This is a genomic window from Acrocarpospora sp. B8E8 (assembly GCF_039871605.1).
Lineage (GTDB): Bacteria > Actinomycetota > Actinomycetes > Streptosporangiales > Streptosporangiaceae > Acrocarpospora > Acrocarpospora macrocephala.
Genome location: NZ_JBDPLV010000062.1, coordinates 1 through 56,612 on the forward strand (window position 1 = coordinate 1; position 56,612 = coordinate 56,612).

The following is a 56,612-nucleotide window of genomic DNA, read 5'->3' on the forward strand; positions in this document are numbered from 1 at the left end:
TCATCAAGCACCACCTCAAGCGGCTGCAATACCGACCCGGCCTGCTCGACGCCATCATCGCCCAGACCGAACTGATCCTCGAACCCGAACCACCGTAACCCGAGAAGCCAGCCTTTCAACCTCTGTAACTTAAGGATATTGATATGGTCAAGCTCCCAAAATCTCTGATTTTGACGCTCATGGCAGTCGGAACTGTACTTATCTTAATCTCCGTCTGTCTTGAATTGGGCTATCTTGACCTTCTGCAGAGTCATCCTATTCTTGTGAATCTACTTTCAGGAGCTATCGGCTTCTGTTGGGTATCGGTATTTGTGGCGACGGCGATAAATTGGTACGCGTCCCGCCATCGGCGTGAAGATATAGCAAGAGGCCTTAAGGAGATTAGACTTATTTTTTTTGAAGCCGAAATGGATCTAACGAGACGTGCTGAGGCGGCTTGGTCAATGTCTCGTAGCGCCGGAGAGGATCTTGGCTTCGATACGCCGGGGTCGATGTCGCCCGAAAATGAATACTATGTCATCACCGCAATTAAAGAAGCAATTCCCGATCTCCTGCGGCGAAGTGGACTGCAATCGGATGTTTTAGTTACGGAGAGATATGGCAGGATCCTGGATAAGCTGGATACCGCATTTCCGGCACCCGCGTCTGAGATACAACCCACATATAGAGAGTTAAATAACTTTTTCACAGAATTAAGAAATCTTCTTCGTGAAATTGAGCGCTCTCCAGGCTGAAGAATCGCCCCCTTGGTGGCTTCGCCAGCCATCCGACAAAGCCACCAAGGGGGGATACGGGGGCGCTCTGGGTGGCATCAGAAATGGCGATCCGCCCGCAGGCGGCATGCTGCCATCTGAGACCACTCTGATGCGAACATACGGCGTCGCCCGCCAACAGTGCCCCCTTGTTGTTCCAGCTGCTGAAACAACTCGGAAGGTCAAGCCGTGGAGCGTTGCGGAAGCGCGGCAGTTCCTGGAGAACGCGCGAAATGACGGGGACCCGCTTTACGCGGCATACGTGCTCATCCTGGTTCTCGGTCTCCGAAAGGGTGAAGTGCTCGGGTTGGCGTGGGACCTCGTCGATATGGACGCTGGCGAGCTTTTCGTCAGTGAACAGCTTCAAAGAGTCAGTGGACGGCTACTTCGCCGTACGGTCAAAACCGAGGCTTCAGAGGCGGGGCTCCCGCTTCCAGAGATCTGCCTGGCTGCGCTCAAACTCCGCAAATCCGAGCAAGACGACGAACGCGACAAGCCTGGTACGAAGTGGGAAGAGACCGGGTTGGTCTTCACGACCCGTAACGGCAGACCGGTAGAGCCTCGCAATTTCAACCGATCATTTGACGGCCGGATCGGGCGCGCGGACGTACGGCGGATCACCGTGCATGGAACACGGGGAACCTGCGCGACGCTGCTGGCGGCTCTCGATGTCCACCCCCGGGTGGCCATGCGGATTCTCCGGCATAGCCGCATAGCTGTGACCATGGAGGTCTACACCGACGCGACGGACGAGGCGACAGCCGAGGCGCTACGTCGGCTCGGGAGCACGCTGGCAGTCTGAGCCTTCAGACCACGACCGGCGGACCCTACTGCTGTACTTCTCGGCTGTACGGGACGCAAATAGCCCCCCTGTAACGATCACAGGGGGGCTTTGACCTGGGTGGAGCTATGGGGATTTGAACCCCAGACCCCTTCGATGCGAACGAAGTGCGCTACCGGACTGCGCTATAGCCCCTGGAACTCGTTTAGATTAGCAAACTTCCTGGGGTGTTCGCGCCATCTGGGTCAGTCGCCGACCGCGCGGCGGTGGTCGGCGTACTGATCGAAGACCTGGACTCGGCGGCGGGCCTCGATCTCGATGATCTCGGCTTCGCGGGCGGCTTCCTCCAGGCGGCGGCGGAGTTCGCGGGCGTGGCGGGCGCGGGCGGCCTGGGCTCTGGCGGCCAGTTCGCGCTGCTCCGCGTCGATGCGTACGGCGACTCGAAGCACGGCGAGGTAGCCGATCAGGACCGCGGCGGAGGGAGCGACGCCCCACCAGGGGACGATCTGCACCGCCGCTGTCACCACGGACGCCAGGAACAGCAGGACGCTCCAGAGCAGACGCCGGCGGCGGCGCGCGGTGATGCGGGCACGGCGCCGCCACTCGGCACGGCGGCCGTCAGCGGGCGCGACCGGCTCGTTCCCGGGGCCCGAAGCCGTAACCGAGGTGCCGGAACCAGCCTGACCCGGCGAACCGGGCAGGCCCGCGGAGCCTGCGCGACTCCTCGACCCGGACAGACCCGAGGAACCTTCGGCCGAGTCACTCGGCTCCATCGCGAGCGATGACTCCGAAACGGATGGCTCGTTCGGCGCGTCAGAGTTCTGTGGCTCGTGTGACGTCGGGAGCGGCTCGGTGAGGGTGTCGCCTTCGACCGTGAACTTCTCGTCGTCCACGTACACGTAACGGTCGCGGCGGAGCCACATGGGGACGAGGACGCCCAGCCACATCGCCACGATTGCAAGGTAAAGGAGGACGCTGCTCATGCGATCCTCCTTCTCTGGGCTGCCTGGAGACATCTGGGGACTGGTCGCCGCGCAGATGTGCTCACGTCACGCACCGTAAGACGGCGTGTCACTGATTGACGAGCATTCGGTGCGGTGTGTCGCGAGATCGTCAAAGCTGTTCATGTAAATCGGCGCAACAAGCGGTAGCTAGGACGCGTTCACTGGGCTTCGGTCCGGCGCGTGGCCGAGGCGTCCCGGGTGCGGCGCCACTGCACGAGCAGGCCGCGGGGAGCGTCCTCCACCGTCAAGGCGTAACAGATATGGTCACGCCAGGCGCCGTCGATATGGAGCTGGCGGCGGCGGATGCCTTCCTCGCGGAAGCCGAGCTTTTCGACCACTCGGCGGCTGGCGTGGTTCTCGGGGCGGATGTTCGCCTCCAGGCGGTGCAGGCCGGTGGTGAAGAAGCAGTGGTCGACGGCCAGGGCGAGCGCGGTGGGAATGATGCCGCGGCCCGCGACGGCCCCGTCGACCCAGTACCCGACCTGCGCGGAGCGAGCAGACCCCCAGACGATCGCGCCGACCGTCAGCTGCCCGACGAACGCACCGTTGTACGTAACCACCCAGGGCAGCGCGAGCCCCTGGCGCGCTTCGCGCTTGAGGGTTCCGACCATCGAGACGTACGGCCCGAGACCGGTGCGGAACAGCGGCGTTTCCGGGTTGCTCGGTTCCCATGGACGCAGCCAGTCGGCGTTACGCAGCCGCGTATCCCGCCACGCGCGCACGTCGCGCAGCCGGAGCGGACGGAGCCCCACGGGCCCCTCCGCCAGGGTCGCGGGCCAGCCGCGCAATCGATCCACGAGTCAATCATCCCCGGAAGAGGGCGTGTCCGCCACGACGGGTGTGCGGAAGAGCACACGGTCAGCAGGTGTGCATGGCGGGAGGGCGTTGGATTTGGCCGCTGTCATCGCTTGTGCCCGGTCAGATCAGCCACGGTGATCACCGCCGCGGATCTGGTCGACGGCGTGGGCGAGGATGGGGGCGAGCACGGCCATACCGTCACGCACCCCTCCGGTCGAGCCGGGCAGATTGACGACGAGCGTGGTGCCCGCCTGCCCGGCAAGCCCCCGCGACAGGATCGACGTGGGGACTTTTTCCCGATTTATCTGGCGTACGGCTTCCGCGATGCCGGGGATCTCCCGATCGATGACGCGGCGGGTCATCTCGGGGGTGAGGTCGGTGGGGGTGAGACCGGTGCCGCCGGTGGTCACGATGACGTCGAAGCCGTCGGCGAGGCCCGCGCGCAACGCGACCTCGACGGGCTCACCGTCGGGGACCACGCGGGGGCCGTCGACCTCGCATCCGGCCGATGTGAGCAATTCGGCCAGGAGCACACCGGATTTATCCGGGTAAATCCCCGCAGCCGCGCGGTTGGAGGCTGTGATCACCAGGGCGCGTACCGGGCTCATGGCCGGGTCCAGACGCCGGTCTTGCCGCCGGTCTTCTCCTCAACGCGTACGTCGGTGATGACGGCGGCCGGATCCACGGCCTTGATCATGTCGATGAGACCGAGGGCGGCCACGGACACCGCCGTCAAAGCCTCCATTTCAACACCCGTCTTGTCCACCGTCTTCACCCGTGCGGTGATCTCGACCCCACTGTCGACGATCGTGAGCTCCACCTTCACTCCGTGCAGCGCGATGGGATGGCAGAGCGGCACCAGATCAGGAGTCCGCTTCGCGCCCATGATCCCGGCGATTCGCGCCACGCCGAGCGCGTCCCCTTTGGGCACATCGCCGGATCGCAGTACGGCTACCGCCTCCGCGGAAAGCAGGACACGCCCGGACGCGGTAGCCGTACGGGCGGAAACCGGCTTTTCCGACACATCGACCATACGGGCCGCGCCGGATTCGTCGAGATGGCTGAGGTTCACAGGGGGATCACTTCCACGGTGGCGCCCTCGGCGAGAACGGTCACGTCCTCGGGCACGATCACGAGCGCGTTCGCCGACGCCAGGGCGGCGAGTTGATGGGAACCCTGGCCGTGCACCGGAGCCACGGTGCCACCGGTCAGGATCGCGCGCAGGAATGACCGCCGCCCGGGCGGCGAATGCAACGGCGCCGTGGTCGTCGCCCTCACTGTCTCGGGCAATGTCGCGGGCAGACCCTGCATTTGCCGCAATGCCGGCCGGACGAACAGGACAAACGACACGAACGCTGAGACCGGGTTGCCGGGCAGGGTGAAGATCGGCACGTTGTCGTCGCCGACCAGGCCGAATCCCTGCGGCATCCCGGGCTGCATGGCGACCTTCTCGAACACGACCCGGCCCAGCGGGGCGAGCGCCTCCTTGACCGGTTCGTATGCCCCCATCGAGACCCCGCCGCTCGTGATCACGGCATCCGCGCGCAGGAGCTGCGCGTCAAGGATGTCGAGGAACCTGTTGGGATCATCGGTGACGGCTCCGGCCCGGAAGCCCTCGGCGCCCGCTTCGCGGACCGCGGCGGCCAGCATGAAACTGTTGGACTCCCAGATCTGGCCAGGGCCGAGCGGCGTGCCCGGTTCGGCCAGTTCCGCGCCGGTGGAGAGCACGACCACGCGCGGCTGCGGCCGGACCCGGACGCGGCGGCGGCCCACCCCGGCCAGGATGCCCAGCTGAGCGGCGCCGATCCGGGTGCCCTCGCGCAGCACCACGTCTCCGGCCCGGACATCCTCCCCGATCAAGCGGATGGCGTTGCCGGGCTGAACCTGCTTGTGGATGGTGACCTGGGTGCGACCGGCGTCGGTCCACTCGACGGGAACGACGGCGTCCGCCCCCGCCGGCACCGGCGCCCCCGTCATGATCCGCGCGACCATTCCGGACCCGATCGCCCGGAGCGCGCCGTCTCCGGCCGCCACATCTTCGGTCACCGACAGACTGACAGGGACATTTACGACATCCCCGGCACGCACCGCATAGCCATCCATGGCCGAGTTGTCGAACGGCGGCAGCGATACCGGAGCCGTCACATCCTCGGCCAGAACGGTGCCCAGCGCCCGCTCAAGATCGACCTCAAGCGGGGCCAGGGGGCGCACCGTACCCAGGATGTCGGCGAGATGCCGCTCGACCGGCTTCATGTCGCTAGGACTGGACCTCATCTAGGAATTGTCGCAGCCACGGCAGGAACTCGGGCGCGAGATCCTCACGGTGAGCAGCGAATTGAACGACAGTCTGGAGGTATTCGAGCTTGTTGCCCGTGTCGTACCGCCGGCCGCGGAAGAGCACGCCGTGGACGGGGCCGCCTTCGTGGGTGCCGCGTTCGGCGAGCGTGCGCAACGCGTCGGTGAGCTGGATCTCGCCGCCACGCCCCGGCGGGGTCTTCTCCAGCACCTCGAAAACCGCTGGGTCGATCACATAACGCCCGACGATGGCCCAGTTGGACGGCGCCTCCGCAGGGGCGGGCTTCTCGACCAGATCCGTGACGCGGACGACGTCGTCCTCATCCGTCTCGACGATCGCCGCGCAGCCGTACATCGAGACCTGCTCGTGCGGAACCTCCATCAGCCCGATCACGCTTCCGCCATACGTCTGGCGGACCTCGATCATGCGACGGAGCAGCGGATCGGCCGGGTCGATCAGGTCGTCGCCGAGCAGGCAGGCGAACGGTTCGTCGCCGACATGCTGCTTGGCGCACAGAACGGCGTGGCCGAGGCCCTTAGGCTGGCCTTGACGCATGTAGTGCATAGTGGCGAGATCGACCGGCTCCTGAATCTGGGACAGGCGTGCCTCGTCGCCCTTGGCCCGGAGCGCGCCCTCCAGCTCGTAGGCCACATCGAAATGGTCCTCGATCGACCGTTTGTTGCGCGCGGTGATCATCAGCACGTCGAGCAGTCCGGCGGAGACCGCCTCCTCAACGACATACTGAATGGCCGGCTTGTCGACGATCGGCAGCATCTCCTTCGGTGTCGCCTTGGTGGCGGGGAGGAACCGCGTGCCAAGACCGGCGACGGGGATCACGGCTTTCGTCACGGAATCGAAGTCAGCACCCATGATTGGAACCCTAGTGGAGGCGTCTTTGGACAAGCTGAAGCTCCGGCGTGAAATTCTGCGTGAACGTTCTCGCATTGACGAGAATTCGCGCCGTGATCGCGCACGGGCCATCAGGGAGACTCTGCTCGACCAGCCGTGGGTGCAGATGGCCGGACTGGTCGCCGCATACTGGTCGATCGGTGCCGAGCCCTCGACGCATGGCCTCATCTTCGCCCTGTGGAAGCATGGGACGACCGTCATCCTGCCTGTTCTGCGCCCCGACGGCGATTTGGACTGGGCGGTGTACGACGGGCCTGATTCACTCGCTCCGGGCCCGTTCGGAATCATGGAGCCGGTGGACACCCGGCGTGGAGTGGACACGATCCGCACCGCGGCGCTGGTGATCGTTCCGGCGCTGGCCGTCGACCGGTCGACGGGCACCCGGCTGGGCCGGGGCGGCGGATCGTACGACCGGGCGCTGGCGCGGGTGGGCCCGAACGTGCCGACGGTGGCGCTGCTGCACGAGGGAGAACTGATCGACGGCGTTCCGGCTGAACCGCACGATCGCCCCGTTCGGTACGCGGCACTACCATCGGGACTCTTTGTGACAGGTGTGACAGAATTGTCATAAAACGAGGAAGGGGACCGGGTGCGGCTGGAGCTTGACGGCTGGCTTCTCGTGTCCGCGGTGATCGTGATAGCGGCAATCGCATCCGTCCGCATCGCCCATCGCACCGGGCTGCCCTCACTGCTCATATATCTCGGTCTGGGCCTGCTGCTCGGCGAATCCGGGCTCGGTGAGATCCACTTCGAGGACGCCATCCTCGCCAAGCAGCTGGGGTTGATCGCGCTGGCGGTCATCCTGGCCGAAGGTGGCCTGACGACGAACTGGGAACATGTTCGCAAGGCCGTGCCGCCCGCGTTGGTGCTCGCCACGGTCGGGGTGGGGATCAGCATCGTGGTGCTGGCCGCCGCCGTGCACGGGCTCCTCGACATGGACTGGCGTTCCGCGCTGCTTCTCGGCGCGATCCTGGCATCGACCGACGCGGCGGCGGTCTTCTCGGTCCTGCGCAGGCTGCCGCTGCCACCCCGGCTCGCGGGCATCCTGGAAGCGGAATCGGGTTTCAACGACGCCCCAACCGTGATCATCGTGATCCTGCTGAGCCAGGTCAATGTCCCGGATCCATCCGTGTGGAACGTTCTCGTCACGTCGGTCGTCGAACTCGCCATCGGCGCCGCGGTCGGCCTGGCCGTCGGTCCCGCCGCGGCATACCTGCTGCGCCGCGTCGCCCTGCCGGCGTCCGGCCTGTATCCCATCGCGGTGATGGCGATCGCGTTCCTCGCATACAGCGGGGCCGCGGTCGCGCACGGCAGCGGCTTCCTCGCCGTATACGTCGCCACGCTGATCATCGGCAACAGCCGCCTCCCCCACCGCTCGGCCACCCGCGGCTTCGCCGAAGGCGCCGCCTGGCTCGCCCAGATCGGCCTCTTCGTCATGCTCGGCATGCTCGCCAGCCCCTCCGAACTTCCCTCTGCCGTGATTCCCGGCCTGGTGGCCGGCCTTGCTCTGGTCCTGCTCGCCCGCCCGCTCTCGGTGATCGGCTCCACCGCCCTGGTACGGCTTGGGCGGATCGGCCGGGTGACCTGGCGGGAGCAGATCTTCCTGTCCTGGGCGGGGTTGCGCGGCGCGGTCCCGATCGTGCTCGCAACCATCCCCTGGGCGGCCAGCGGCCACGCGGGCATGTTCAACGTGGTCTTCGTCATCGTGATCATCTTCACGCTGGTGCAAGGCCCGACCCTTCCCTTCCTGGCCCGCCTGCTCGGCCTGTCAGCCGAGGGCGAGGCTCGCGACCTGGACGTCGAGTCGGCCCCCCTGGAGGAACTCAACGCCGACCTCCTGCAGGTCAGGATCCCGCCCGGCTCGAAAATGCATGGCGTCGAAATCTTCGAGCTCCGCCTGCCGTCAGACACCGCGGTGACCATGATCGTCCGCGACGGCCGCTCCTTCGTCCCCGCCGAGACCACCCGCCTGCGCTCGGAGGACCAGCTCCTGGTCGTGACCACCGCGGCCCAGCGCGACCTCGTCGAAAGGCGCCTGCGCGCGGTCAGCCGAAGAGGCAAACTCGCAGGCTGGTACGGCGAAAGCGGGGACTAAACACCCGTCAAGTTCTGTTTCAACGTCTCAGTGGCTATCATTTAGCAGTCGCACCGGTCGAGTGCCAATTCACGAGGAGGAGCGCGGTGCCCACCTACCAGTACGCCTGCACCAGTTGTGGTGAGCAGCTCGAGGTCGTCCAGAAGTTCACGGACGACGCCCTCACCGAATGCCCGGCGTGCCAGGGCTCGCTCCGCAAGGTCTTCAACGCTGTGGGGATCGTCTTCAAGGGATCGGGCTTCTACCGCACAGACAACCGGTCTTCGAGCTCCTCCGCCGCTACATCGGCACCAGCCAAGAGCGACTCTACCCCGGCCAAGACGGAGACCAAACCAGCCTCCAGCACGTCGTCCACGACCACCACCACTTCCTCCTCAACGTCGGCCGCCTGAGCCCTTGTCCACAGGGTGGCGGTTATCCACAGGACGAAGCTTGGCCTGGGACGAGGACGGCTGGATTCGCTAGGGTCGGCGACATGGTCAATCGCGTGGACATCGGGGTCATTGGCGGTTCGGGGTTCTACTCCCTTCTCGACGATGCCGAGGAGGTTGACGTCTCGACGCCCTACGGGCCGCCCAGTGACAAGGTGACGCTGGGGAAGATCGGGGGTCGCGGGGTCGCGTTCGTTCCTCGACATGGGCGTGACCATGCGTATCCGCCGCACCGGATTCCCTATCGGGCGAACCTGTGGGCCTTACGGTCACTCGGGGTCCGGCAGGTGATCGCTCCCAGCGCCGTCGGGTCGTTGAAGGCCGAACTCGGGCCGGGCACGTTGGTGGTTCCCGACCAGCTGGTTGATCGCACGACGGGGCGGGTGCAGACCTTTTACGACGCCGGTGGCGCTTTGCATGTGTCCTTCGCCGATCCGTACTGTCCTGATGGGCGGACGGCAGCGGTGGAGACGGCGCGCTCCGCCGGTTGGGAAACGGTGGACGGCGGCACGCTGGTGGTGATCGAGGGGCCTCGGTTCTCTACGCGGGCCGAGTCCCGATGGTTCTCCAGTGCGGGGTGGTCGATCATCGGAATGACCGGGCATCCGGAGGCCGTTCTCGCTCGGGAACTGGCTCTCTGCTACACAACCATGGCATTGGTGACTGATCACGACGCCGGGGTTGAGGCGGGCGAAGGCGTCACCCATGACGAGGTGCTCGCGTTCTTCGCTTCCAATATTGAGCGAATGCGGTCGCTGGTCGCGGACGTGGTGCAGGCCTTGCCAGAAGAACGCGAATGCACCTGCGGCAACGCCCTAGACGGCATCAAGCTACCTTTCGAACTCCCGTAACCGCTTCAGCCTTCCTGTAGCTCGTCCTTCTGAGCCATTCGTCGTTTGACGGGTTCCGCGCTGCCTCCTGTCAGGGTCGTGCCATGCCTTTGAAATGAGGCCTGGTGGCGCTGCTCTGGGCAGGTTGCGACGTTCGCGTTCAGCGTGGGCTCGATTCGTGTTCCAGCGGAAACGGCGCTGGCGGGGGCGGGCGGAGCCCGAGGTGAAACAAAGGGTTGAGTGGGTGGGATCCCTCCCGTTACAAACACCGTCGGCGCCCGTTCGGGGCCATCCATCTGGCTCCTCCGTCTGGGTCTATCCATCGGAGCTCACACCCTCGTGCCGAGGCCGCCCGCGTTGGTGGCTCATTTCCCAAACTCGGAGTTCAACCATGCGTGCTGTGACCAGGTTTTTGGGACGGCGGCGCCGTCTGCTGGCCGCGATTCTCGCCGGGTGTTCGGTCGCGTGTGCCCTCCTGGCTGTGGGCGGGTCGAAGGGAGTCGATGTCCTTGTCGCCGCGCGAGACTTGCCCGGCGGTCGGCTCTCCCCAGCCGATATCGCCGTGATGCGGTTCCCTTCCTCAATGCTCCCGGATGGGGTGCTGCGGCCTGGTGCCTCATTCGCTGGGCGGGTTCTCACCGGACCGATACGCCGGGGAGAGCCGCTGACCGACGTGCGGTTACTGGGACGGGGCCTTCTGGCCGGCCAAAGTGATGGACTGGTGGCGACGCCCGTCCGGATCGCTGACGCCGACGCCGCACAACTGGTGTCCCCGGGTGACGTCATCGACGTCCTGGCGGCTTCCGCCGGACCTTTATTCCCATCACCTGGGGGCACCGAAGCCGAGGAGGCAATCCCCGACGGCATGGTGAGCGACAACGGTGAGATCGAGACCAGCGGGGATGGGCAGTCAAGTGGCGAAAATGGCGAGGTCGACAGTGCGGCGGTTGAGAATACGGTGCTCGCAGCCGAGGTTGACCGCGGGAGACCCGCAGGCCTGAAGGTCGTCACCACTGGAACCGGAAATGGCGTGATTGAAGGAGGCGGCCCAGTGGTCAGCCGGGTCACCGTCCTGGCCGGGACCGCTGCCAGTGATCGATCCGAAGGCGCGCTCCTGGTTCTAGCGACGACTTCCTGGCAGGCCGCCCTGCTGGCTTACGCGCAATCTCATGGTCAGCTCTCCATAGCCATCCACCCTCGATAACCTGTGGGGCGTCAACACGGACTCGAGAGGCGATCATGAGTGGGTTCAAAAAGTTCCTCCTGCGCGGCAACGTCATCGAGCTGGCTGTCGCGGTGGTCATCGGTGCCGCGTTCACGTCCATCGTCAACTCGTTCGTGAAGGACCTCCTGACGCCAGCCATCTCCGCCATAGCCGGGAAACCCGATTTCGGAAGTCTTACGCTGCAGATCGGGAACACCACGATCAGCTACGGGAACTTCCTCAACGCCCTGGTGTCGTTCCTCATCGTGGCCACAGTCGTCTACTTCTTCCTCGTCAAGCCGTACGAGCTACTTATGGCACGGTTCGGACCAACCGGCAAGGAGACCCGAGACTGCCCAGAATGCCTGACCGAGGTTCCGAAGGCGGCCAGCCGTTGCAGCGCCTGCACAGCCCAGCTCACACCCGTGTCGTAGCACGCGATGCAGCCAAATCCTGGGCGGAACGCAGGGCGATAGCCATACAGACCTGTTGTTGAAATCCCGTGGCCGATCCCCGACCCTCTGGTCGGGGCGTCGGTGGGCGTGGCACGGGCGGCAGACCAAGAACGTCTCAGTGATCGAAGCCTGTTAGAGGAGAGAGCCGACCTTCGGGTCGTACTCCCAGTGCCAGGGTTCGAAGGGGCTGACGTAAGCCCAATCCGGATGGATCCACCCGAAGCGCTTGCCGTTCTGCTCCAGCCAGACGAACTCGGTGGACTTGTACACCCGGATCGGACCACAGAAGTCGACAGCGAGCCCCAGCCCGTGGTTGCTCCGCCCCGGGATGGCGGCCAGCCCAGGCCGCTGGTAGTAGACGATCTGCTGATCGCGCAGGCTCCGATAGCTGTCAACCACGCAGAGCGGCTGGCCGAAGCGCTTCTTGTACGCGATATTCAAATCAGCGAAGGCGATCGCCGCATCAGCCCGCAGCTCCTCACCTTTGAACGGCAACGGACAGAGCATGTTCCTCGGCAGCAGCCCATTGGCATACTGATCAGCCTGAACCACCCGAGTAGGGTCACACGCTCCCCCACCCCGCTTCACGCCCAGCTTCGCCAACGCCGTCGTCAGCGACTTCACCGTCTGCTGTGACTGCTTCCGCAACGTGTCGATCTCGAAGCCGAGCTGCGCCTCCTGAAGCAGCTTGGTGGCTCGTAATTCCTGCGACTCCGCCGCAAGCCGCTCCCGCTCCTCGAACAACTTGCCCGCGTCGTCCACCACCTGGTTCCGACCCGTGGCGAGCTGGTTGAAGTCACTCATCGTCCGCAACGCGTTCTGCCCATTGGTACTCACGAGCAGCGGGCCCATCCCCCCAGAAGACGGATCCTGGTAGATGTACTCGACCAGATCAGAGAGCGGACGCCGGATCAGCGCGAGCTCCGCGTCAGCGGTTCGCAACTGCGTCAGCTTGCCTTCCAGCTGACGCACCGAGGTGTCGAACTCCTTCTGGCGTGCGACCAGAGCCTTGGTCGCCTGCTCGATCCCCTTGGTCGCCTTCTCCGCCTCACGCCGCAGTTCGGTCAGCGTGGCAGGATCCGCCGCTACGGTCTCCACACTCGACGACATGACCAAGCTTGCGATCGGCACCTTCGGAGGCTCAGCACGAGCCTCGGCCGCCACAAGCGAAGTCAGCACCATGACGACCACGATCAGACCCGCTGATCGAGGAGCTGGCACGATCGACTCCTCCATTTGCGAACTCGTGACCCCGGTCAGGCACGCACGTTACTACAGCCCGGTGAGTGTTCGGGCCCGAGTCTCCAGAGCCGTTACATACCAATCTCTGCTCTTTTTCCCGATATCCCCTAGGCGGGCCGCTGAGCAGCTTCCAGACAAAGCTCCCACAACCACGTGTCCGACCACTCCGCCGGACACGTCGGGGCCGCCTCCGGCGAAGCCGTACGAGCAGGCCTGGCCTCTCTCCGCTGCATCGGCGCGGCCTGCAACGGCATCGGCCGCGCCTCCGCGGTCGCCCCCCGCGGCCCAGGCACCTCCCCCTCATAAACCCGCTCCGGCCGCGCCGGCGCCGGCACCCTGACCGGCCCCATCACCTGAGGCTCGTCCACCCGCTCCACCGACACCGAGAATGCCCCGTGACCCGCCTTAACCCCATAGTCCGTGAGCTCAGCCACCAACAACCCCACAGCCAACACCGCAGGCGCCAACACCGCCACCACCAGCGCAGCAGGCCGCAACCGACCGCGCCCACCCACCCGCATCCCCCGCCGTCCAGTCACGAACAGCGACCGTAACCACCACACCCATCCCCCAGCCGCCCCCTTGCCAGCCCTTTACCGCAGGTCAGAGCACTGATGACCCACACTCCCAGCCGACGCGCATATCGTGGCGCACACCACCCCGCACTTTCGCTAGGCTTACCCTGCAGATCCCGCTCCCGTAGCTCAGGGGATAGAGCACAGGTTTCCTAAACCTGGTGTCGTAGGTTCGATTCCTACCGGGGGCACCACACAGATGGGCAACTCCCCAGTGGTCCCCAGTCCAGGTTCATCTCGCCGGTTCCTGATCGTTTCTTGAGCGGCTTGCTGAACTTCCGGCAGCGATTCACCGGCGATGGTGATCAGACAGGTGGCCGTGCCCGTGTCCTTGTCATAAACGACCCGCAGCCGGAACGCCTCAAACAAACGTCGCAGGATCGGCTCGGGGAGCTCGGTCAGGTCGGGCGTCCCGATCGGGAGCAACTCCAGCAGTTCCGGGCTTTGACGCACCGGCTCGGCCAGGTGCAGTCTGCGCAACTCCGCATTCTTCTCCTCCAACTGCGCAGCCAGCTGGCCCGCACGCACCTGAATGTCGCGCACCAGTTCGCTGGTGGGATCGTCGGTCAGTTCCAGACTGCGCACCAGCCGGGTGCGGCGGATCTGGATGTCCTGGATGCCGCCGGTCAAGGCGGCCAGCCGCGCCTGGCGGTCGGTTTCGTCTTGAAGCTGCACCGTGTCCAGCGCGGTGCTCAGATAGCCGACGCGGGAGGGGTGGAAGATATTGCGCGTGAAGAAGCCATTGATCCCCGCCAGCAGGTGGTCCTCGCGTACGTAGACGGTGGGCGGGTGTCCCTCGGGGCGGTACCCGCGTCCGGGGATGCAGGCGTAGTAGGCGTGGCCTTTGCGGGTCTTGCCGAACATCCGCCGCTGGCATCGCGCGCAGAAGATATAGGAGCGCAACGGGTAGGAGCGGCCGGGTCTCGGGCCCGCGCTGCCAGCTGCGGTGCCGGCGCGTGAGCGTTCTCGCTCGGCCGCCACCTTCTGGGCGGCCAGGAAGGTGTCTTTGCCGATCAGGGGTTCGTGGCTGGGGCGGCTGGACCAGACCCATTCGGCGGGCGGGTTGTGCCTGCCCGAGCCGGTCTTGCTGGCCCGCCGGTTCCACACCATGTAGCCGGTGTACTTGGGGTTGATCAGGATCTCCCGCACCGCGCTGACCGACCAGCGGCCCAGCGCGCGGGCCGGGTCGACGGGTTGAGGCGGCGGATACCGATCCAGATCGGCATTGAGCCGGTCGGCGATCTGGACATAGGCCAGCCGTTCCCCGGCACGCCAGTAGAAGATCTGGGTGACCACCGGAGCGCGTACCGGGTCGGGGGCCAGGCGGTGTTTGGTGGCTCCCTCGGCGCGTCTGGCCGGGACCGGATGGGGGATCTTGTCGGGCTGGTAGCCGTAGGGCGGCTTGCCGACGTTGAAGCCCTGCTCGGTGTGGGTCTCGAACCCGGCCCAGGATTTCTCCAGCAGCTCCAGCACGTACCATTCGGCCACGCCCTGCTTGACCCGGCGGGTCAGGATCTGGGTGGAGTGCTTGCCGCCGGGCAGGATCGGCTCGTCGGCGGCGAACAGCACGACGCCGAGTTGTTCCAGCTGGTTTTCGATCTGGGTGCCGACGTAGGTGCGGCGGGCGACCCGGTCGATGGACTCGCAGATCACCGCGTCGAAGCGGCGGTCGGGGCGGGCGGCCTCGGCGATGAGGTCGGCGATGCCGCCGTCGCGCGGGATCGGGATGGCGAAGCGTTCGTGGCCGCGGCCCCGCCCGCGGGCGGCGAGGTTCTTGCGGCCGCTTTCGACGTCGTAGAAATGCGCGACGATGATCGCCTGCGGCGGGAGCGCGGCGCGGCTGTTGGCCAGCTGGCGGGGCAGCGACAGGGTGGGGTCCTGCAGGTCTTCGGTGGAGGTGCGTCCCAGGAAGGCGCACAGCAGCGGGCCCGACAGCGGGGAGGCGCTGCCCGGCCTGCGGATGGTCAGGCGGGCGGCGGACAGTCCCCGGGTTCCGGTGGTGATGTCATCCAGCGGGAAGGGGGGTGGGCTTGCCACCATGCCAGCACCTCCGTGATCGCGTGCGCCTGCTGGCGGTCGATCCGCCCGGCCAGCTCACCCCGCGCCACGACCAGCTGGATGATCACCCGGAGTGCGGCACCGGTCGAACCGTCCCGTGCCGGGCGGCCGGCCGGGCCGGCCGCCGGGGAAGCGGCGGCGGGTCCCGGGCCGCCGTCAGGGCCGTCACCGGTACGCGGCGCAGGATCCGCCCGGTGCGTTTTCCGGTCGGCGGCCCGGGACGCCTCCGATGGACGCTCTACTCGGGGCCCGTCGTCAAGTCGCATCCTGCGCACTCCGCCTCTCTCGGCGTCGCCTTGCTGCCTGCCGGTCATGGTGAGCGGTGGCGCTCTGACTGGTCGAAGATCGCCGGTGTGAGCGCGGCGAGCTGGTGGAGGGCGGCCACCGCCTGCTGGGGAACCACGCCGTTGCCCAGGGCGCGCATGTGAGCGGTGCGGGGCAGGTCGATGCCGGTGACCCAGCCGCCGGGCAATCCCATCATCCATTCGACGAACACGGCGCTCAGCCGGGGCTGGCGCCGGGTTCCCCGCTCGATGGGCGGTGGCGCCGGCCGTCCGAGCACGTCCTCCCACCGGCGGACGGCGTGTTCGTAGACTCCCCAATCCGTGTCACGATTCCTGGCAGGGTCGGGTGGCCCTTGGAGTCGGTGTGCCGGGCCGATCCCTTGGTCCCATCCGACGCCTTCGGCGTGGGCAACAGCATCGCCGACAACGGGGGACTGAATCCCTGCCCCGCTCGTCGGCCGACCGTGCCTGTGTCGCTCGCCCGGGGGGTGGGCAACAGCTTGATCGCGACAGCCAGCGGCATCGCCCGTCTCGGGTACTGCCGCCGCCGGCGATTCAGCCACGACTGCGGTGACTCCCCGTCGCTGGGATTGCGCGCCGCCGGGGTCGGGAGCAGGTCCGCACCGATCGGACCGCCTCCAACCCTCGGAGCGGTGGGCAAGGATGAAGATCCGCTCCCTGCGGTGCGGGGCTCCGACGTCGGATGCGCGTAGGCATGTCCACCCCGCGTCGTACCCGAGCGCGGCCAGGTCGCCGAGTACGAGGCCGAGTCCCCGGCTGCGCAGGGCGGGAACGTTTCTCCAGCACGACAAGTCTGGGTCGTAGCAGGCGAACGGCGTCGGCGACGGCGAACCACACTCCACTACGCGTCTCCTTGCTGATCCCGGCTCCTCGGCCGGCGTAGCTGATGTCCTGGCAGGGAAACCCGGCGGTGATCACATCCACCGCCGGCACGCTCTCCCACTCGGCAGTGGTGATGTCGCCGGGGTTGGGCACGCCCGCCAGGCGGGCGTCGAGAATCCGGGCCACGTGGCGGTCGTTGTCGGCGCACCAGAGCGTGCGGCCGCCCAGCACGGCCGCGACCGCCAAGTCCAGGCCGCCGTAACCGGTGCACAAGGATCCGATCCGCAGCTCGGTGTCGGGCGTCGTCACGGCCGGTCGGCCAGTCGGCTCGGTCACGGTCCAGCCCGCGCGACCGGAGTGGGAATCTTCGTGGGGCCCGCCGCACGCCTGGGCCGTGCCGCGGCCGGCCGCAGCGTTCATGAGACTTCCTTGTGTGAGAGCGGGCATCGGAAAACCAGGAGATCCTCGTGGGCCAGGAGGTGGAGCGGAGTCCCGGCCGTGCGTGCCTTACGAACCTCGACCATCTGGAAAAAGGAAGCGCGCGCGATCAGGCGGCTGTCACGGATCCCGCACAGCAGCGCGACCAGCCGCTGCACCGGCTCCAGACCAGCCTCCTGAGCGGCGGCCCAGATCTGCTGCGGGAAATCGACCAGACGGCCGCGGCGGCGGAAGGAGCGAGTGGTGATCGCGACGATCCCGCCCGGGCGCAGCAGCGGACGGCAGCCCTGCAGAATCTGGGTGAAACCCTCGACGAGCTCGTCCAGGTCGCGATGGGCCAGGTTGGCCCGGTCGTGGCTGTAGCGGTTGTCCCACTTGGCTACACCCGGCTGTCCGGAGTCGCGGGTCGGACGGACCTGCCCGTGCAGCGACGCGCCGTACGGGGGCGAGGTGAGCAGCAGCGCCACCCGGCCGAGCAGACCCTCATCTCCCGCCACGGCGGGCAGGTCACGGGAGTCGCCGCAGATCACCCGGCCGGTGCCGGTGGCGCCGTGTCCGGCGGCGTGGGCGAGATTGGCGCGGGCCAGGTCCGCCCAGCGCGGCTCGTATTCCACCCCCACCGCGTTCCGTCCGGAGTACACGGCCTCCATCAAGGTGGTGCCGATCCCGCACATCGGGTCCAGCACCAGGTCGCCGGGCTGGGTGAAGGTGGTGATCGCGCGGGCGGCGATCGCGGGCAGCATCTTGGCCGGATGCGCCACCGACTCGGCCAGGTATCGGCCCTGTCGCTGGAGCTGGGCGGGCTGCTGGGCGCAGTCCCACACCGACAGCGGCAGTCCCTCCTCACGCATCGGCGACCTCCGGCATGGCGAAGACCCAGACCTGGGCGTGGCCGACCAACGCGCCGTCGACGGGATCGCTGTGCACCGTGAGGCGAGCGCCGACCTGGCGCAGCCGCAGGATCCGAGCGACCGGCGCCACGATCTCGCCGCTCACCCTCGACGGGACCGAGGTGGCCTGGCACGGCGTGATGATCGCCACTCGTCCTCCGCCGCACAGTGCCGTGCGCAGGAAGCCGAGGACTATCGCCAGGTCCGGCCGCCGGCCGCCGGGTGGCACGTCCGCGAGGGTGAGGACCGCGAGTGCGGGTGCCGCCTGCCCGGACAACGCCAGGTGACCATCGGCTGCCGCCATCGCGACGCCGATCTCCACCGGCCAGCGCGGGGTGCGCCGCGAAACGGTCGCCGCGTAGGCCGTGAGTCCCTCCAGGTGACACCCATCGGGGATGAACCCGATCGCGCGCCGCCCGGCAGCGGCGGCCTCGCCTAGGGCGTCGATGCCGTCGCAGACCGCGCCTCCGATCCCCGCGGGCAGGAGCATCACGACGCTCTCGCCATCGCCGGTGCAGGTCTCCACCAGCGTGCGCATCAGCGTCAGGGTGATCGACCGGCCGGGGGCCGGGCAGCCGAAGCGCGCCCGGTGCGTCCAGGCGCGCCTGACGCCACACGGCCACACCGCCAACCCAGCGGCGGGCGGGATCCCGGCGGTTCCCGGACCCGGTTCCGCGTATTCTCCGCGCGTATTCGAGTGATCCATGGGCGCTGGGCTCCGCGCCGCCGTACACCACTGACACCAACAAAAACCGATTCACGGCGCCAACGGGGACAAGGACCTGCTTGTAGTCTCACGGTTCTGTTCTTGCGATATCGCAGGCATCATCGCAGCAGCTCGCAGTACTCCTCGCAAGATCGAATGCGCATGCGCGAATACACGACTGCGAGGATCGCAATTCCCCTGCCCCTGCGGAGTCCGGCTCGCATTCAGTTCGCAGTAAATGCGCACTCTTTTGTGCGCGGAAAATGCGAGACCGGCTTGAGTGAATGAGTCTCCCATCTGCGGCGAATTCAACGGGAGCCTCACATGACTACCGCACACCCGGCCCGCGGCATCCGGTCGGCCTCGGCGCTGGATCACCTCCAAACCGCCTTCACCCTGCTGGTCACCGGACCTCGCCCACTCGCGGTCGACACCCGCCCGCTGGAGGGCTTGCCCAACCGCCGGGTCCCCCTGGACGAGCTCGGCGTGATCCTGCTCGCCCGGACCACGCCCCTGCAGACGCGTGATCGGATCTGGCGCCACCTGCTGGCCCGGGTCCGGACCGGCCGACCGGAGTGGGTGGTCGGCGCCGCCGGCCTGGCCTTGCCCGGACTGCGCGCCATCGCCGGGCGAGTCGCCCTCGACTTCCGCGGCGATACCGCCGACCTGGACAGTGAGATCCTCACCGGGTTCCTCCACGCGCTGCGCGCCGCAGACCCCGACCGGCCGGCCCTGGCCCAGCGGCTGCTGTGGTCGGCCTACCGCGCGGGGATCAAAGCCCGCCACAGCGCCGAAGGGCTGCTGCCCTGCCCGCCGCCGCCCGGCTCTCAAGCTCCGCCCCGCCCGTGGGGCCACCCCGATCTCGTCCTCACCGACGCCGTCGCCCGCGGCGTGCTGACGTTGCTGGAGGCGCGGATCATCGGCTGCACGCGCCTGGAGAACACGTCGCTGGCCGAGGCCGCCGAGGGGTTGAACATGAGCTATGAGGGGGTCCGCAAGGTCCGCCAGCGCGCCGAGCCTCGTCTGGTCCGAGCCATTCTTCGCGGCGACTTCAGCGACACGGCAGGATCTCCCCAGGCCACGGGAGCATGACCCGGGGCGGTGGCCCGAATCGCCGAGAACGAGGCAATTCCTGATCGCCGCCGTGTCAGTTGGCCATCGAAGCGCCTGGCGCTACAGGCTCACCGTCACTCCGACGCTCGGCCTGACGGACTCGGCGCGCCGGTCATCTGCCGGGGGTGTGGGAGAAGTCGAGATGCCGCCCGCACGGCGGGCGGCATCTCGTTGGCATGGTCCCTGGGCGATCGGCCAGCAGAGGGGACGCGGCGGGCCGGACGGTTTTACCCGTGTAGGGATGAAGGATCACCGGCGTCATAGGCTCGGAGCAGTTCCGCGGCGATGCGTCCCCGTTCCCTGACAGGCAGGCCATGCTTCCTGGCCCAGGCGCGGATCTCGGCTGCCCGGGCTTGACTGCCCATGGCACGCGAGCCCCGATCTGTCCTACCTTTGACCGAGGCAGGAAGCTTGATCCTTCGGCCGACCATCAGGTACGGCTGCAGCGCTTGGCGTAACTTGCTGGCGTTGCTCTCGCAGAGATCAATTTCGTAGCTCACTCCGTCGAGCGCGAATCTGATCGTCTCGTCTGCGAGCCGACCGTCGAGGTCGTCGGTGCGTGTGGTCACGATCTTCTCCACTGCGGGCTCCCTTCTTGTTCTCTTACGCGGCGAAACCCGATAAATCGATCTCTGCCTCACAGGGGATCCATGTCCGGATTCGCGAGGAAGGCTTCCCGGGTCACGTCCTGAGGCTCGGCCAGGGACAGCGAGCTGCCGCGCGACATTGCCGTGGATGTGAGACGACCAGGCCCGTACCTAACGGGAGGTCTGCCGAAGCAGGCGCTTCACGAACGTTTGCAGCTCATCGATGATCGGATCCATTCGCCTGGCAGCGTCCCGCAACTCCTGTTGGTCCTCTGCGTTTATCGCCCGGGGGATCTGCCGCTGCAGATCCTCCAGACGTTGCACCAGATCCCTTTGAAGATCTTCCATTCTCGTTCCTCCCGAATCCAAGAACCGTGCGTACCTCGTTGTGGACACGCACTCGAACCTTGCGCTGGAGGCCATTGCATGAGGTGTGACAGCTGTCGCTGGAATTCGGGTCTGCTCGGACGGAAGAGGCACACGACTCGACACCCGAGCCTGGGCTGCGCCCGGGTGGGTTGCCTGGGAATCGATTTCTCATCTCAGAATCCAGGCTGGTCAGAGGGCATGTCACATCAGATGCAATGGGCCCCCGCCATGAAGGGAGACGTTAAAAGCGCATCGAAATCGCGATCAAGCCCCGAGATCACTTCGATTCGAGCCGGATCCACGAGGCGAAAAGATCTAGGTCGTGTTTCGCAACAGGCGAGACAGGCGGAGATGCGTCATGATAGGCCGATGACTATGAGTCAGAAGAGATGGTCAATACTCCTTTGGAGTCACTGGTAACGGAAGTCGACAATGACCCCATGCAAACTGCTATTTGCGACCTCGACAGCCCTGGTCGTCTTGGCCACCATGGGCTGTTCCTCCAGCGATCACGTGGCCCTGCCCGCCCGGCAGCCATCCGCCGAGCTTCCCCCTTCGGCAGTTCCGTCCCCTCCACCGTCGACCGCTGGCAGCGTACGAACTGCGATCGCGGAGGTGTACGCGAGTTATTGGCCCGCGAGCGCCATGGCGGCGACGTCCACTCCGGCCAAGGCCCGAGAGATACTGGCCCCCTTCGTCAGTGGCCGGTTTCTCGATGTTCAGGTGCAACGAATCGGCGAGTACCAAGCCAGGAACCAGGAGCCGTGGGGTCAGCCGGTTGTCCATGTCACCGACGTGACGCTGGGGCCGGGGTTCACCGCATCCCTGCATGACTGCATGGATGCATCTCGGGCCGGTCTAGCAGATGACGGCACACATCAGCTGATTCCGGAGACCCTCGGAAGCAGCGACACCCATATGGCCGCCGATCTGAAGCGCGGCCGTGATGGGCGCTGGCGAATCACCTCGATCGTACAACTGGATGCCCCATGCAATCCCGACTCCTTTTCCTCATGACTCCCGGGATTGTAGGCACGCTGGTTGTCCTGCCGGGACCAGGTGTCGCTGCCGCTGATCCTGGGCCGTCTTCCAGGGGTGACCGGGGGGCGGAGCGGTTCTCGTGGGGCTGGGGCGTGTGGGCGGAACACGAAGACAGGAAGCCGAGAGCCGGGGACAGGCCCGGTAACGGCGAGAGTCAGTGTGCCTGGCGTGCAGTGACCGATAATCCGCACCGGCCCCAGACCCCAGACGGATCCTGGTATCGCATCGAGTGCCCCGGTGGGCAGATCCGCTATGTCTGGGTTCCAGCCGAGGAGGCAGGCCCGGAGGTCACCGCCCAGGAGTTGATGCTGCGGGCGATGCGTGATCTACGGCTTCCGGTCCCCGCGGTCCGTACGGCCCCGCCCCGAGGTAGCGACGGGATGGTGGGGATCCCGCTGTGGTTCTGGATCCCGGAAAGCCAGTGGCGTCCGATTACCCGGCGGGTGCAGACGGGACCGACCTGGGCGCAGGTGACCGCGACTCCACGGCAGCTGGTGATCGAGCCGGGACACGGCCAGCGGGGTGTGCGATGCCAGGGTCCCGGCATGCCCTATAGGCCGTATCAAGGGTCGTTGCCGACCGGAAGCCCGCCTGGCTCGTGTTCCTACACCTTCACCCGTTCCTCGGCGGGGCTGCGGGGGGCGGCCTATCCGGTGCGGGCGTCGGTGGTGTGGGGCGCCGCCTGGCAGGGGTCGGGCGGCGCGGGGGCCGTGCTGGATGCTCAGGTGAGTACGACGACGTTCGACGTCCGGATCGCCGAGGGCCAGGCGTTGATCATGCAGTCCGCCTCGCAGCCCTCGCAGCAACGGTCGGGGGGATGAGAGAGATGGCGACGAGAACCAGCACCACGACACCGCAGACGACGGCCAGAAACACTGCGCTGCCGCCGCTGCCTCGGCATCGGCGGCGGGGAATGGTGGCGATATCGATCGCCCTGATCGCGGTAGGGGCGCTCGGCGCGGCGTACCTGGTGACCGGTCTCGACAAGCGGTCGCCGGTGATCGTCGCCGCCCGGGACATTCCCGTGGGGCAGCAAATCGCCGCTCAGGATCTAGCGGAGACGCGAGTGGCGGCCGAGCCGGGCGTGGCCATGATCCCAGCCCGCCAACTGCCCGAGGTGGTCGGCCAGGTGGCGGCGATGGATCTGCCGCAGGGCACCCTCCTGGGGCCGGCCTCGGTCACCGGTCAGCACTCCCCGCGCGAAGGCGAGCAGGTCGTACCGGTGGCGCTCAAGCCCAGTCAGCTGCCCGCGCGCGGACTCAACCCCGGAGATCACGTCCTGGTGGTCATCACTCCCGGCGAGCAGACCGTCCCAGGCCAGCAGCAGGAGCCGCCCGCCGGCGATGTGGCCGCGGTGGTGGATCGGATGGCCGGTCCCGGCACGGAAGGGCTGGCGGTGGTCGACCTGCTGGTGGACGCCGACGCCGGAGTCCAGGTCGCCCGCTACGCCGCGACCGGCCGGATCGCCTTGCTGCTCACCTCCCGGGAGTCGTGATGGCGCTGTATGCGGTGATCTCCCCGGGTGGCAGCCCGGGCGCCACGACCACGGCGCTGGCGGCGGCGTTGAGCTGGCCGGACCCGGTGCTGGTGGCCGAGTGCGATCCCTCCGGCGGCTCCGCCCTGGCCGGATACTTCGCCGGGCGGGTGAGCGCGACCGGCGGGCTCCTCCAAGCGGCCCTGGAAGCGACCCGGGACGGTGACAGCGAGGCAGTGTGGCAGCACACCGTGGCGCTGGATGCCAGCGAACGACGGCTGCTGCTGCCCGGACTGGCCGATCCCGGCCACGCCATCCAGCTGGACGGCGCGTGGGGGACGCTGGCCTCGACGCTGGCCGCGGCCCCGTTCGACGTCATCGCCGACATCGGCCGGATCGGCGGCCGCGATGCCCCCTACCCGCTGGTAAGCGGCGCCGATCTGGTGGTCATGGTGCTGGCTCCGACGCTGCGTCACATCGCGGCGGCCCGCCCCCGCCTGGAGGCCCTGCGCCGCGCCTCCACCGGGGGCATCCCGCTCGGGCTGTGCCTGGTGGGCGCGGGCCCCTACGACCGCCGCGCCGTCGGCAGGGCCCTGTCGGTTCCCGTCCTGGCCGAACTCGCCGACGACCCCCGCGCCGCCAATGTCTTGTCCGACGGAGCCGCGTCCTGGTCCGGATTCCCCCGATCGGCGCTCATGCGTAGCGCCTCCCGGCTGGTGGCGTCGATGCGGCGCCACCTCGACGGAGGCGGCCACCAAGACCAGGAAGACCACCAAGACCTTGACGACCTTAGGGACCCGCGAGGCCGTACCGGCCGTCCCGCGTTGACGCGGGGTGAGCGATGAGCATCGGGGACTACCTGCGGCCAGCGCCTCCGCACGCGGCAGCAGAAGCCTGGCGGGATCGCGACCATCGCCCGCAGCGGGGCATCGAGCCGGGCGGGGAGGCATTCCGGGCGGCCGTTGCCGAGATCAGGGCTCAGGTGGCCGAGCAGGTGGATGAGGCCGCTGATCGGGAGGAGGCGATGCGGCTGATCCGCGCCGGCGTCGTGCGCTGGGCCCAGGACCGGCTGCTGCTCGGCTCGGAGGTCCCGCCGGAGGCGGTGCAACGGCAGCTGGCCCAGGCCGTCTTCGACGAACGGTTCGCGATGGGCGCGCTGAGCGCGTTCCTGGAGGACCCGGATGTGGAGAACATCGACGTCAACGGCTGCGACCAGGTGTGGATCACCTATGCCGACGGGGTCAAGGTCCGCGGCCCGGCGGTCGCCGCCTCCGATGCGGAGCTGATCGAGAAGGTGCGGCTGTGGGGCGTCCACGGCGGCATGACCGCCCGCGAGTTCTCCGCGGCCAACCCGCTGCTCAACACCGCCCTGGAGCAGGGCACCCGCCTGTCGGCGGTGATGGCGGTCACCCCCCGCCCCCACGTCTCCATCCGCAGGCACCGGCTGGCCGAGGTCACCCTGGCGATGCTGCACAAGCTCGGCACCATCGACGAGGGACTGCGCTCCCTGCTCAGGGCCGCCGTGCGGGCACGCAAGAACATCGTGGTCACCGGCGGCGTCAACGCGGGCAAGACCACCCTGCTGCGCGCATTAGCGGCCGAGATCAACCCCGACGAGCGGATCGCCACCCTGGAAAGCGAACACGAGCTGTACCTGCACCGGCTGGAGCGGCACCGCGACGTGGTGGCGCTGGAGGCGCGGCTGGCCAACAGCGAAGGCGCCGGGGCCATCACCCTGCACGAGCTGATCCCGCAAGCCCTACGCCTCAACCCCACGCGGATCATCGTCGGGGAAGTCCGCTCCACCGAGGTGATCCCCATGCTGGAGGCGATGAACTCCGGCCAGGAAGGCTCCCTGACCACCATCCACGCCAACCGGGCCGAGGAGATCTTCAACAGGATCCTCATCCTGGCCCTGCGCGGCGGCCTGCACCTGGCCCCCGAGGCGATCCACCTGCTCACCGGCATGGCCCTGGATCTGGTGGTCCACATCCGGCACGATGCCCGCGGCAACGCCCGGTATGTGGCCGAGGTGATGGAAGTCCTCCCCCCGGCCGATGCCGCCCTGCCGGCCCGCAACCTCATCTACCGGCCCGGCCCGTCCGGGCGGGCGGTCCCCGCCGCCACCCCGCACTGCCTGCCCGACCTGGTCGCCGCCGGGTTCCAGGCCGACCTGCTGGACCACCGCAGCGGGCTGTGGGCACCGATCTACCAGCGCGCGGGCGGGAGCATCCGATGACCCTGCTGCTCGCCGCCCTGACCGGGGCAGTCGTGTGCGGGGGCCTGCTGCTCCTGATCGCCGGCCTGGCCGGGCATGCGCCGCTCGACCGGCCGCCAGGTCGGCCGCCGTCCCGCCTGGCCACGGCCGTACGCCGCCTGGCCGCACCCGCCCACCGCCGGCGGCTGGGAATCGCGGCGGGGGCGGCGGTCGGGGTGCTGGCCCTGACCGGGTGGCCGGTCGCCGCGCTCGGCGCCGCCCTGGCCGGCTTCGGGCTCCCGCTGTTGCTGTCGCGGCGCGCGCCGCAACAGGTGATCGCCCGGCTGGAAGCCCTGGAGCAGTGGAGCCGCCGACTGGCCGATGTGCTGGCCTCCGGCCGCGGCCTGGAGGAGGCGCTGATGAGCAGCGTGCGCACCGCCCCCGCCCCGATCGCCGCCCCGGTGAGGGCGTTGGGACGGCGGCTGCAGATGCGCGCCGGCACCGAGGAGGCCCTGCGCCAGTTCGCCGACGACCTCGATGATCCGATCGGCGACCGCATCGCCGCGGCGTTGATCCTGGCGGCGCGGCGGCGCGGGCAAGGCGTGCGGACGGTGCTGACCGGCCTGGCCCGCATGGTGGCCGCCGACGTGGCCGCCCGCCGGCAGATCGAAGCCGAACGCGCCCACTACCGCACCACGTTGCGCTGGATCGCCATCTTCCTGGCCGGATTCACCCTGTTCGCCGCGCTGACCCGCAGCTATGTCGCCCCGTACGGCACCGTGCTCGGCCAGCTCGTGCTCGCCCTCGTGCTGACCCTCTACGGGCTCGGGCTGTGGTGGATCCACCGCCTCGGCACCGCCCCCTCACCGGGGCGTTTCCTGCCCGCCGACCCTGATCGGGAAAGCGGCGAAAGGGCGGCGTCGTGAACACGGCAATCCTCCTCGCGGGCGGGGCGTGCGGACTGGGGGTCGCCCTGCTGGTGCGGGAACTCCTGCCCGCACCGCCGGATCTGCAGGCCGCCTTGGACCGGATCGACGGGCGCCGTCTGGATGGCGGCGGCGATGCTGCCGCTTCCGGCATCGCCGGAAACCTTGGCGCGGGAGGCTGGGCCGCCCGGCTGGCGGCCGGCCTGGCCGGTCGGCTGCCGGTGCCCCGCCGGGATCTGGACCTGCTCGCGCGCAGCGTCGACCGGTTCATGCTCGACAAACTCCTGTGCCTCCTGCTCGGGCTGACCTTTCCGGCCATCGCCGGATTCCTCGGCCTGCTCCTGTTCCCGGGCTCCCCGGCGGGGTGGGCGCTGCCCGCGGCGGCAGGGCTGGGGTTCGCCATCGTGTTGTTCTTCGTGCCCGACTACGCCGTACACGCCGACGCGACACGGCGGCGCGTTCAGTTCCGCCACGCCATCAGCTCCTACCTCGACCTGGTCGCGCTCGAGCGCGGCGCCGGAGCCGCGCCCAACCAGGCCCTGGAAAACGCCGCCCAGCTCTCCCACGGGTGGGCGTTCTCTCGCATCGCCGCGGTGCTGGAACAGGCCCGCCGCACCCAGGTCCCGCCCTGGGAGGGGCTGGCCCGCCTGTCCGGCGAGACCGACGTCGGCGAACTGGCCGATCTGGCCGACATCGCCGAGCTCGCCGGCAACGAAGGCGCCCGCATCCTGGACACCCTCATCGCCAAAGCCGAATCCATGCGCGCCGCCGCCATGGCCGAATCCATCGCCCAGGCCAACTCCCGCACCACCACCATGGTCATCCCCATCGCCCTGCTCGGCATGGCGTTCCTGCTGCTGCTCACCTATCCCGTCCTGTACCGGCTGCTCACCACCTGAAGGGAAGAACTCATGCCCATGTCACCATCACCGCGATCACCGTCACGATCACGGTCACGGTCGCCGCTGTCTCGCCGCTGGGGCGCGGTGGCCTCGACGGCCAGGACCTGGATCGCGCGCGTCCACGCGGCCCCGGACCGGGGCAGTTCCACGCTGGAGACCATCGTGATCGCCGCCTTGATCTTCGCCGCCGCCCTGGGCGCGGTCGGCGCGATCATCGCCGCGATCACCAGATTTCAAGGCAATCTCGGGTAAAGTCCGATGCCTCGCCAGCGTCCACCCCAACGTTCACCCCGGCATCCGTCCTCCCATCCGCGCCGTCGGCCGCCTCACGGCCCGCGCCGGCCGATACTCGGCGATGCGGCCCAGCGGGAGCGGGGGCAGGTCACCCTCCAGCATGTGATCATGTTTCCGGCCCTGCTGCTGCTCCTGTCCCTGGCCACCCAAACCTGCCTGTGGTACCTGGCCCGCACCACCGCCCTGTCCGCGGCCCAGGAAGGGGTCCGCGCCGCCCGCGCCGACGGCGCCCCGTCTTCGGCCGGGCAGCAGGCCGCCCTGGAGTTCGCCCGCCGGGCCGGCAGCGGATTCCTCGACCAGCCGGCCGCCCAGGTCACCGGCGACGCCGCCAGCCTGCAGGTTCGGGTGACCGGCACGGTGCCGTCCTTCGTTCCCGGCCTCACCTTGCGCATCTCGCAGGTGGCACGCGGAGCCCGCGAGCGTTTCACAACCCCGGACGAGCCATGAACCCACGCAGCGGTGAGGCGGGCAGCGCGACGCTGGAAGCCCTCGTCTTGGCCCCCGCCCTGATCGCCGTCCTCGCGCTGGCCATCGCCGCCGGCCGGGTCGGCTTGGCCCGCGCCGCGGTGGAGGCCGCCGCCCGCGACGCCGCCCGCCAAGCCTCCATCGCCCGTACCCCGGCTCAAGCCAACACCGCGGCCCTGTCCAGCGCCACCAGTTCCCTGCACGAACAAGGACTGGGCTGCACGCCGCAGGTGAGAGTGGAGGTGGCCGGCCTGACCCGCCCGGTCGGCACGGCCGCCACCACCAGCGCCGAGGTCAGCTGCCAGCTTGCTCTCAGCGACCTCGGCCTGCCGCTGCCGGCCGCCATCACCCTGCGCGCTCGTGCGCTGTCCCCTGTCGACCCCTTGCGAGGTGACCCATGAGGACACCCCTGAAGGCACCCCCCGCCCAGCCGAATCACCGCCACTGCCGCCCCCGACGCCGTCACCCCCGACCTCACCCGGGGAGGCAGGGATGGCACCACGAGCGTGGTTCGGTGACCCTGTACGGGCTCGTCCTGGCCATAGGCATGATCGCCCTGATCGCGCTGGTCGTCGACGGCGGCGCCAAGCTCGCCGCCGCACGCCAGGCCACTGCGATCGCCGAGGAGGCCGCCCGTGCCGCGGCCGGGCAGGCCGACCTCCCCACCGCTTACACCAGCGGCATCTACCGCATCGACCGCCAAGCCGCACTCAACGCCGCCCAAACCTATCTGGCCGCGACCGGCCATCGCGGTTCGGTGCGCGTCACCGGGCCGACCACCATCGAGGTCACCGTGCGAATCCAGCAGCCCACCCTGATGCTGTCCGCGATAGGGATCAGCGAGATCAGCGTGCAGTCCACGGCCCAGGCGCACCTGGTGACCGGCGTCACAGGCCCAAGCCGATGACGACCCGCCGCACCGGGGAAGTCCTGCGCGGGCTGACCGCACTCCTCGTCCTGATCGTGCTGATCGCCGGACTGCCGCTTCTGCTGCAGGCGCTGGCGGGGCCGCCCTGGCCCGGCCACCTGCCCAGCTGGGAGGAGCTCACCGGCCGGCTGCTGCGCCGCGACAACGGCACCCTGCTGATCGCCGCCCTCCGCCTGATCGGCTGGGCGACCTGGGCCGCCTTCACCCTCTCCACCCTCCTCGAAGCCCTCGCCCGGCGGCGCGGCAACCGTGCCGCCGCCCTGCCTGGCCTGGGCACCCTGCAACGGATGACCGCCCAGCTGATCGCCTCCGTGACGCTCATCACCCACTCCTCCCTCACCCCCATGGCTGCCGCGGCCCCACCAGCCGTGATCCTCGCCGCCATCTCCACCAGCAACCAATCCTCCCTCGACCGGCCCTCGGCGGAACCACGCCCAGACACGCACACACCACCCGAAACGCATACGGCAGCCGACATAACGATGCCTATCGCCTTCGGCACCGGCCTCTTGGCCGGCGGCATCTTGACCACGCTGGCGCGGCTACGCCACCACCAGCGCCAGCAGCGCGCCCCCGGCCGCCGCATCCACCTGCCTGAAAGCCCCCACATCCAACGGGTAGAGCAAGACCTACACCGCCATGACCGATTCGCCACCCAAACCGACCGCCAGCTCGCCACCACGTTGACCGTGCTCAGCGACCTCCTCCACCGCCAGGACCCTCCAATCCAGGGCGTCGCCGGAATCCACCTGGCCGGCGACCGCGTCGAGGTCATCCTCACCGCCCCCGCACCCCAGCCGCCCCCGCCGTTCACCGTAATGACCGGCAGCCAGGACATGCGCTGGCGCCTGAACCCCGCCCAGGATCCCGCGGACTCGCCGATCCGCCCCGGCCCGCTGTCCCATCCGGTGCCCGGCGTGGTCACCGCCGGGTTCACCCAGGACGGAGGACGTCTCCTGCTGGATCTTCAGCGCTTGGGCGTCACCCTTTGCCGTGGTGCCACCGCGCTCATCGACGCCTACCTGCGGATGATCGCTGTCGAGGCCGCCACCAGCCCATGGGCACCCTGGCGACAGATCATCCTGATCGGCTTTCCGGAGATGTCCGTGCTCGGCCACCGAGCCGTCAACTACGCCGCGCTCGGTCCTGCTCTGGACATGCTGCATGACCGCGCTGGCCGTACACGACCGCAGCATCACACCGACGCCGGCAGAGGCAGCATGCTCGCCAAGAGCCCGGATCTCCCGAGCGACGAGCCCGGCCTCCGGGCAGATCACGATGAGAGCAACGCCCTCATCCTGCTCATCAGCGTGACTCCGCCCGCAGCACAAGACCTGGACCGGCTCCGCACACTCGTCCAGAACAGCACCGGCATCGCCGCGATCCTGCCCGACAACCTGGTCCGCGGCGCCGACGACCGTCCCGGGGGCCGCTTCGAGCTGGCCAACACCCAGCACGGCCCCATCCTGCACGCCAGTCCCATGGGGCTGACCGTCCGGCCGCCTGCCCTGCCCGCACCTGCCTACCGCGATCTGGCGCTGCTGTTCGGCGCCACCCAACCCGCCGACCTCGACCGCCACACCCCGCCCTACCCCACCCCCGGCCCGCCCACCGCGGCCGCCGCAGAAAGCGACCACGGCCTGCAGATCCGCATCCTCGGCCCGCTGGAAATCCTCGGAGCGCACCTGGAACTCCTGCCCAAACAGGCCGAACTCGTCCTCCTCCTGGCCCTGCACGAACCCTACGGGCTGCGCAACAGCCAACTCGCCACCTACCTCGGCCCCGACGAAGACACCCCCAAACCTCCCGACTCCCTCCGCCAGCACCTCTCCCGCACCCGCCAGCGCCTCGGCACCGCACCAGACGGCCAGCAACGCATCCGCCACATCGGCAACGGCCTCTACCGCCTGCACGACGCCACCCTGGACTGGGCCCGCTTCCAGCACCTGGCCACCCTCGGCCGCACCCACCCCACCGACGGCATCCCCCACCTGCGCGACGCGCTGACCCTGATCCGCGGCCAAGCCTTCACCGGCTGCTACCACTGGTGGCTGCAGCCCTCGCTCCTGGAAACCATCCGGGCCGAAATCGTCGACACCGCAGCCGTCCTCGCGGACCTTGAGCTATGTACGGGTAATCCCGCCGCCGCCGCACGAGCCGCCCGCTGCGGGCTGACCGCCGATCCCTCCGCCGAACAGCTCTGGCGTGCCCTCATGCGTGCCGAACACGCCGCGGGAAACCTCGCCACCCTCCACCAAACCTGGAAGCAATGCCTACGCCAGATCAGCGACATCAGCCTTGATGGCAGACCCCACCCTGACACCATCCACCTGTTCCACCAGCTCACCACCGGGCCACGAGCGGGAGCGATGTCTCCATAGCCAGAGCCGCTTCGATCACGACGGGAGGGGATGTCGTCGGCATACTCCGGCTGTGACGAAACTTGGGCCTCACCCACAATGCGGCAGCGGGCGGGGTAGACGGGCATGCGGAAGCGGAGGCGCGGACATAGCAGGTGTGACTGGCTGGCCGCTGACCTGCGGATGTGTCAGATCGGCGGCTCCTGCGAGAGATCGGGATCGGGACTTTCCGTCATTGCAGGATCCGGCGGGATCAAAGTGACCTGATAGCCGAGCCTCTCCAGAGTCTTCTGGCAGTGGGCGGCCAGATAGAGGGCCTGCCGGGCCTCGCGCCGGTCGTAGAAGTCCCGCCGTCCTCGCGGGTAATCGGTGCTGGTGGTGGCTCGACCATCGCGGCCTTGAGGTGCTTCTTGCCTTTACGGGTGGCGTCGCGCTTGCGCTTGCCCGCCGATTCCCGGCTGCCCAGGGCCAGGCCGGCCCAGGCCACCAGCTGCCCGGGAGTGGGAAAGCGGGACGTGTCAAGCGGCCAGGTTCGTCCATTGATGGCGAGGTGCCGGGTTACCCAGGTCGATGTCGTCGAGTTCGACCCGGTGAGCCAGCATTAAGTTCGAGCTGCATGAGACGGGACACTGTCATCGACACTGCTGTGGCGGCGGCACACCTAGGGCTTGCGCGAGGACGGCCCCGGCTGCCTCGACCGATGCCGCGAGGTCGGCGAGCAGCAACTGCGGGATTGTTCCTTGCCCGAGTCCGGCCCGCTCGACCAGCGCTATGAGGTCCCGGCGCTGTCCCGACGTCATGCGAGTCCGGCACGCCGGGTGTCCCAGCACCTCTCGGGCGACGTATGCATCGCCAGATTGTTCAGCTTCTTCGATCATCTCAGCACACAGGGGATCCGCCTGTACCTGGTATGGTCCGGCGGCGAGATCGACGGCGGTGAGGCCGAGCCGGATGCGAAACAACGTGGTCTTCCGGTCAGGCTGCTGACGGGCGAGTCGGACTGCGGCCAACGTCCTGGTGAGGTCTTCGGGAGCCGGGCCGGCGGCTTTCAGGCGGGCGAAAGTGCGCAGGCAGCCCGCTACGGCCTGTTCCCATGGTTGTGTTGTCACGGTGTCGTCGATGAGGGCGAGCGCGGAGTGGATGCGGCCGTCGAGCACGCGCGTGATGATGTCGGCTTGGCGGCTTTCGCGCAGCTGCTCCGCGGCGTGGTCGTAGCGTGCGGCGTGCGTCGCGGCCTTCGCCCATTGTCCGGCGGCGACCAGGGCGCGCGTGCCGTCCTGGAGCAGGAGGTCCCATAGCCATGGGCTCACCTTGGCTCTGTCGGCGTTGCCGGCGGTGAACCCGTCGAAGGAGATCGACATGCCGTGGATGTCGGCGCTGCCGCCGTGGTGGACCGCGTGGTAGATCTGGTCGAGTGCCCGGTAGGCACCCTCGGGGGCACCGGCCCGGATATCGAGCCGGGCGAGGTTGACCAGCGGCTGGAGCGAGGCGATGGCGGTGCGCCCCGACACCGGCCAGGCGGCTTGGAAGAGCCGAAACTGCCGTTCGCACAGCTCGACGGCGAGCGCGGGCATGGCGCAGTCAGCGGCGATCAGCGCCGCCAGATTCCAGGCGGTGCAGGCCCGGTCGATCCGGTCTTCGGGTTCGGCCGGCTGATGGCACGACGTCGCGTAGTCGTGCACATCGCGTACGCGGGTCGCCAGGTCCGGGCAGCCCAGCCGGGTTTGGCGCACCAGCGGAAACCTCGCCACCGCCCTGCTGAGGTCAGGCGAGGTCTCGGTGGCCGGCGGTGCCGACGGGATTGCGGCCGGTCGGCCGGTCGGCCGGTCGTCGGCTGGTGGGTTGTGGAGGCCCAGGATGGCGGCACGTGCCGACCAAGCAAGGATGCTCTGGGTCCGGGAGGGCAGTCCGAGGCGGTTCCAGTGGAAGATGATGTGATAGCTCAAGATCTCGCGCAGGCCCCGCTGAAGTGTTCCAGCGCGAGCCTGTGTCCCGAGGTCTCGGCCAGCTCGGCGGAAGGCGTCGGCCCATCCGGCCGCGGAGGCCACGGGGCCGTCGGCGCCCAGCAGCGCTCCGTCCGGCGTCGTGTCGGCGAACATCAATGTGGTGAGACTGTCGGCCATTTCCGTGAGTCGCCGAGGAGGCACGTCCGTCGGCAGCGGCCGTTCCAGGGCGACTCGGTGCCAGACGTCGCCTTCCTCATATCGCTCCAGCCCGGCGGCGCGCATCAGAATGCCGCACAGCAGCAGGGACAGCTCGCGGCGGCCGAGCCCCTTCTCAATGCCGCGGAGCAAAGCCATGACGGCGTGGCTGTCGGCGTCGAATAGCTTGTGGGCGGCGGTGACGCCCGCGTCGCCGCCGAACGCCGCGCTCTCGGCCTCGTAGATACCGGGCCACCAGCGGTGGATCTGGCCGGTGGCGGCGAGTTCGTTCAGTGCCGTGCCGAGGCTCGCCTTCATGGTGTGGCCAGCGGGTCCTGGCCGCACCCGCAGTCTCCAGCAGGGGTGCTTGCGCATGAACCACCACGCGACGATCAGGCCGTCTATTTCAGCGCGGTGCAGGAGCGGCGCGAGGTAGTCAGCGGCGACCTGCTCGCAGGCGTCCCAATCGGTGAACTGAACGTAGAGCTGCCACCATCCTCCGGTGGCATGATCGGCGAGGGCTTGTCGTCCGGCCTGCTGGTAGATCTCGACGGCGCTGGCCAGCTCCGCTGGTTCGACGCCGTCGGCGGCTTCTTCTACCGGGGTTCCGGTCAAGACTTTCAGGATCGCGCGTTCGGTGGCCTCTGCGGCGGCGGCGCCGTGGTGAATCAGGGTGCTGTTTCCCGCTTCCCCGGCGTCGGTCAGTTGATCAGCAGGCATGCGTCCCATCCCGAGGTCGGCGCGGTGTCGTGCGCGGCGGTGTGCAGGGCGAGGGCTGTCCCAGCGTCGCCTTCCAACAACCCCGGGCCGCTGGCGGTGTCGGTGTCGGGCTGGGAACGGCGGGCGAGGTTGTCGGCCAGGTGGGGCAGGCGTTCGGCGAGTGCCGGGGTGGTGGCGTCGCGGGCTGCTCGCCACGCGGTCTGGTACAGGCCGGCTGCGCCGTGGCACAGACCGGCGTCGGTGATCCGAGCTTGTTGTGCCGGGTCGCGCAGGCATCGGGCGAAGGCGTCTTCGTACATCTGCTGGCGGTGGTGGTCGCCGGTGGCGATGGCGGCCAGCTGTCCGGCGCGGACGATCCCCGGGGTGCCGTAGCACCAGCTGGGGCGGCCCGGCCTGGACTGGCTGGGGCGGCCTTCACGCAGGTCGGCCCTGGTGATCCATTGCGGCCACCACGGTCCGACCGCGGAGTCCTGACGCCAGGCGTCGAGCCAGGAACAGATGGTGTTGATCGCCTCACGCTGTCCTTGGACGGTGATGCCGCGCCGCATCGCCTGGCTCAGGAGTGCGAGCGGTCCGCCGGTGATGCCGTGGGCGGCGCCGAAGTTGCCGTGGCCGCCAGGGTAATCGGCGGAGAACTGACGGTGCGGGTCGTGGACGACCCACCAGCCGGGCAGTTCCTGGCCGTCTACGACAAGCGGGTGGGTCAGCGCCACCAGGTAGTCAAGGACGCGCTCCAGCGCGCTGCCGCCGGGATCGCGGCGCAGCAGCAGCGCCCCGATCCCGCTCAGGCCGAAGAAGACGTCGTACTCGCGGAACTGGGGGAGCTCGCCCCGCCGGATGCGGGCCATGGCCGCCTCGACGCGGTGGTGGGCGAGCTTCGCGATGTGCCCATCGAGGTCGGTGAGGCCGTGGCGGTATCGGCCGGTGGTCGCGGCGGCGGCGTCCAGGATGAACGCGATGGCGGGCGCGCCGAGATACAGGCCGGTGTTGTCGTCGGCGCTGATCTCGCCGGCCGCCGCGTGCGTGATCCAGTTGTGGGCCTGCTGCCACGTGCCGCGACCGGTGTGGGCCCGCTCGATGTGCAGCAACGCGATCCCAGCGGTGCCCTCGGTGAGGGACTGCGAAATCCAGGGCCGGTCGCCGGGCGGCGGCTCGGGCGACGTCAAGCGCGCGGCGTAGCGCTCAGCCGCCACCGCGAGGGCGGCATCGGGGACCGTCGGCGCGGCCACCTCATCCCTCCGCTCGGGTGGCGAGGTGACGCAGCGCGCAGGCCCGAGCGAGCCGGCCGGTGACGCGCTCACCGTCGGCGTCGACGCCGACGGCGCGAATGTGGTGCAGGTGCAGCAGCGAACGCAGCACGGTCAGCGGATCGCGCTGCCTGGCCAGGTGCTCCCTATAGGTGGCAAGCGCGGCAGCGCGCCGTTGCCACGCGGTCGCCACCTCACCTCCGCCGGGAAGGGACGCGAGCGCCGTGCAGGCGCGGGCTGGGTCGGCCAACTCCATTGCCTGGTCGCGCAGCGCGGGATCGAGCCGTCCGTGCTCTTGGGGCAGGTCGTGAATGAGCCAGTCCAGGCCTGTTTGCGCGGAGGTGGCGAAGCTGGTGGCCAGGTCGACCATGCTGGCGGCGGCGAGGGCTTGGGGATGCACCCCGGCGCGGACAGTCGTGGTGATCTGGGCGAGGGCCGCGGCCGAGTCGGCGGCGAAGACGTCGCGGGCGCAGTCCATCGCGGAGCCGTGGCCGTAGCGTCCCGGATGGGGCTGGTAGGTGGCCAGTGACAGGTGCGACAGCAGACGGTCCCGGCGAAGCCCGGCCGCCCACACGGTAATCAGCTCGGCGGCCGTGCCGTACGCGGCAGGATCAGGCAGGGACAGGTAGAGCGCGAGGTACTGGTCCACCTCGGGACGCCTCATCTCGCGGTGACGGCGAAACCACCAGCGCGGCGCATCATCATCACCGAAGGCGTCGATCAGGCGCGCTATGTGCTCGGTGAGGATCTCCCCAAAGCGCTCTGGATGCCCGTAGATCTGCGCATACACAATCGTTGATCGTCCGGGCAGGTGCCCCGAGTCGACTGAGACGGCGCGCGGCCGTCTGATCGGTAGCGGCTCCCCATCGGCGGGGGCATTGAGTACCAGAGGGATGAGGACTTCGTGGGCGCGGCCGAGCCAGGCGAGGTCGTCCGGGGCCGCGGCTTCGCGGAGTTCAACGCGGCCTGCGCGTTGCAGGCGGGTGCGCAGAAGAAGCCGGTGAAGACTGTGGCCCAGATCCACCGGCTGCCGCCGGTCGTGGTCGACTAGGGCGACGTGCTCGGGCACCTGCCACCGGGTCCGCCATACGCCGAGACCTTTCTCCCATTCGGCCATCGAAGCGCCGCGTCCGGGCAGGTCGGCGGCCGACAGCAGCCACCGTGCCGCAGCGAGAATCGTCCGCCGGTAGCGGACTCGGGGAAGGTAGGGCAGGTTGGCTGCGGTGCCAAAGTGAAACGACCGATAGACCGCGCACCGGGAGATGACGATCTCGGACAGGAACCGCGCCAGCGGCGGGGTGTGTACTCCGGCTTCCAGGGCGTGCCCGACGCGCGGCTCGACACGCTGGCCGGTGGATAGTCGCATGAGGTGGAACCGGCGGGCGTCCGCGCTCACCGCGAGATCCGACAGCGGAATGAGATGCTCGCGCCCGTGGCGGTGCTCGGCCACCGCGATGACATGCGGCAGCAGTTGCCCGGTGCGGGCGATGTTCTCGTTGCGGCGTTTACGCGGAGCGAACGACAGCTGCGCGGCGACCACGTCCGGACCATGCGCGGCGAAGGTCCCTCCGATCAGATCCCGGCCCTGCTCGGGCAGCAGATGGGCGTGGCGGCCGACCATGCTGCTGCCTGGACGGGGCGTCCCAGTCACCATCAGCGCGAACCTCCCGCGGTTCAGCGCCTCCAGGGACGCAGCGCGAACCTCTACGGCGATCTCGACGCGAGAAGGCAGAATCACCTCCGCAGACTCGCCGACCAGATCCTCGATCACCTGATCGGTCAAGATGATCTCGCCACCGCCCACAGTGGCCTGCTGGATCAGCGCCAGGAGCTTCTCATCGCGCTCGGTCACCGGTCGGGCGGCGCGCACCCACGCCGAGCCAAGGTACTCGGCTGGCACGCCGAGCCCGCTGTCGGCGACCAGTTCCAGAACTGGCACCAGCGCACCTGTGCCGTAGCGTGCCTGGAACCGGGTGTGGTAATCGCGCCAGGCCGGATGCCCAAACGGGTAGGGGGACAGCCGGAACAGTACGTCAACGGCGTCGCGGGCTTCCCGGGCAACCTGCTCCGGTATCTGAACGTCGCAGTCCAAGATCGTGTCAATTGCCAGCGGCACCTGCGCGGCCTGGCTCAACGTCCTCATGCGCGCGGTCACCGACGGCCCCGGGGCTGTAGGGGCCGCACGTGCGGCCGAGAGGTCCTGATGGACCGCGAACAGCTCACGCACCAGGTCGCCAACGCCGGGGATGTCGTGAGCTTGGGCGGCCTGAAGCTCAGTACAGGCATGGCCGAGCGCGTCCAGGCACGTCATCGGCGCCCACAGACTGCTGATCAGCATGTTCTGGGCCAGCAGGCCAGCGAGCATCCCACCGATCTGCTCCGTCGCGGCGGCGGGGAACTTGGCGGCGAGCAGCTTGCTCAGCTCACCGAACCTCACCGGCCTGCTCGCAACTTCCAAAGCGGCGCGCACCGGCCGGCTGTGACGCACCGACACCTCGATCGGGGCCAGCGCTCGGGAAGCTCCGTCCGGTGCCGGACCGGGTGCCACGAACCGGCCGCCGCGCACGCTTCCGGCGTCGTTGGCGACCACGGGCAGCCGCTCCAGCAGTTCAGGGCACTGATGCAGACGGGCCAGGACGTCACCAAGCCAGCCCGCGTCCGCCCGCGCAGCCACCTGGTGCTGTCCTCCCCATCGCACCCGGGCGCTTGCGCCTATCTGGGCCGTACCGACTCCGGCGAACAGGCCGAACGGAGTGGGGCGGCGCTGCCAGCGCAGCAGGTAGGACGCCAGCGCGACCACGGCCCGGCGCACCCGAAGGGCATCGCGGCTCTCTTCGGCCACCAGGGCGTGAATCGCCTCGATCAACGCCGGGCTCGCCTCGGCCAGCGCCGCGCGGATCTCGGCGCGGCACGACATCGCCGCCAGCCAGGCAACCCCTCGCGCGGCGGCGTCCTGGCCGTACATGTGCAGGTCATTGGGGACGTCCAGTCCGCCCGGGTCGGTGCTGGCGCGCAGCACCGCGGCGCCGCCCCATCGGTAGACTGCTGATGATCTGGCTGCCACCTTGCCTCCCCTGAAGCTGCGGCTGCGCGGGTAGTGCCGATGCGCCGCCGTACGGCGCACCGGCTGGCGGACTGGTCAGAACTGGTCGTCGAGCGCGGAGTTGCACGAACTGTCGTTGCCCGAGCAGGTGTTGCCGCAGCCGTCATCGGTCGGGCAGGGCGTGTGCGTGGCCGGGGCATAGGCCACGACCACGCGCACGTCCAGCGCGAACTCGTCGTCCCCGGCGGCGGGTCGCTCGGCCAGCGCGGTGGAGCCGCCCGAAGCTCGGCCGTCGAACATGGTGACCATCTCCTTACTCGGTAGGGGGGTGCGGGAGACCCTGACCGGATGCGGCGGTCGCCGTCTGCGGCCAGGAGATCAGGACTCTGCTGTGGGTCTTGTCGATGACGCGCCCCTCAGGCATCCGGTCATCGGGGGTGCCGGCAGGGTAGATGCGATATTGCGGGCCGGGTCCTCCGCGGTGCTGTCGGCTCCAGGTCCGCAGCTGTTCCGCCACCTCCTCGGCGAGCGCGGAAGCGTCAGGGCCATAGGCGTGAACCCCGAACTCCGCCGACTTGTCCACCTCGGCCGCGGTGCGGGTGGTGATGTAGGCGAAGCTGCCGCCCTCGACGACGGCCATCGCGAAGGTGCGGTTACGCGGTGGAGACACCACACCGGTGTCACGCTCGGGGTCCACCAAGACCATGCAGAACCCTGGCAGGGCGGTGGCCAGCCACATCTGCACCGTGTCCAGCAGTTCATAGGCCCCGATAACGGCCCCGCTCCACACCTCCACCCGAGGTGCGTCGAACACGCCTTCCAGCGAGCTCGGGTCCACGGGGAAGTCGTCGTCGAACCGCAAGGTGACCTCGCCCCCGCGCATCACCAGCAACCTCGCCTGGTGCGCGCCGGCACCCTGCATCGGCACGAATCCGAACAGCTTCGACGACACGCTGACCAGGTGGCCGTCGGCATGTTCGAACGCGATCGTGCGGGTCAGGCCCCGCATCCGCAGCGCCACCATGAGGCGGCCACCCTCGGCCAGTTGATCCACCCAGGCCGGCGGGATGTCCCACGTGCCGACGGTGACCAGGATCCTGTCGTAGGGTGCGTAGGCGGGCACCCCGTCCTCGGCGTCGGCGAGCACGATGTTCACCCGCGCGTACCCGGCCTCATCAAGCATGCGACTGGCCCGGTCGGTCACGAATTCGTCGATGTCAACGGTAGTGACCTGGCCGGACAGGCCCACGAGTTCGGCCAGCAGCGCAGCGTTGTACCCGCCGCTGCCGACCTCCAGGATCTTCATGCCGGGCGTGATCTCCGCCTGCTCCAGCATGAAGGACTGGACGTGCATGTCCGACACCGAGCTGAGGGCGTTCCCGTCCGGATCCCTCTTGGTGACGACGGCCTTGAAAGGGTCGTAGGCGTCCTCCAGTTCCACCTCAGGGATGAACAGCTCCCTGGGAACCTTGCGCATCGCGGCCTCGACCGGCCCCGAGACGATCGTGCCGTTCTTGATGAGCTCGTCGACGGCCTGGTCGCGCAACCGCGCGACGCGGTCCGGGCCGGTGTTTCCTTCGGTCGTGGTCATGCCAGTCACAGGGTTGTCCTCGATGTCGCACGTCGTGGCACGGTGCAGAAGACCTGCTTCCACGACTCCGGAGATGATCATGTTGCCGGGAGGCTTGGCTGTCAGGGCGCTTCGCATGTGGTCAAACGGCGTTGCTGCGGATCGTGTCCATGTCGCGCAGTTACACCATGCCGACCGCAGTGAGGCTGCGGCGTCATTCTAGGGCTCAATTGCCTCGCGGGAACTCCTGATTTCAGTGGTCATCATGCTCCGCCCAGTCTTCCTAGTGGTCTTTTGTCGTGTTTCCGCTGTCAAGCCACGTCAGGCTCCTCCTGGCGACCAATAGCAGGCTTCTAGAAATCTGTTCGTACCACGGTAGAACATGGCCGCCCGATCAACGAAACAGGATGTGGTAGGCACGTGCATTGGACGATGGAAAGCGCCCTCAGTCAATCGGTGCATCGAAAACGACCAGAGAACGACTAGTCGACACAAGACGAATGCCTATATTTAAGCGATTAAGGGCTGTGCCATATACCGCTAGCGGATCAAATGGGTCGCCATCTTTCATTAATGCCGTCCATCAGCGAGGAAAGTCGTTTGTCCAGCTCAGCACGGACCCCGGGATGATCAGCGGCACGTAGGTAGGCTGCGAGCGACCGCAGTTCGCGAGCCCTGCATAGCAGCAGCACTCCGGAGTCGTCTTGGATACCTGGATCCACGCCGTACGCATCGCAGAGAGCGACCCAGTTCGCTGGTGGCCGGCCGAAACGGAGCACGCCCATCAATGTGGGCACGAGGTCTTGAGCTCGGGGCCCGTAGCTGATCGAGTCCCAGTCGATCATCAGGTAGCGACCACCTGATGCGAGAAGATTCCCTGGATGAGCGTCGCCATGGATCATTCCTTGCCCCAAGGGCAGCGCAGCGGACTCGTATTCGGCGAGGAGCCGTCGGCCCTGTTCACGTAACCAATCGTGTTGGCCAACCGGGAGCGTGAGATCGCTTCGCGACAGGTCAGCCAGAAGCGATCCCAATGGATTGGTGGCCAATAGATCGACAGGTGGGGCGGGAAGTTCGTGAAGGGCACGCAGGAGGGCTCCCAGGTCGCTGGAACTGGGCGCCACTGACTGCTCGTCGACCGCTATGTACGTCCAGAAGGTCGCGGTCCACTCGCCGACCGTTATGGGCTGCTGCACGGGCAAGGGTGTTACGGTGGGGAACCCGTGGTGGTGTAGCCAGCGCGTCATCTCGACGGCCAAGGACAGCCGTCGCTTCCACTCGCCGCTCCCTCCGGTCTGGCGCAGCCGTACCACGGCATGGGCCTGCGGCAAGTGAAATACCGCGTTGGCGCGGGAATGCAGCAGGCGGGCACTGTTGCTATCGAGCCCAGCGACCGCACAAACCTGGTCGAGGGGAGCGTAGGTCATGGAACTGGAAAGGATCGCGCGAGTGAATTCCTCATTCAGTTACGCCACGCGGGTTCGCAGCTCGGCTCGCATATAGTCGCGCCACTCACGTACCTTCGGCTCACTGGCGCGAGGTTCGAGTTCGTGGTCGAACGATTGTACGAGATGGATGGCTCGGGCTGACGTCAGCGCGTTCGCCATCGGCACCGCTTCGCGTGCGAGGGCCAGGGAATGGTCCAGGTCACCCCGGAGCAGCGCAGCCTGAGCGAGGTGCATCGTGTTGAATTGGGCCGAGCGAACGAAGCGCGTCCCGAATCCGCGCAGAGCTGTCTCAGCACACTCCGCAGCGCGATCCGGCACTCTCGCCATGTGCCAGCAGTGACCAACCTCTGCGGTCAGCTCCGCGTGGCCGAAAGTGTTGATCCACAGGGGTTCATCGTCACGCGAGGTCGCGGAGGCGAAGAGCCTCTCAGCCTCACCGATCAGAGACTCCACTCGCTTGAGCGCGTGACTGTCCAAGGTATCGGCCACCATTATCCCCACGGCAGTCGCCCTAGCTTCACGTACTGTCAGCATCGCGGACACGCGAGGCCCGGCCTTGGCTGCCTCGCCAGCGCTGCGGGCGGCTGAAGCGAGCCGCAACGCCGCCTGCGGCGAACGAAGATCACACGCCTGCTGGGCCATAGTAGCTAGCACCCATGCAGCGGTGAGCTGGTCCCCGCCCGCCTTGGCGAGGCGTAGTGCCTGACCGAACTGGACCTGGGCAAGACCTTGATGCCCGAGGTCGAACGCCTCCCATCCGGCTAGGCGCGTGAGTCCCGCGGCTGCGGTCATCAGCTCAGCACCGATCCCGCTGGTGTAGCGACCGTCCAGCAAGGGGCGTACCTGGTTGTTCAGGTAGTCGATCACAGCGGGGCGGACCAGTCCTCCGCCGAACTGGTGATCCATCTGTGTGAACGCCTGGAGGGACTCTCGGAGGCGGAGGACATCTGCCTCACCTACGCCCTGACCTGGTCCGGATCGTGCGGGCACCTCATCGGGGGTTCGGTAGGTGTAGTCCAGAAGCCATTCGGACACAAAAGCAGGAACGAGAGGGAGCGCGGCCAGAAGCCTACGACGTGCCGCATCTACCTCCCACCTCCACAATTCGCTCATCAATTCCACTGTATCTCTAAGTGACGTCCGCATCATTTCGGCGGCCAGGGTCCAGGGGCGCGGCTCCATGTCCTCGGAGTCCTCGACCCAGCTTCTGACCTGGTCCAGCGTGACACCACACAACTGGGCGATGCGCTGCTGATAGGTCTGACGTACCCCTTGGGTGCCTCGTTCCCATCGTGCCCAGGTGTTCGAGGCGACGCCGACCCGCTCAGCTATCCCCTCTTGGGTCAGGCCCAGACTCTTCCGGGCCGCGACCAATCCTGGTCGCGCTCTGGGGCCTTTCGGTTCATGCACAGCTGTCGCCTCTCCGGTGACTTCACCGTCACACAGTGCCGGAGCTGATTCCAGAACGTGCCCTAGTCGATGAAAACGACCATGAAACGACTAGTCGGCCAATCGTCCACGAAGCGGCTAGCCAACGTCCTTCACAGATCCTGCCCAGGTGATCAAGCTCTTATTCACGATTCCCCGGTTCTGGAATGAATCGTGCCCCCGCGATCTGCCCCGTCCTAACAGAAGACGCTCCACCGAGGGTCGGAAGCGGTGGACCTTCAATCGTTGGGAGATGCGACCCATGGAGGCCGGAAGCACAAGCGGCGAATTGTCGGTAATGGACTGAAATGTCGGAACCTGCCCAACGCATAGGCATGTTTGGCCGGACTCCTTGATCGGATGGAGGTGCGATCCATGACGATGCACTACATGCCCGGCTCCTTCGGAGAGCGGCATCCCATACCTGATCCGGCGCTGGTGGACATCAAGCAGGTCCAGAGCATCCTGAAATTGAACTACGTGATCGAAGCGGACTGGAGCTGGATCGACGGGGTTCCCGTGCTGTCGATCTGGACGGGCCTTGCTCTCTGGTCCATCAACGGGACGTTCTTCTGGGAAACCGGTCGCCGCAGCCGAAGGCAGCGGCCCGTATACGCCTCCCACCCGACGACCGACCCGGACGGCGCCGCAGCCCGGATAGCCCGGCATTACCACGATCTCCGTGCCCAGGAAGGTCTCGTTGTCCACCGCCTGGCTGCGGCCGGGCTCGCCTAAACCGGGGGGCGGCGGCGTGGTTGAACCTTGGCCCCGAGATTGGGAGGGCGTGGAATTCCTGCGCTGCCGCCCCGCTCATCTCCTCTTCCCGTACGGCATCACCCGATCGGAGATCCGCAACATGATCAGCGGCCCTGGCGCGCGGCCTCTGCCTTCAATGGCCGGCGTCTACGACAACTTATTGGGGCACCCGAACTACAGCGGCGACCAGGACCTGCAGAAACGGCTAACGGTTCTATTGCCGGGCCTGGAGGAAGCGACCCAGGCGAACCGTGCGTTCGTTCTTCGCTCGGCCAAGGCGGTCGCCCGAATGGGGGTCACCCAGTTCCTGGACCTTGGGTCCGGGCTCGCGACGGACCAGAGCATCCCTGACGTCGTCTCCCGCGTCGAACCCCATGCGCGGGTGGTCTGCGTCGACAACGACCCTCTCGTCGTCGCCCACGGGCGGGCGATGCTCGCGGGCGAGCACGTCGCAATAATCGACGCCGATATCCGCATGGTCAACGACGTGCTCGACCATGCGGAACTGGCACGGATCGGATTCCAGGCCGACCGGCCAACAGCGGTGATCGCCGCTGCAGTCGCGCACTTCTTGCGCGATGATGACGAACCGGCGGATCTGCTCCGTGAGTACCTGGATGCCTTCCCGTCCGGCTATTTGATCTTCACTCACGCATGCGGTGACGATGTTCCCGCCGACCATCTTGAGATGGCTGTGGCCGCCTACCGGGAACGGATCGGGCCGATCTACCCGCGTACCGAAGCCGAGATCACCGCGTTCCTGAACGGCCTGAACGTGCTCGAACCCGGCCTGGTCGAGGCCTCGCATTGGCGGCCGGACGACAGTCCGCTGGAGATCGTCGGCGCCAAGTTCATGGCGGCCGTTGCTGGATTCGGCAACCAGGATTCCCTCACGCGGCATCAGGAAGCGGTGCGCAGATGACGACGGCAAACACCAGGATCCCACCCTCGAACGAGGTCTCGGCGCCGCCCAGCCTGACTGCTGCGGAGGCCGCCGAGCTGCTGCAAGCGCGCCTGCGTGAGCACGGCATGAAGGCTGAGGTGACGGCCAACGATGGCGCGGCGCGGCTCTGGATCTGCCCCGACCTCATCGTCTGGGCGTACCCCCACGGGTACTCATGGCAGAACGGCGTGGCTCAGGGAAAACCCGTCCAGAAGGGGGCGGTCGATCCCGGCGAGGCGGCGGCGCTCCTGGCTGCCCGGTTCAAGGAACTGACCGGAGTGAAGCCGACCGTACCCGAGCGCCGCCCGCCCCATCCGCTCTCTTCCGCTCCTCCCTCCGGACCGCCCCCGCGCCCGCCGCAATACCCGCAGCCCACCCAGGACCCGCATTCCGACGCATGGACCAACTCTCCATGGTCGTAGCTCTCCGCTGTCCCCAAACGCCCGTGGCTTTCCTTAGACCAAGGCCACGGACAAAGGTGTGGTCCGTGCCGCCTCCCGTCGGTGTGCGGCACGGACCACCACCCCTGACCCGTGCGGGGCCACAAGCGCGCGCGGCCCCCGCACGGTAGAGGTTCGCCCCCTAAGAAGGGACTGCCGCCCCAGCGTCAAGCACCAGGGGCGATGTCGTCATGCCCCCGATCGGAGGACAGAACTGTGATGCCGCAGGAGGTTCCAGCTCTATGCGCGCCGTCCGCTGGCACACGGTATCGCCCGACTTCTCGACGGCCGTGGCACGTCATGGCCCGTCGAGATACCAACAGGACCGGCGCTGCTGGTCCTTCCTACAACAGAAGGGACAACGGTGACTGCGATCATCGTGTACGGGGAAATCGCGCTGGGCTTCCTGGTGGGGCTCATGCTGATGCGGCTGGTTAGACCGGCTCTGCTCCAGCGCATCGTCTTCCGCTTCGCTGGGGGCGAGCTTCACGGATGGGCCCTGGCCAAGGCGCTCTTCCAGTACAGCCTGGTCTGGCCGGTATTGGCGGTCACGTTCGCGATGTGGGTGTGGGCTCGTGTCATCGCCCTGAAAGCCAGGCTGAAGTACGTCTGGGCGTCCTCAGCCAAGGCAGGGGCCGAAGCCCAGGAGGCGGCGTTACAGAAGCAAGGGCGCCTGGTCGCCACCTCGGCCGCCTACACAGACTGAGGCTCCTGGCCGCGTGATCGTGGCTTCTACCGCTACACCAGGACTCTTGCGGTAGGGGCCACCCATTTGCCCGGGGCGGGGACCCTTCCCGCCCCGGGCCCACCCCGGCATTCCGGCCGGTGAATTCCGCCCATCAACCAAAGATCAGAAGATAGGACGTCGTGTCCCCGATGAGTCATACCGCCGAGCAGCATGTGCTCGGCAACGGATTACGGACAATCATCAGCTCCGCCCAAACCATACCGACCGTGGCAGTCTGCCTCATGGTGGGCGCCGGCTCCAGCCACGACCTGCCCGGCCGGCACGGCTTGGCCCACATGGCCGAGCACGTGCGCATGGCCGGCACGTCGGCCGCCCTGGGGCCCGGCGGGTATCTCCAGCTGATGCACGGAAACGGCGTGATGGTCAACGCCGGGACCGGCAACGACGCCACCATGTGGTTTCAGGTCGCTGAGCCGGGCTCGGTGGAGCTGGGGCTGTGGGCGCTGGCCGATCGGCTCGGGGCCTCCCTCGCCCAGGTCGACCAGAACACCCTGCACATCCAGCGGGCGATCATCGGCCAGGAGAAGTTCCAGGTATTCGACAGCCAGCCCTACGGCAGCACGCAGGCCCGGCTGCTGGCGCAGCTGTTCCCCGCCGGTCACCCCTACCACCATCACTCCATTGGGTCGGCTGCCGATCTGGCGGCCATCACCCTGCAGGATGTCGTCGACTTCCTGACCGCCCGCTACGTCCCGGCCAACATGACGCTGGCCATCGTCGGTGACATCACCGCCGGCAAAGCGCTGGAGCTGGCCGACCGCTACCTCGGCGCACTGCCCGCGGCCAAACCGCCTCACGCCGTGGTGCATGAGCGGCTGCGGGCGCTGGACAGCCCGCGGCGGGTGGAGGTTCCCGAGGAGGCGGACTGCTCGCGGGTGGTGGCTGGGTTCCGTCTGCCGGTCAACAGCCTGGACGCGCACGCCGAGATTCTCGCGGCCGCGCTGGCGATGCATGCGCTGGCTGAGGGCCCGACCAGTCGCCTGTACAACACGCTGGTGCGTTCGGCGCAGCTGGCCACCGGCGTCACGCAGCGGGTCGCCCCGCACATGGGCGGCGCCTCGATCGGATGGATCACCGTGGATGTGGTTCCCGGCCTGTCCCCGGATCCCGTGTGCGACATGCTGGCCGAGCAGCTCGACCGCGTCGCCGCCCAGGGTTTCACCGACGCCGAAGTCGCGCGGGCCAAGGCGCTCACCGAAGCCGAGACCCTGTCCACGGAGTCCAGCCACCTCGACCGTGCCCAGCAGCTGGCCAACGTCGGCCAGTCCTTCGGCCAGGCCGGCAGCGACGCGCTCGACGAGCTGCTCGCCGACATGGCCGGTCACCAGGTGGACCGCTTCAACGCCGTCGCCCCCGAGCGGGTGCATCGGGCGGCCGATGACTGGCTGGCCTCCGAGCACGCCGCCGTCATCGCCTTCCACACCAGCTCCGACACCTCCGACATCGAGGAATAGCCCCCCATGACGCTCACCGCCCCCCAGGTGTTACCGGCCCCGCCGTGGCGGCCGGCGCCCGGCCAGCAGCACGTCCTGGACAACGGGTTGAGTGTGATCGTGCACCCCCTGCCTGGACAGTCCATGGCACGTGTCGTCCTCAACCTGGGCATTCCCGTCTCCGCCGAGACAACCGATCTGGACGGCATCGCCGCCGTGATGGCAGCCTGCCTGCTGCAGGGCAGCGGCGACCTGGGCGCGACCGAGTTCGCCGACGCGGTCGCCGAGCTCGGCGCGACCGTCGCCACCACGGTCGACCACACCGGCCCGCGCCTGGTCTGTGACGTGCCCGCATACCGGCTAGGCCCGGCGCTGGAGCTGCTGGCTTCGGCTCTCATCCACCCGCGATTCGCTCTCACCGAGGTCACCCGGCAGATCCAGATCGCCATCGGGGAGGCCAGCCGCGAGGATGACTCGCCCGCCGGCAGAGCACACCGCATGATGTTCAGCCTCCTGTACGGGCAGCACGAGCGCATCTCCCGGCCCGCCGCCGGATCCCGGACGTCGCTGGAGCGGCTGATGAAGATCCCCCATATCGTCTCGGCCTTCCACGGCACGCACCTGACCCCCCGCCGGGTCACGGTCGTGGTCGCGGGAGATGTGGTGCCGGCGACGGTGCGGCAGCTGGTGGCCGAGGCGTTCGGCGACTGGACCGCCACCGCCGTACGGGCCGATTACCGCTCGGGGCCGCCTCGCCCGCTGGAAACCCCGGGCCGGGTGCTTTTGCACCGGGCGGGCATGCCGCAGGCATACCTGCTGCTGGCGCAGCCGACCATCGGCATCGCTCACCCAGACTGGCCGGCGGTGAGGCTGGCCGCGGGCATCATGGGCGTCCCGGCGACCGGGCGGCTGGACGCCCGGATCCGCGAAACCCAGGGCGTCACCTATGGTCTGCGGGCCACACCCGAGCCGCTGCTGGCCGACGCCGGGATCTTCACTGTCTCCGGTGCGGTCGCCGTCGACAAGACGGTCGACGTCCTGCAAAGCGTGCGGGACATCCTCCTGGACGCGTCCACGGCTGGTTTCACCGACGCCGAAACCCGCCAGGTCCGGGCCATGGCCGCTGCCAGTACGCGGCTGGGCCATGAGACCGCCGCGCAGGTCGCCGACCGCAGCTCTCAGCACGCCGCCTACGGTCTGTCTCCCGGGACCTTCGGCGATGACGCCGCGGCCGCCGCTGACACGACCACGGCGGACATCCAGGCCGCCTACCGGGCCCACCTGGATCCCAGCCGTCTGGCCGCTCTTGTCGTCGTCGGCGACGCCGACATCCTGTTCGACGAGCTCGTCGACCACGAGTTGGTCGGCCCGCTGCGGGTGGAGTCTTCCTGACCGCCGGGATCTGCTTCGGCGTGCTGGAGAGCAGCATTTCTGCCCAAAAGCACGCCCGTGACCGGCGCGGTCGTCGAGCTGTGTTGGATCACGCCGCGGGCGCCGTTGTTCCGTCCCCTTCCTGATGCTCACGGCTGGCCGGTCGCTTCGAGGGCCGCAGACCGCTCCCACTAACGCGAAAAGGGATCGACCCCAATGAAAGGGACCAGGATGGACAAGATAGACGAGACCGACCGCGCCACGCCCGCCACGGAGGGCCCCGCTGGCCGTGACAGGGCGCGGGCCGCGACCAGATCCTTCGAGGAATCCGCGGCCAGACTCCTCGCGCCCCTGTCCAGGTTGCCCTGGTGGGCGAAGCCGCTCCGGAGTCTGGTGATTCCCGCCATCTTCATCGGCTTAGGTGTTGGCGCCCGGCTTGTCGCGCCGGCGCCGCTGCCGGTGGCGGTGGCCGTGTGCGCGGCCGTGACGGCGGCGGCCATGATGCTGGTGTGTCGCGGGTCATCCCGTCAGATGCGCGATGTCGACTGGAGCACGGCTGATCCCTACTGGAACGAGGGAGCCCACCAGGTGCCGGTCGGCCATAGAGAGGTGCTCGCTCAGGCGATCTCCCGCAAGCGGGCCCGCTATCCCGCGGTCTCGGGAATTCACCCCTATCTGCTGCCGTGCCCAGCCAGCGTCGAGGACGGCAGCTGCGATCACCTGCCGTGCACCTACATCGGGATGGTCCGTGTCGCTGCCGGGCACTGCGTAGTCGTCGTCGGCCGACGTGCGTTTCACATGTCGAGGCAGGCGTTCGAGGGTGTGGTATGGCATGAGATGCGGCACCACACGGGCGTCATGCGCGGGTACGGCGTCATGCAGGTCGCTCTGGGAATCGCGGGCTGGTTCGCAGTCGGCTATCTGACCTTCGGGTGGCCGTCGGCGATCATGCTGTGGCTGGCGCTGGCCGCCATTGCCTGGATTCACGAGGTGATCTGCGACACCAGCGCGGGCCGGGCCGCGGGTGCCGATGCGATATGCCGAGCGTTGGCGTGGAAGGCAGCCGCACTGCGAGCGACCCCGCTCCTACCGCGCCTGGGTCATCTCCTGACCGAAGCGTTGGCTCCCACCCATCCTCCGTCCTGGATGCGGTCGCTGGTCGCCCGTGCCCTCGTCCGCAGGTGAGGCGGGGAAGTCCGCCTTGAGTCCGCCTTTCTGGCGGTAGGGCTTGCAGTGCGGGCGGCGAGGGGTATCGGGGGACCTCGCCGCCTCTTTTCAATTCTCGTCAAGGCCGCGACGAAAGCAGGCAGTCGTCGCCGGCTCCGAAGCACATGCATGAGAGGGAGTTCTTTTCTGTGCGTGCGAACATTTTGATCGTCGGGGTTTGCGTGATGTGGCTGGCGTCCGTCGCGGCCTGGCTGATGGCGGCGGTGGTGAAGGGCGGATTTCGGGGCGGTCTCGCTGTCTCCATTACCCGCGCGGTTCTGCTCGTCGCCTGCGTCTCGTTGGGGTTTGACCCGGACCCGCGGCCGTCTGAGATCGAGCGGGGATGATCATCAAGGATGCTCGGAAGGCCAAGCAAATACGTGCCGATCGCGGACCTCTTAGCGGGCGCGATCAGGAGCGGGGAATGGGCGGCGGGTGACCGGCTGCCGAGCTGTTCTCAGTTGAGCCAGGATTACGGGATTTCGGTGAGTACGGCGGTGAGGGTTCTCAAGGAGCTGTGCCGCCGCAGGCTCGCCTACAAGGTGAGGGGCAGGGGCCATTACGTCTTGGGAGATGAGCTGCCGTGGCCCGATGATTCGACGCCGCTGTATGTGCGGATCGCCCATGAGGTGGCGCTGAGGGTGCAGAAGGGCTCCTACCCGGTGCTTCTTCCCATGAGCAAAGAGCTTCAGGCCGAGTTTGGCACCTGCCGTACGACGGTGGTCAAGGCGAGCAGGGTCCTGCGTGAGGCCGGGTGGGTTCGCCTTGCCCGGCCGAAAAGACTCGCCGTCGTGCCAGAAAGCGACCGGCCTGGGCAAGAGCAGTGGGAGGCGTTGCTGCGCGAGCTGGCCCGGCCAAAAGAGGTGGGGAACGGCAACCGGTGGCGGCGGAGTCCGGCCGGTGATCGCCGCTGGGTGTGGCAGCCGGGAAAGGAGTCGTCCCAGGGGCCCGAGCCCTGGCCGGACAAAGGCCAGGTCCGCCTTGACTGAGCATCGCAACAATTTGGATGGCACCGTTCACGGCGCTGTCGTCCAGGCCCGGGACGTCGGCGGCGGCGTGCACGTTCACCAGGCGCCCACGCCGCAGCCGGTGCCCCGGCAGCTACCGGCGGTCGGCGCGCTGGTCAACCGCCACGACACGTTGGTTCTTCTCAACCGTTTGCGCGCCGTCTCCAACCGTGCCGGCTCCCCCGTCGTGGTGGTGGTGAGCGGCCCGCCCGGGATCGGGAAAACGGCCCTCAGCCTGAACTGGGCGCATCGGAATCGCGCGCATTTCCCGGACGGGCAGCTGTACGCGAATCTACGTGGTCACGCCCTCGGCGCTCCCGCGGAAACGGTTGAGGTTCTGCGCTGGTTCATCCGCTCGTTCGGCATCCCGGGGGACCGGATTCCTGGCGGACTGGCCGAACGCGCCGCGCTCTACCAGTCGCTGGTGACCGAGCGGCGGGTCGTGGTGGTGCTGGATGACGCGATCTCGGCCGCACAGGTGCGTCCGCTGCTGCCCGCGTCCGGCGACGGAGTGGTGCTGGTGACGAGCCGACGTCGGCTGGCCGGGCTCGTCCTCGACGGTGGCCACAGAGTCCAGGTGTCCCCGCTGGACTCCGCAGCGGCCATGGACTTGCTGCAAGCACGAGTGGGCGAGGACCGGGTCGGCCAGGAACTGGCCGCCGCCGCCGAGCTCGTGAAGCTGTGCAGGTGTAACCCCCTCGCCCTGTCCATCGCCGCCGCCCGGGATGGCCCTTGGCCGAGATGGTCTTCGCCCTCGCGCACGAAGCGCGACGGCTTTCCGAATTGTCCGTGGAGGACGACATGTCGATTCGACCCGCCCTAGCCGCGTCATATCTGCAGCTAGCGGATGACGCCGCCCGACTGTACCGGCTGCTCGGCGTGGTCCCCGGCGAGAGCTTCCCCGCCCCGGCGGTGGCCGCCGCGACCGAGACGCCGATGGAGGAGACGCGTCGGCTGCTGAACGTCCTGGCCGAGGCGAGCCTGCTCGACGACGCCTTCGACGGCTACCGCTTCGCCAGCCTGGTGGGCCTGCATGCCCGGGAGATGGCGCAGGAGGAGGAGTCCGAGCAGGCGCGGCAGGAGACCGTCCGCCGTTGGGTGGGCTGGTGGCTGGAGTCGGCCCGGCGGGCCAGCCATGCGGTCACGCCGTACCGGCAGATCCCCGTCCAGGAGGGGGGCCTGGAGTTCGGGGACAAGGCGCAGGCGCTGGATTGGATGGAGGCCGAGTTCCGCAATCTGCGCGCCGCCGCCCAAGCCGCGCATACGGCCGGGCTGCATGAGACCGCGTGGAACTTGGTGGACGCGATGTGGCCGCTGTTCCTGCACCGCGGCTTGCACGCGGAACGCCTGGAGGTTGACCAACTCGGCCTGGAAGCCGCGCGAGCGTGCGGAGACCGAGCGGCCGAGGCCCAGATGCTGGATCGGACCGGCCTGTCGTGGCGTTACCTACGCCGGTTCGAGGAGGCCAACGCCGCCTTCCAGGAGGCGCTGACGATCTGGCGTGCCCTGGGCAACCGGCGCCGGGTCGCGGGGAGCCACCGTCGGCTTGGGCAGGTGGCGATGGCGCAAGGCTACCCGTCGGCCGCGATCGGGCTGTTCACCACCGCGATCGAGGTCTACCGCGAGGCGGGCGAATCGCGGTCGCAGGCTCTGGGGCTGGCCGACCTCGGCCGGGCGATGATCGAGGATGGCAGGTGGGGGGAGGCCATCCCGTACCTCACCCAGGCGCAGGACCTGCTCGCCGACACCGACGACCTGTACAACCTGACGCGTGCGCGGATTCTCCTGGGGCACGCCCAACTGCGGGACGAGGTGGTCGCCGCGGGACTGCGGACCATGCGCGAGTTCGGCTCCGCCTCAGGCGAGGCGCTCGCCCTGCAATCGCTGGGGGAAATCGCCATGCACGCCGGACGAATGAAGGAGGCCCTTGGCTATACCAAGCAGGCCAGCACCGTGCTCGCCCAGATGGGCACCGAACCCCTCGATCGGCTGAGCCGACTGATAGCCGATATCGAGGTGTCCCTGACGGCCGAGTCATAGGGCGCACAACACCGGCCATCAGGGTCTGCGAGCAGGCGCCGGCAGCGACCAAATCTTCCCTTCAAGCCAGCAGGTGAGGATTCGGTGCGAAGGTATCGCGGGCCACCCTCACGGGCCTCAACAGGTTGCGATCTTCCAGACGGGCAGGGCGCGATTGCGCCGAAAGGTGGCGGTCCTGGTCAGGGCGGTTCGGCCAGCAGCGCCCTCCGATTGGACAGGCCGGTGTCCTCGGGTGTGAAATCGCGGCGCTTGGGGTGAACCTCGCGATCGAAGACGTGTCACGGGCAGCGCAACGGTCGGCTGCATGACTGGCACCCACACAGCGTCCCCACGCAAAGGGTGCCTCAGCCATGGCAACAGCAACCAGACCCTCGACGATCACTCCAATCCTGGCGCTCGCCTTCTGCGCCATCGCCTGTGGTTCGATGACCGACCCCGCCCAGGACACCATCGCCGTCCCTCAACAGCGCGCCGCTTCACCCGCGTCAGCGACGAGCGGGCGTCCACCGGCCTCGTTATCGACCGCGACGACAGCGGCATCGGCCGTGCCCGGCCGGCGCCGTACCCACGATGAGGTCGAGCAGGCGTTCCTCACCCCCGCCGGCGCCGGCATGCCCCTCGGTTTGACCACCGACGGCGCCCGCGGCCAGACCACGACCATCCCGGCATGCCTTCCCCCGAAAGAGGGACGCACGGCACAGGTCACCGTCAGCAAACGGTACGCGGTGGCCTGGCGGGTGATCTCCACGCAGACCCACCGTCTCAGCCAGTCCGGCTGGGTGTTCCCCACTACCGCCGCGGCCGAATCGGTGATGACCCGGTTGGAGCGGCAGGCCGGCTCCTGCCGGTACTCGGCCACGCACGTGCAGCCGATGGACGGCATCCACGTCACGCAGACCTCCATCAGCCGCGCCTATACCCACCGTGGCTGGAACGGCTGGCGGACCGAGGTGAGCACCACCACCGGCGACCTCCTGCTCACCGTCACCAGCCAGCTGCTGGCCCAGCGCGGTAACCTCATCCTCTGGCTGACCGTGAAGGACGGCACCTTCGACCCCTCCGCCGCCCACCGCTCCGCCCAGAACTTCCCCCGGCTGACCCGCGTCCTGCGCCGGCTCGGCTGACCGCACCATGCGCGCCCCACGATCGGCGAGCCGGTCTTTCGTGAGCCGGCCGCAGACGCGGCCGATCCTCCACCACCCGCCGTTCCCCCTCAGGCACGCCGGGGCGGCCCGGTGAGAGCACCCTCCGACACCAGAGCGGCCGACCGCGCCAGGCAGATCATCGCGGCCGTCCTCGCCGCGGGGACGCTGGCCGCCCTGCTCGCCGGAATACCGGCCCTGCTGCTGGCCATGTACGGCTCCCCGCTACCCGCGCGCCTGCCCAGCGGGCAGGAGCTGCTGGTAGCCCTGTCACGCCCCTACGACGCGCGTTGGCTGACCTCGGCGCTGGAACTGGCCGGATGGATCAGCTGGCTCATGTTCGCCTGGTCGTCGGTGGCCGAGATGGCGACCCGGGCATTCCGCCGACCGGGCCGGCCGGGCCGCGGGCGCTCTCCCTTCGGCCGCCTGGCCGCCCACCTCGTCGCGACGATCGCGCTCCTGGCGGCGGCACCGCAGAGCGGGGACCTGGTCCACGCGAGCACGGCCACCTCCGCGCTCGCCGACCTGCCCGCGGCACCGCCCGCCCAGACCGCGCACCCGGGCAAGGCCGTGGAGAAGACCTATGTGGTCCAGCCCGGCGACACCCTGTGGGAGATCGCCGCGCGCCGTCTCGGCGATCCGCTGCGCCATCGCGAGATCTTCACCCTCAACCACGGGCACCTCCAGCGCGGCGGCGGCCAACTGGAGGACCCGGATCTCATCCGTCCCGGCTGGCGCCTGCTGCTCCCGGACGACGCGATCACCCACCCGAAGCCGAAGGAGTCGACAGAACCCAGCTCACGCCCGTCCGCCAGTCCTGAACCCAGCTCATCCCCATCCCCGGCGCCCTCCGCGGCAAGGCCGCCGGAGGCCCACCCGCGACCCGTCACCGTAGAGCTGCCTTCTGGCCTGGTGGTGGGCCTGTCCTTCGCGGCCGGCGTGAGCGCCGCCATCCTCACCGCCCGGCTCCGTGCCCGCCGCCAGGATCGGCCGCCGCACGCAGCCGTCCCGCTGGGACGCGCGGCCAGGCTGCTCCGCGCAGCCCACCTCCAAGCTGCCCAGCAGGCGCCGCCCACCTCCACCGCCGCCGGCCCACGGCCCGCGTCGTCAGAGGCGAGCACACCGGTCGCCTCCCGCCGACGGCCGTACTCCTCCCTGCCGCTCGCGGTCACCCCCGACCGCAGGGCCGAGATCGCGGTGGACGTGGTCGCGGTCCCGGGGATCGGACTCACCGGACCGGGCGCGGCGCACGCCGTGCGCGCCCTGGTGCTCACCCTGCTGTCCCAGCACGGTGAGCGGGGACACGCCGAGGTGGTCATTCCCCGCGACGTCGCCGCCCAGGTGCTCGGCCAGCCGGTTTCGCCCGCGACCGGCATTCCCGGCCTGGTCGTCACCGCGACGCTGGAGGAGGCTCTCCACCGCCTGGAACTCGACGTGATGCAGCGGACCCGGCTGGCCGCGCAGACATCGCAGACATCGCAGACATCGCAGGAGGATCTGGCCGCCTACCGGGCGGCGCACCCCGATGATCCGCTTCCTCTGGTCGTCCTGGTCGCCGCCCCCGGAGACGACCACACCCCGGTCCTGCACCCCATCCTCGACCAGGGTCGCCGCCTGGATGTGGCCGGCGTCCTGCTCGGCCCCTGGCCGAGCGGCGCCACCTGCACCCTCGATGCCTCCGCCCGCGTCATCGACACCACCAGCCTGGCCCTGGCCCACCTGGTCGGAAACCATCTGTTCGGGCTTGATCCCGCCGAAACCGCCGACGTTCTCCAGGTCCTGAACGCCGCCAGGGACCGGCCCAAGCCACCCCCATCATTCCGGCACCCGCCCCCCACAGCGCAGGCAGTCATCCCGGTCGCACCGTCCAAGGCGCGCCTTCGGGTGCTCGGTCAGGTACGCCTCCAGATCGGCTCCAGCGACGTGCGCTCCAAACGGCGCAGCACCCACGAAGTCCTCACCTACCTCGCCGTCCACCGCCAAGGCGCCACCACCGAGCAGATCACCGCCGCCCTATGGCCCGACGACGCGCACGAGCAGGCCGCCAAACGGCTTTACGACGCGATCTCCTCACTGCGCAGCGTTCTGCGCACCGAACTCGCAGCCCTCGCCCACGACATCGTCATCACCACCCAGGGCGGCTACCGGCTCAACCCCGACCTTGTCGAGGTCGACCTGTGGCAGTTCGACCAGGCACTCGCCGCAGCGCGGAATGCGCACGATCCCGGTGAGCGGATGCGCCATCTCCAGAGCGCCATCACCCTGGCTGCCGGACCGCTGGCCGATGGCCGCTACGAATGGGCCGACCAGCCCCGCGACGAGCTGGTGCGCCGAACCGTCGAAGCCATGTCCCGCGCGGCGGAACTGGTCCACCACGACCCCGAACGCGCCCTGCGCATCCTGGCGCCCGCGCTCGCCCTCGACCCCTACAACGAGGCGCTCTACCAGCAGACGATGCGGATCCAGGTGAAATCAGGCCGAGCCGGCGCGGCGCGCGCGACCTACGCTCAGCTGGAAACCCGCCTCCACGAGATCGACGCCGCACCCGATGAACACAGCGAACAGATCCTGCGCACGACAGAGACTCGGCCCGCACCCGATCAACCTCAAAGTCCACGAAGAGAATGATCACCTGGTGAAGCGGGATCGGCCTGTCTGATCGATCGTCGTGTCAGGAGTGGG

At 68.4% G+C, this 56,612-nt stretch carries 55 protein-coding genes, 2 tRNA genes and 3 pseudogenes; 38 read left to right on the forward strand and 22 right to left on the reverse strand.

The window, feature by feature from the left end:
• Positions 1 to 143 precede the first annotated feature (143 nt).
• Together ABGB08_RS41115 and ABGB08_RS41120 are read left to right on the forward strand one after the other, a co-directional pair.
• Entirely contained in the window at positions 144 to 734 is a 591-nt protein-coding gene (locus tag ABGB08_RS41115; protein ID WP_347602027.1) for a hypothetical protein, read from the forward strand.
• A 106-nt stretch (positions 735 to 840) separates the two neighbouring features.
• Complete coding sequence (locus ABGB08_RS41120) at positions 841 to 1,554, forward strand: site-specific integrase (RefSeq protein WP_347602029.1); 714 nt, start codon at positions 841 to 843, stop codon at positions 1,552 to 1,554.
• Between the two features lie 100 nt (positions 1,555 to 1,654).
• Here the strand turns inward: ABGB08_RS41120 and ABGB08_RS41125 are convergent.
• The 7 genes from ABGB08_RS41125 to galU all read right to left on the reverse strand — a co-directional run bounded on the left by ABGB08_RS41125 (position 1,655) and on the right by galU (position 6,501).
• Positions 1,655 to 1,728 (reverse strand) — tRNA-Ala (locus tag ABGB08_RS41125).
• Positions 1,729 to 1,778: 50 nt separating this feature from the next.
• A complete protein-coding gene (locus ABGB08_RS41130; RefSeq protein ID WP_347602031.1) occupies positions 1,779 to 2,516 on the reverse strand; it encodes a hypothetical protein in 738 nt (245 codons plus the stop codon).
• Positions 2,517 to 2,695: 179 nt separating this feature from the next.
• Positions 2,696 to 3,334 carry a GNAT family protein gene (locus ABGB08_RS41135; protein WP_155350065.1) on the reverse strand — a complete coding sequence of 213 codons (639 nt, stop codon included), beginning with the start codon at positions 3,332 to 3,334 and terminating at the stop codon, positions 2,696 to 2,698.
• A gap of 126 nt (positions 3,335 to 3,460) precedes the next feature.
• The gene (locus tag ABGB08_RS41140) at positions 3,461 to 3,943 is read right to left on the reverse strand and encodes a MogA/MoaB family molybdenum cofactor biosynthesis protein (protein ID WP_155358712.1); all 483 of its coding nucleotides are present in this window, start codon (positions 3,941 to 3,943) and stop codon (positions 3,461 to 3,463) included.
• A complete protein-coding gene (moaC, locus tag ABGB08_RS41145) occupies positions 3,940 to 4,407 on the reverse strand; it encodes a cyclic pyranopterin monophosphate synthase MoaC (RefSeq protein ID WP_155358713.1) in 468 nt (155 codons plus the stop codon). Before moaC ends, ABGB08_RS41140 begins: the two co-directional genes overlap by 4 nt.
• Positions 4,404 to 5,588, reverse strand: coding sequence for a gephyrin-like molybdotransferase Glp (gene glp, locus ABGB08_RS41150; RefSeq protein ID WP_347602147.1), 1,185 nt, complete (start codon positions 5,586 to 5,588; stop codon positions 4,404 to 4,406). Before glp ends, moaC begins: the two co-directional genes overlap by 4 nt.
• Before the next feature lie 4 nt (positions 5,589 to 5,592).
• Positions 5,593 to 6,501, reverse strand: a complete 909-nt coding sequence (gene galU, locus ABGB08_RS41155) for a UTP--glucose-1-phosphate uridylyltransferase GalU (protein ID WP_347602034.1) — start codon at positions 6,499 to 6,501, stop codon at positions 5,593 to 5,595.
• Between the two features lie 25 nt (positions 6,502 to 6,526).
• Between galU and ABGB08_RS41160 the strand changes: the two genes are divergently transcribed.
• The 7 genes and pseudogenes from ABGB08_RS41160 to mscL all read left to right on the forward strand — a co-directional run bounded on the left by ABGB08_RS41160 (position 6,527) and on the right by mscL (position 11,534).
• Positions 6,527 to 7,111 (forward strand): 5-formyltetrahydrofolate cyclo-ligase, encoded by a 585-nt coding sequence (locus ABGB08_RS41160; RefSeq protein WP_347602036.1) that lies wholly within the window; start codon positions 6,527 to 6,529, stop codon positions 7,109 to 7,111.
• 18 nt (positions 7,112 to 7,129) lie between these two features.
• Positions 7,130 to 8,635 (forward strand): potassium/proton antiporter, encoded by a 1,506-nt coding sequence (locus tag ABGB08_RS41165; RefSeq protein ID WP_347602038.1) that lies wholly within the window; start codon positions 7,130 to 7,132, stop codon positions 8,633 to 8,635.
• A gap of 86 nt (positions 8,636 to 8,721) precedes the next feature.
• On the forward strand, positions 8,722 to 9,027 hold the full coding sequence (locus ABGB08_RS41170; protein ID WP_155358716.1) for an FmdB family zinc ribbon protein: 306 nt from the start codon (positions 8,722 to 8,724) through the stop codon (positions 9,025 to 9,027).
• Positions 9,028 to 9,110: 83 nt separating this feature from the next.
• Positions 9,111 to 9,917 carry an S-methyl-5'-thioadenosine phosphorylase gene (locus tag ABGB08_RS41175; RefSeq protein ID WP_347602041.1) on the forward strand — a complete coding sequence of 269 codons (807 nt, stop codon included), beginning with the start codon at positions 9,111 to 9,113 and terminating at the stop codon, positions 9,915 to 9,917.
• A 370-nt stretch (positions 9,918 to 10,287) separates the two neighbouring features.
• Positions 10,288 to 10,560 (forward strand): annotated as a pseudogene (locus tag ABGB08_RS41180) (SAF domain-containing protein); the annotation flags it as partial.
• A 57-nt stretch (positions 10,561 to 10,617) separates the two neighbouring features.
• Positions 10,618 to 11,100: a hypothetical protein gene (locus ABGB08_RS41185; protein WP_347602149.1), complete on the forward strand. Its 483-nt coding sequence runs from the start codon at positions 10,618 to 10,620 to the stop codon at positions 11,098 to 11,100.
• A 35-nt stretch (positions 11,101 to 11,135) separates the two neighbouring features.
• Positions 11,136 to 11,534: a large conductance mechanosensitive channel protein MscL gene (mscL, locus tag ABGB08_RS41190; RefSeq protein WP_347602043.1), complete on the forward strand. Its 399-nt coding sequence runs from the start codon at positions 11,136 to 11,138 to the stop codon at positions 11,532 to 11,534.
• Between the two features lie 153 nt (positions 11,535 to 11,687).
• Here the strand turns inward: mscL and ABGB08_RS41195 are convergent, their stop codons facing one another.
• A complete protein-coding gene (locus ABGB08_RS41195; protein WP_347602045.1) occupies positions 11,688 to 12,791 on the reverse strand; it encodes a D-alanyl-D-alanine carboxypeptidase family protein in 1,104 nt (367 codons plus the stop codon).
• 159 nt (positions 12,792 to 12,950) lie between these two features.
• On the opposite strand from ABGB08_RS41195, the gene ABGB08_RS41200 reads away from it, so the two are divergent.
• The 3 genes from ABGB08_RS41200 (at position 12,951) to ABGB08_RS41210 (ending at position 14,332) form a co-directional block, all read left to right on the forward strand.
• Positions 12,951 to 13,103 carry a hypothetical protein gene (locus tag ABGB08_RS41200; RefSeq protein WP_155358721.1) on the forward strand — a complete coding sequence of 51 codons (153 nt, stop codon included), beginning with the start codon at positions 12,951 to 12,953 and terminating at the stop codon, positions 13,101 to 13,103.
• 387 nt (positions 13,104 to 13,490) lie between these two features.
• Positions 13,491 to 13,566: transfer RNA gene (locus ABGB08_RS41205), tRNA-Arg, on the forward strand.
• A gap of 64 nt (positions 13,567 to 13,630) precedes the next feature.
• Complete coding sequence (locus ABGB08_RS41210; protein WP_347602047.1) at positions 13,631 to 14,332, forward strand: hypothetical protein; 702 nt, start codon at positions 13,631 to 13,633, stop codon at positions 14,330 to 14,332.
• 1,004 nt (positions 14,333 to 15,336) lie between these two features.
• On the opposite strand, the gene ABGB08_RS41215 is transcribed toward ABGB08_RS41210, so the two are convergent.
• From ABGB08_RS41215 to ABGB08_RS41240, 6 genes and pseudogenes are all read right to left on the reverse strand, one after another.
• The gene (locus ABGB08_RS41215) at positions 15,337 to 15,696 is read right to left on the reverse strand and encodes a hypothetical protein (RefSeq protein WP_347602049.1); all 360 of its coding nucleotides are present in this window, start codon (positions 15,694 to 15,696) and stop codon (positions 15,337 to 15,339) included.
• A 44-nt stretch (positions 15,697 to 15,740) separates the two neighbouring features.
• Entirely contained in the window at positions 15,741 to 15,992 is a 252-nt protein-coding gene (locus tag ABGB08_RS41220) for a hypothetical protein (protein ID WP_347602151.1), read from the reverse strand.
• 421 nt (positions 15,993 to 16,413) lie between these two features.
• A pseudogene (locus ABGB08_RS41225) lies at positions 16,414 to 16,577 on the reverse strand (hypothetical protein); the annotation flags it as partial.
• A pseudogene (locus tag ABGB08_RS41230) lies at positions 16,573 to 17,004 on the reverse strand (DNA cytosine methyltransferase); the annotation flags it as partial. The pseudogenes ABGB08_RS41230 and ABGB08_RS41225, both read right to left, overlap by 5 nt.
• A complete protein-coding gene (locus ABGB08_RS41235; protein WP_347602051.1) occupies positions 16,974 to 17,846 on the reverse strand; it encodes a DNA methyltransferase in 873 nt (290 codons plus the stop codon). The gene ABGB08_RS41235 and the pseudogene ABGB08_RS41230, both read right to left, overlap by 31 nt.
• Positions 17,839 to 18,423 (reverse strand): hypothetical protein, encoded by a 585-nt coding sequence (locus ABGB08_RS41240; RefSeq protein WP_347602053.1) that lies wholly within the window; start codon positions 18,421 to 18,423, stop codon positions 17,839 to 17,841. The genes ABGB08_RS41235 and ABGB08_RS41240 overlap by 8 nt, the downstream gene beginning before the upstream one ends.
• A gap of 492 nt (positions 18,424 to 18,915) precedes the next feature.
• Here ABGB08_RS41240 and ABGB08_RS41245 point away from each other — a divergent pair, with 492 nt between their 5' ends.
• Positions 18,916 to 19,683 (forward strand): hypothetical protein, encoded by a 768-nt coding sequence (locus ABGB08_RS41245; protein WP_347602055.1) that lies wholly within the window; start codon positions 18,916 to 18,918, stop codon positions 19,681 to 19,683.
• Positions 19,684 to 19,931: 248 nt separating this feature from the next.
• Here ABGB08_RS41245 and ABGB08_RS41250 read toward each other — a convergent pair whose 3' ends face one another.
• Entirely contained in the window at positions 19,932 to 20,285 is a 354-nt protein-coding gene (locus tag ABGB08_RS41250) for an Lsr2 family protein (RefSeq protein WP_347602057.1), read from the reverse strand.
• 990 nt (positions 20,286 to 21,275) lie between these two features.
• Here ABGB08_RS41250 and ABGB08_RS41255 point away from each other — a divergent pair.
• The 12 genes from ABGB08_RS41255 (at position 21,276) to ABGB08_RS41310 (ending at position 31,268) form a co-directional block, all read left to right on the forward strand.
• Positions 21,276 to 21,677 carry a hypothetical protein gene (locus ABGB08_RS41255; RefSeq protein WP_347602059.1) on the forward strand — a complete coding sequence of 134 codons (402 nt, stop codon included), beginning with the start codon at positions 21,276 to 21,278 and terminating at the stop codon, positions 21,675 to 21,677.
• Positions 21,678 to 21,874: 197 nt separating this feature from the next.
• Positions 21,875 to 22,522, forward strand: a complete 648-nt coding sequence (locus ABGB08_RS41260) for a hypothetical protein (protein WP_347602061.1) — start codon at positions 21,875 to 21,877, stop codon at positions 22,520 to 22,522.
• 5 nt (positions 22,523 to 22,527) lie between these two features.
• Positions 22,528 to 23,196 (forward strand): SAF domain-containing protein, encoded by a 669-nt coding sequence (locus ABGB08_RS41265; RefSeq protein ID WP_347602063.1) that lies wholly within the window; start codon positions 22,528 to 22,530, stop codon positions 23,194 to 23,196.
• Positions 23,196 to 24,020 carry a hypothetical protein gene (locus ABGB08_RS41270; protein WP_347602065.1) on the forward strand — a complete coding sequence of 275 codons (825 nt, stop codon included), beginning with the start codon at positions 23,196 to 23,198 and terminating at the stop codon, positions 24,018 to 24,020. Before ABGB08_RS41265 ends, ABGB08_RS41270 begins: the two co-directional genes overlap by 1 nt.
• Positions 24,017 to 25,414, forward strand: a complete 1,398-nt coding sequence (locus ABGB08_RS41275) for an ATPase, T2SS/T4P/T4SS family (protein WP_347602067.1) — start codon at positions 24,017 to 24,019, stop codon at positions 25,412 to 25,414. The genes ABGB08_RS41270 and ABGB08_RS41275 overlap by 4 nt, the downstream gene beginning before the upstream one ends.
• Entirely contained in the window at positions 25,411 to 26,298 is an 888-nt protein-coding gene (locus ABGB08_RS41280; protein WP_347602069.1) for a type II secretion system F family protein, read from the forward strand. The genes ABGB08_RS41275 and ABGB08_RS41280 overlap by 4 nt, the downstream gene beginning before the upstream one ends.
• Positions 26,295 to 27,197: a type II secretion system F family protein gene (locus tag ABGB08_RS41285; protein WP_347602071.1), complete on the forward strand. Its 903-nt coding sequence runs from the start codon at positions 26,295 to 26,297 to the stop codon at positions 27,195 to 27,197. The genes ABGB08_RS41280 and ABGB08_RS41285 overlap by 4 nt, the downstream gene beginning before the upstream one ends.
• Before the next feature lie 87 nt (positions 27,198 to 27,284).
• A complete protein-coding gene (locus ABGB08_RS41290) occupies positions 27,285 to 27,452 on the forward strand; it encodes a hypothetical protein (protein WP_347602073.1) in 168 nt (55 codons plus the stop codon).
• A gap of 6 nt (positions 27,453 to 27,458) precedes the next feature.
• The gene (locus ABGB08_RS41295) at positions 27,459 to 27,941 is read left to right on the forward strand and encodes a TadE/TadG family type IV pilus assembly protein (protein WP_347602075.1); all 483 of its coding nucleotides are present in this window, start codon (positions 27,459 to 27,461) and stop codon (positions 27,939 to 27,941) included.
• Complete coding sequence (locus tag ABGB08_RS41300) at positions 27,938 to 28,360, forward strand: TadE/TadG family type IV pilus assembly protein (protein ID WP_347602077.1); 423 nt, start codon at positions 27,938 to 27,940, stop codon at positions 28,358 to 28,360. The genes ABGB08_RS41295 and ABGB08_RS41300 overlap by 4 nt, the downstream gene beginning before the upstream one ends.
• A gap of 113 nt (positions 28,361 to 28,473) precedes the next feature.
• Complete coding sequence (locus ABGB08_RS41305) at positions 28,474 to 28,866, forward strand: hypothetical protein (RefSeq protein ID WP_347602079.1); 393 nt, start codon at positions 28,474 to 28,476, stop codon at positions 28,864 to 28,866.
• Complete coding sequence (locus ABGB08_RS41310; RefSeq protein WP_347602081.1) at positions 28,863 to 31,268, forward strand: bacterial transcriptional activator domain-containing protein; 2,406 nt, start codon at positions 28,863 to 28,865, stop codon at positions 31,266 to 31,268. The genes ABGB08_RS41305 and ABGB08_RS41310 overlap by 4 nt, the downstream gene beginning before the upstream one ends.
• A gap of 611 nt (positions 31,269 to 31,879) precedes the next feature.
• Here ABGB08_RS41310 and ABGB08_RS41315 read toward each other — a convergent pair.
• From ABGB08_RS41315 to ABGB08_RS41345, 7 genes are all read right to left on the reverse strand, one after another.
• Positions 31,880 to 34,108, reverse strand: coding sequence for a thiopeptide-type bacteriocin biosynthesis protein (locus tag ABGB08_RS41315; RefSeq protein WP_347602083.1), 2,229 nt, complete (start codon positions 34,106 to 34,108; stop codon positions 31,880 to 31,882).
• A complete protein-coding gene (locus tag ABGB08_RS41320; protein WP_347602085.1) occupies positions 34,090 to 35,337 on the reverse strand; it encodes a lanthionine synthetase C family protein in 1,248 nt (415 codons plus the stop codon). The genes ABGB08_RS41315 and ABGB08_RS41320 overlap by 19 nt, the downstream gene beginning before the upstream one ends.
• Position 35,338: 1 nt before the next feature.
• Positions 35,339 to 38,419: a lantibiotic dehydratase gene (locus ABGB08_RS41325; protein ID WP_347602087.1), complete on the reverse strand. Its 3,081-nt coding sequence runs from the start codon at positions 38,417 to 38,419 to the stop codon at positions 35,339 to 35,341.
• A gap of 75 nt (positions 38,420 to 38,494) precedes the next feature.
• Complete coding sequence (locus ABGB08_RS41330; protein WP_347602089.1) at positions 38,495 to 38,707, reverse strand: FxLD family lanthipeptide; 213 nt, start codon at positions 38,705 to 38,707, stop codon at positions 38,495 to 38,497.
• 4 nt (positions 38,708 to 38,711) lie between these two features.
• Positions 38,712 to 39,989 carry a methyltransferase, FxLD system gene (gene fxlM / locus ABGB08_RS41335; protein ID WP_347602091.1) on the reverse strand — a complete coding sequence of 426 codons (1,278 nt, stop codon included), beginning with the start codon at positions 39,987 to 39,989 and terminating at the stop codon, positions 38,712 to 38,714.
• A 527-nt stretch (positions 39,990 to 40,516) separates the two neighbouring features.
• Complete coding sequence (locus ABGB08_RS41340; protein WP_347602093.1) at positions 40,517 to 41,395, reverse strand: aminoglycoside phosphotransferase family protein; 879 nt, start codon at positions 41,393 to 41,395, stop codon at positions 40,517 to 40,519.
• 39 nt (positions 41,396 to 41,434) lie between these two features.
• Complete coding sequence (locus tag ABGB08_RS41345) at positions 41,435 to 42,283, reverse strand: hypothetical protein (protein ID WP_347602095.1); 849 nt, start codon at positions 42,281 to 42,283, stop codon at positions 41,435 to 41,437.
• A gap of 936 nt (positions 42,284 to 43,219) precedes the next feature.
• On the opposite strand from ABGB08_RS41345, the gene ABGB08_RS41350 reads away from it, so the two are divergent.
• The 13 genes from ABGB08_RS41350 to ABGB08_RS41410 all read left to right on the forward strand — a co-directional run bounded on the left by ABGB08_RS41350 (position 43,220) and on the right by ABGB08_RS41410 (position 56,558).
• Entirely contained in the window at positions 43,220 to 43,579 is a 360-nt protein-coding gene (locus ABGB08_RS41350; RefSeq protein WP_347602096.1) for a hypothetical protein, read from the forward strand.
• 49 nt (positions 43,580 to 43,628) lie between these two features.
• Positions 43,629 to 44,522 carry an SAM-dependent methyltransferase gene (locus ABGB08_RS41355; protein WP_347602097.1) on the forward strand — a complete coding sequence of 298 codons (894 nt, stop codon included), beginning with the start codon at positions 43,629 to 43,631 and terminating at the stop codon, positions 44,520 to 44,522.
• Positions 44,519 to 44,965 carry a hypothetical protein gene (locus ABGB08_RS41360; protein ID WP_347602099.1) on the forward strand — a complete coding sequence of 149 codons (447 nt, stop codon included), beginning with the start codon at positions 44,519 to 44,521 and terminating at the stop codon, positions 44,963 to 44,965. Before ABGB08_RS41355 ends, ABGB08_RS41360 begins: the two co-directional genes overlap by 4 nt.
• Before the next feature lie 382 nt (positions 44,966 to 45,347).
• Positions 45,348 to 45,689: a hypothetical protein gene (locus ABGB08_RS41365; RefSeq protein WP_347602101.1), complete on the forward strand. Its 342-nt coding sequence runs from the start codon at positions 45,348 to 45,350 to the stop codon at positions 45,687 to 45,689.
• Positions 45,690 to 45,859: 170 nt separating this feature from the next.
• Positions 45,860 to 47,185, forward strand: a complete 1,326-nt coding sequence (locus tag ABGB08_RS41370) for a pitrilysin family protein (RefSeq protein WP_347602103.1) — start codon at positions 45,860 to 45,862, stop codon at positions 47,183 to 47,185.
• A 6-nt stretch (positions 47,186 to 47,191) separates the two neighbouring features.
• Positions 47,192 to 48,556, forward strand: a complete 1,365-nt coding sequence (locus tag ABGB08_RS41375) for a pitrilysin family protein (RefSeq protein ID WP_347602105.1) — start codon at positions 47,192 to 47,194, stop codon at positions 48,554 to 48,556.
• A 210-nt stretch (positions 48,557 to 48,766) separates the two neighbouring features.
• The gene (locus ABGB08_RS41380) at positions 48,767 to 49,720 is read left to right on the forward strand and encodes a hypothetical protein (RefSeq protein ID WP_347602107.1); all 954 of its coding nucleotides are present in this window, start codon (positions 48,767 to 48,769) and stop codon (positions 49,718 to 49,720) included.
• A gap of 170 nt (positions 49,721 to 49,890) precedes the next feature.
• Entirely contained in the window at positions 49,891 to 50,088 is a 198-nt protein-coding gene (locus tag ABGB08_RS41385) for a hypothetical protein (RefSeq protein WP_347602109.1), read from the forward strand.
• 9 nt (positions 50,089 to 50,097) lie between these two features.
• Positions 50,098 to 50,730: a GntR family transcriptional regulator gene (locus ABGB08_RS41390; RefSeq protein WP_347602111.1), complete on the forward strand. Its 633-nt coding sequence runs from the start codon at positions 50,098 to 50,100 to the stop codon at positions 50,728 to 50,730.
• Positions 50,731 to 50,743: 13 nt separating this feature from the next.
• Entirely contained in the window at positions 50,744 to 51,571 is an 828-nt protein-coding gene (locus tag ABGB08_RS41395; protein WP_347602113.1) for an NB-ARC domain-containing protein, read from the forward strand.
• Positions 51,550 to 52,788 carry a hypothetical protein gene (locus tag ABGB08_RS41400; RefSeq protein ID WP_347602115.1) on the forward strand — a complete coding sequence of 413 codons (1,239 nt, stop codon included), beginning with the start codon at positions 51,550 to 51,552 and terminating at the stop codon, positions 52,786 to 52,788. Before ABGB08_RS41395 ends, ABGB08_RS41400 begins: the two co-directional genes overlap by 22 nt.
• Before the next feature lie 350 nt (positions 52,789 to 53,138).
• Positions 53,139 to 53,912, forward strand: a complete 774-nt coding sequence (locus tag ABGB08_RS41405) for a hypothetical protein (protein WP_347602117.1) — start codon at positions 53,139 to 53,141, stop codon at positions 53,910 to 53,912.
• Between the two features lie 111 nt (positions 53,913 to 54,023).
• Positions 54,024 to 56,558 (forward strand): BTAD domain-containing putative transcriptional regulator, encoded by a 2,535-nt coding sequence (locus tag ABGB08_RS41410; protein WP_347602119.1) that lies wholly within the window; start codon positions 54,024 to 54,026, stop codon positions 56,556 to 56,558.
• Positions 56,559 to 56,612 lie beyond the last annotated feature (54 nt).

Excerpts from the sequence above, each read along its gene's own strand:
- ABGB08_RS41370 (WP_347602103.1), top strand. The coding sequence starts at position 45,860 with ATGAGTCATACCGCCGAGCAGCATGTGCTCGGCAACGGATTACGGACA.
- ABGB08_RS41390 (WP_347602111.1), top strand. The coding sequence starts at position 50,098 with ATGCTCGGAAGGCCAAGCAAATACGTGCCGATCGCGGACCTCTTAGCG.
- ABGB08_RS41215 (WP_347602049.1), bottom strand. The coding sequence starts at position 15,696 with ATGCGACTTGACGACGGGCCCCGAGTAGAGCGTCCATCGGAGGCGTCC.
- ABGB08_RS41380 (WP_347602107.1), top strand. The coding sequence starts at position 48,767 with ATGGACAAGATAGACGAGACCGACCGCGCCACGCCCGCCACGGAGGGC.
- ABGB08_RS41275 (WP_347602067.1), top strand. The coding sequence starts at position 24,017 with ATGAGCATCGGGGACTACCTGCGGCCAGCGCCTCCGCACGCGGCAGCA.
- ABGB08_RS41140 (WP_155358712.1), bottom strand. The coding sequence starts at position 3,943 with ATGAGCCCGGTACGCGCCCTGGTGATCACAGCCTCCAACCGCGCGGCT.
- ABGB08_RS41340 (WP_347602093.1), bottom strand. The coding sequence starts at position 41,395 with ATGACCTACGCTCCCCTCGACCAGGTTTGTGCGGTCGCTGGGCTCGAT.
- mscL (WP_347602043.1), top strand. The coding sequence starts at position 11,136 with ATGAGTGGGTTCAAAAAGTTCCTCCTGCGCGGCAACGTCATCGAGCTG.
- ABGB08_RS41245 (WP_347602055.1), top strand. The coding sequence starts at position 18,916 with ATGACTACCGCACACCCGGCCCGCGGCATCCGGTCGGCCTCGGCGCTG.
- ABGB08_RS41175 (WP_347602041.1), top strand. The coding sequence starts at position 9,111 with ATGGTCAATCGCGTGGACATCGGGGTCATTGGCGGTTCGGGGTTCTAC.
- ABGB08_RS41115 (WP_347602027.1), top strand. The coding sequence starts at position 144 with ATGGTCAAGCTCCCAAAATCTCTGATTTTGACGCTCATGGCAGTCGGA.
- glp (WP_347602147.1), bottom strand. The coding sequence starts at position 5,588 with ATGAAGCCGGTCGAGCGGCATCTCGCCGACATCCTGGGTACGGTGCGC.
- ABGB08_RS41350 (WP_347602096.1), top strand. The coding sequence starts at position 43,220 with ATGACGATGCACTACATGCCCGGCTCCTTCGGAGAGCGGCATCCCATA.
- ABGB08_RS41130 (WP_347602031.1), bottom strand. The coding sequence starts at position 2,516 with ATGAGCAGCGTCCTCCTTTACCTTGCAATCGTGGCGATGTGGCTGGGC.
- ABGB08_RS41375 (WP_347602105.1), top strand. The coding sequence starts at position 47,192 with ATGACGCTCACCGCCCCCCAGGTGTTACCGGCCCCGCCGTGGCGGCCG.
- fxlM (WP_347602091.1), bottom strand. The coding sequence starts at position 39,989 with ATGACCACGACCGAAGGAAACACCGGCCCGGACCGCGTCGCGCGGTTG.
- ABGB08_RS41240 (WP_347602053.1), bottom strand. The coding sequence starts at position 18,423 with ATGCGCACGCTGGTGGAGACCTGCACCGGCGATGGCGAGAGCGTCGTG.
- ABGB08_RS41330 (WP_347602089.1), bottom strand. The coding sequence starts at position 38,707 with ATGGTCACCATGTTCGACGGCCGAGCTTCGGGCGGCTCCACCGCGCTG.
- ABGB08_RS41360 (WP_347602099.1), top strand. The coding sequence starts at position 44,519 with ATGACGACGGCAAACACCAGGATCCCACCCTCGAACGAGGTCTCGGCG.
- ABGB08_RS41400 (WP_347602115.1), top strand. The coding sequence starts at position 51,550 with ATGTCGATTCGACCCGCCCTAGCCGCGTCATATCTGCAGCTAGCGGAT.
- ABGB08_RS41295 (WP_347602075.1), top strand. The coding sequence starts at position 27,459 with ATGCCTCGCCAGCGTCCACCCCAACGTTCACCCCGGCATCCGTCCTCC.
- galU (WP_347602034.1), bottom strand. The coding sequence starts at position 6,501 with ATGGGTGCTGACTTCGATTCCGTGACGAAAGCCGTGATCCCCGTCGCC.
- ABGB08_RS41265 (WP_347602063.1), top strand. The coding sequence starts at position 22,528 with ATGGCGACGAGAACCAGCACCACGACACCGCAGACGACGGCCAGAAAC.
- ABGB08_RS41310 (WP_347602081.1), top strand. The coding sequence starts at position 28,863 with ATGACGACCCGCCGCACCGGGGAAGTCCTGCGCGGGCTGACCGCACTC.
- ABGB08_RS41300 (WP_347602077.1), top strand. The coding sequence starts at position 27,938 with ATGAACCCACGCAGCGGTGAGGCGGGCAGCGCGACGCTGGAAGCCCTC.
- ABGB08_RS41270 (WP_347602065.1), top strand. The coding sequence starts at position 23,196 with ATGGCGCTGTATGCGGTGATCTCCCCGGGTGGCAGCCCGGGCGCCACG.
- ABGB08_RS41315 (WP_347602083.1), bottom strand. The coding sequence starts at position 34,108 with ATGCCTGCTGATCAACTGACCGACGCCGGGGAAGCGGGAAACAGCACC.
- ABGB08_RS41405 (WP_347602117.1), top strand. The coding sequence starts at position 53,139 with ATGGCAACAGCAACCAGACCCTCGACGATCACTCCAATCCTGGCGCTC.
- ABGB08_RS41195 (WP_347602045.1), bottom strand. The coding sequence starts at position 12,791 with ATGGAGGAGTCGATCGTGCCAGCTCCTCGATCAGCGGGTCTGATCGTG.
- ABGB08_RS41235 (WP_347602051.1), bottom strand. The coding sequence starts at position 17,846 with ATGCGTGAGGAGGGACTGCCGCTGTCGGTGTGGGACTGCGCCCAGCAG.
- ABGB08_RS41280 (WP_347602069.1), top strand. The coding sequence starts at position 25,411 with ATGACCCTGCTGCTCGCCGCCCTGACCGGGGCAGTCGTGTGCGGGGGC.
- ABGB08_RS41120 (WP_347602029.1), top strand. The coding sequence starts at position 841 with ATGCTGCCATCTGAGACCACTCTGATGCGAACATACGGCGTCGCCCGC.